Source organism: Coleofasciculus sp. A1-SPW-01 (assembly GCF_040217205.1).
Classification (GTDB): domain Bacteria; phylum Cyanobacteriota; class Cyanobacteriia; order Cyanobacteriales; family Coleofasciculaceae; genus Coleofasciculus; species Coleofasciculus chthonoplastes_A.
This window is the reverse complement of record NZ_JAVJNP010000102.1, coordinates 1-57,671: the sequence shown is the minus strand read 5'-3', so window position 1 is coordinate 57,671 and position 57,671 is coordinate 1. Positions and strand designations below refer to the sequence as shown.

Here is a 57,671-nt window from a genome sequence, read left to right as displayed (position 1 = left end):
CCCTGATCCGTTGGTACGGGCGGCGGGGTTTAATCTGTTGGGAATTACTCGCTGTAAAGGGATGTTGCGCCATGTGACAATTGGTTTAGGCGATCATCATCCCCAAGTGCGTCGCTGTGCGGCGGTGGCGCTGGCGATGTATGGTGAACCGGGATTGACGTTAGCCCAAGATAGTTTATCCTCGTCTAATCCAGATATTGTCAATGCGGCGATCGCTGCAATTGGTCAAGTGCGGACGAAACAGGCGAGTGATATTCTGTTTGAGTATCTGAGTCCAGATTTTCAGCAGGTGACCCACAGCCGTCAATGGCAACAACAGTTACCTCAGGATAATCCCAGTTGGCAACCTCTGGCAATTGCGATCGCGGATTATCATCAACGGCTGATTCAGCGTGTTTTGTATATTCTCTCCTGTCTGGGTCATTCCCGTACTGTTAATGTGGTGCAACGGCTGCTCTATTCCACAGATTCTAGGGATTTAGCGAATGCGATTGAAACCTTGGCGTCGCTGAGTCATCGCCGCTTTGTGCTTCCCCTGATGCCTGTTTTGGAACAATTGATTAGTGATGATCAACCTGGAACTCGGATTCGGGTTAATTCTCAGTGGATGCGAACCAAGGGATATCAGCTACTCCTCGAAGCCCTAGAATCGCGCGATCGCTGGATTAAGATTGGTGCGTTGATTGCCTTAGCCGGGGTGCCTTCTGCTTTAATGAAAGATCCAGACCCTTTAGTTAAAGCCGTTGTCCAGCAAATTTTCCAGCCCCTTGATCAGCAGCCGTCACTCAAGGATTTCTTTATGAGTCGTCTACTTTTACTCAAAAATGTTGCTCTGTTCAAAAATTTATCCCTCGATGAACTGCTTCTGATCGACCAAACCCTAGAACAAGAGCATGTTCTGGCGGGTGAAACCATTTATACTGAAGGGAGTTGGGGCAACCACTTCTATATTATTGGGGAAGGAAGTGTCCGTTTGGTCAAGGATATGGACGAGGTGCAATGTGATCTGAAATACTTATCAGCAGGGCAGCATTTTGGGGAGGTGACGTTATTTGATAATGCGCCGCACTGGGATGGTGCGATCGCGGTGAAGGATTGTACCTTGCTCAAGTTAGAGAAAAACCGTTTCATCAGTTTGATCACCCAACGTCCTCATATTGTATTAGAAATTTGCCGATTTTTGAGTCAGCGCCTGCGAGAAACGGATAAGTATCGGCTGGCTAGAAAATTACCCTCATCGTTCGAGGTTCCTGTAGAAAGCCGATAATGATCAACGGCGATCGGGCTATACAGGGTGATGAACCCGAACAGATGATGATGAGCGATCGCCGATTGTCGTCAGACAACTGATTTGTCATGAAAAAACAACCATTAAATTTTTGGCAGCTCTGGAATATGAGCGTTGGATTCTTCGGCATTCAATTTGGCTGGGGACTCCAAATGGCAAATATGAGCGCCATTTTCGAGTATCTGGGTGCCAATGCCCATCAAATCCCGATTCTCTGGTTAGCCGCCCCCCTGACGGGATTAATCGTGCAGCCGATTATTGGCAATATGAGCGATAATACCTGGGGATCTCTGGGTAGGCGACGACCATATTTTTTAGTTGGGGCGATTTTGAGTACCCTGGCGCTGATTGCCATGCCTCATTCATCGGCATTGTGGATGGCAGCGGGATTACTCTGGATTCTAGATACCTCCGTCAACATTAGCATGGAACCGTTTCGGGCGTTTGTCGGGGATTTAGTGCCGAGAAACCAACGGACGATGGGATTTGCCATGCAGAGTCTGTTTATTGGCTTAGGCGCAGTGAGTGCGTCAGCATTACCCTGGATTTTAAATAACATCTTTCATATTCCTTCCCTCAGTAGCAATAAAGGGGCAATTCCCTTAACCGTGGAACTCTCCTTTTATATTGGTGCTGCCTTTTTCTTGGGTACGGTACTGTGGACAGTTTTATCCACAGAAGAATATCCACCCAAAAATCTAGAAGCCTTTGAGAAACAGCAAGAGAAAAAAGGCGGTGTAATTAATAGTATCCGCGAAGCCTGGATCGCGCTGCAAGAGATACCCCCGGTGATGAAACAATTAGCGTGGGTGCAATGCTTTACCTGGTTAGGAATGTTCTGTTTCTTCCTATACTTTCCCCCCGCCGTCGCCTGGAATATTTTTGGGGCGACAAACCAGCAATCATTACTTTATAACGACGGGATTGAATGGGCAGGAATTTGCATTGCTTTCTATAATGCGGTGTGTTTTGGCGTCTCGTTGTTATTACCGAGAATGGCACAAATTACTAATCGCCAAATCACCCATAGTTTTTGTCTCCTCTGCGGGGGTGCCGGGTTTATGTCGCTGATGGTGATTGACAATCAATATTGGCTATTCCTGGCGATGGTAGGCGTTGGTATTGCTTGGGCAAGTATTTTGACTCTGCCCTATTCGATGTTAATTGGCGGTTTACCTCCCAAGCGCACAGGTATTTTCATGGGCATTTTTAACTTCTTTATTGTCCTACCTCAGATTGCCGTATCCCTGGGGTTTGGTTGGGTGATGGATAACTTTCTGGATAATAATCGCCTCTTAGCCGTAGTGATTGGCGGTGTGTTTATGGTGATTGCCGCATTTTTGACCCAACGGGTGGAAACGATTCCCGCACAAGATTTACCGAAACCAGAAGTGCAGTTGTCAGAAGAAACCGCCGTTTAACCGTAGGGGCTTGGAAACCAAGCCCCTAGAACAGATATACCGTAGGGTGCGTTAGCGTAGCGTAACGCACCTTAACCAATAGATAAGGTGGTATTATTTAACTGAGAAAGGGGTCAATTCTTCGGTTTTCTGGCTATCGGTTTGAGTCAGTCAATTTGGCTCAGTACCTAGACATAAATCAAAAGCATCGCATCACCGAATCAGGGACAATGTACCCTTCCTCAGCATCTCGCAAGGCGAGTAAGACGAATGACGAATGACGAATGACGATTTGCGCCATTAACTTTAATTATCCCTACCTACTTACACCGATTAGCTAAATAGAATATGCAAATCACCATTGAAATTCCTGATGAAATTGCCCAACGACTCGACCAAACAAAGGGGAGTCTCTCCCGTCGGCTGCTAGAATTTATTATTGCTGATGCTTACCACTGTGGCAAAATAAACACGGCTGAAGTGCGTCAAATACTCCAGTTACCATCTCGTCTTGAAACTCACGCCTTTTTGAAGCGGATGGGAGTTTATCTGAACTATGACGAATCTGAATTAGAACAGGATCTTCAAACTCTTAAGGAGTTCAGATCTAAATGATTGTTGTCTCTGACACTTCTCCAATTTGTTATTTGTTGCTAATTAACCAAATTGAAATATTACCAGTCCTGTACAATGTTGTCACGATTCCTCAGACTGTTGCGGATGAACTGAGTGCGTCTGAGTCACCTCCTGTAGTGAAACGTTGGATAACTCATCCTCCCAACTGGCTTCAGATACAGCTACTCAAAACTTCTCAAGGTATTGAACTGGAAAAACTTGATCCGGGTGAACGAGAGGCAATTTTACTAGCAGAAGAACTTAAAGCTAATCTGGTTATTTTGGATGATAAAGCAGCAAGACGAATTGCGTTGAAACGCGGATTAAGAATTATTGGACTTTTGGGTATTTTGAAAGATGCTGCTAGGTCTGGCTTACTAAATTTAGAGATAACTTTTGAACAGTTGCGAGAAGTGGGCTTTTGGGTTGCACCAAGTTTGTTGGAACGATTACTGACAGATGATTAAATCTTGCTCGCTGCTAATACCCAAGTTAAATGCGTGACAGCTTAACCCGCTCTCATATAGCCTCTCGTGGTTATTACCGAGAATGGCACAAATTACCAATCGCCAAATCACCCATAGTTTTTGTCTCCTCTGCGGGGGGGCAGGGTTTATGTCACTCATGGTGATTGACAATCAATATTGGCTATTCCTATCGATGGTAGGCGTTGGTATTGCTTGGGCAAGTATTTTGACTCTGCCCTATTCGATGTTAATTGGTGGTTTACCTCCCAAGCGCACGGGCATTTTCATGGGCATTTTTAACTTCTTTATTGTCCTCCCTCAGATTGCCGTATCCCTAGGGTTTGGTTGGGTGATGGATAACTTTCTGGATAATAATCGCCTTTTCGCAGTAGTGATTGGCGGTGTATTTATGGTGATTGCGGCATTTTTGACCCAACGGGTAGAAACGATTCCCGCACAAGATTTACCGAAACCAGAAGTGCAGTTGTCAGAAGAAACAGCCGTTTAACCGTAGGGGCTTGGAAACCAAGCCCCTAGAACAGATATAAGCTGTCATGCATTTAAATTGGGTATTAGTAGCGAGCAAGATGCAAAGCCTGCGGCATGGCTTCGCTTAACGCACTACAAGGATTTCGCCATTATTGATATTAAGGTTTAAATGCCGAATAGCTTACCGTAGTGGGGTGACCCACCTAAAATGGTGAATTAGAATTGTAGGGGCGCACGGCGTGCGCCCGATTTAACGATAAATCTATTGCACAATTTTAGCTGTGCCACGCCAGTAGGGTGCGTTAGCGTAGCGTAACGCACCATTGCCACCATATACAGCAGTTTGCTCTGCTATGCGGTACATTGTCGATCCCCCTAAATCCCCCTTAAAAAGGGGGACTTTGATCTACTTATTGTACTTTATTACAGCGCAAAGCGCTGTATAGCAGTAGACACATTGATTAGGACTTTCGGCACCATTGTTCCAGACGCGCCATGGCGCGTCTCTACATAAATGATGTGTCCTAACCGCTATGGCGGTTGCTATATAATGTACCAGTGTAAGTCTTGTTTAAATTGGGTATTAGTAGCGAGCAAGATGCAAAGCCTGCGGCATGGCTTCGCTTAACGCACTACAAGAATGAGAGTCCTTTGGCTTTAATCAGTCAATTTGGCTCGTCTTTTAGCTATCTCATTTGAAGGCTATCGATGACACCCTCTCACCTATATACGGCGATTCAATCCTATGACACAGCCCTCTCTAAGCTAACAGAGGTTCAGGGTTCTCCATCCCTTGAACAGGTTTTAGCGGTGTTAAAAGCCAGAAATGCCCTCCAAAACGCTATCAAGCACCAGGGCGATGTTCTGGACTTTGGACAAAAAATTGTTGAGTTAGATACAACTCTTAAACAGCAAGCTGAACGAATCTGTAACACCATTGACTTAACCCAATGGCGGGCGAGTTTAGACCCTCCTGTAGAAGCTTGGTGGTGGCGATTAGACGCAGAAGCCCCACCTCATAAGCAAGACCGTATGGATTGGCTGTGGAAAGGGTTGACGGTGATAGGATGGACGGCAAACCTGAGTTTATTGGCAGATATTGTGACTCGGTTTGTCAGTGCTGGAACTGGATTTACAGGGATAGCGGCGGTAACGTTACCCAGTATTTTAACCTTACTCAAAGCTAAAAGTGAGTTAACGAAAGCGGGTCAAGCAGGGTTTGATAATTTGCTGAATCAGTTCCGTGTTCCCTTCTATTATCGCGAAGAAGCACGATTGGTATCAACGGGACTCCTGTTTATATTTTTGGTGGGGTTTAGGGGTTTATTGCCATTGTTTGCTGATTTTTATAATCAACAAGGAGTCAATGAGTATCGAGCCGGAGATTTGGCGAGTGCTGAAGCTAAGTATGAACAAGCCTTATCTCTGAATCCTGATAATCTCAAAGCCCATTATAATTTAGGCGTTGTTTATGAAGACCTACAGGAATTTGATAAAGCTCGCAAGCAATATCTATTTGCTGTTCAAGGCGGTTTTCTTAAGGCACAAAATAATCTTGCCCGATTGCAGATTTTGAATAAAAAGCCAGCGTTGGCAATTCCTCTATTATTTAAAGGGTTAGAACAGGCAGAGGGGGAACCGTTGGGGGTGCGCTATAATTTATTGAAAAATTTGGGCTGGGCGTTTATTGAAGATGGGCGAGAAATAGAAGCCGAATCTATTCTTCGGGGTGCGATTCAATTAGCTAAGACTCCAGAGGGATTGGAAAAAATCGACAATCGCGGGTCAGCTCATTGTTTATTGGCGCAATCCTTGCAAAAACAGCAGCGAGGGGAAGAGGCGATTGAACAATGGCAGTCCTGTTGTCAATATGGTTCTATGTTTAATTTAGATGAGGATAGGTGGTTAAGTTTAGCTCATCAAGAACTTAAGAAGGTGAATAAATTATGCGAAAACTAACCGGAAAATTAGTAATCGCGTTTATGATTGCCCTCGTTCTGGTCTTCGTGTTTTCCCGTCCAGGACAGTCCGTGAGCAGCGGTTCAAATTTAATTGTGGCGATGCAGCCTTTCGGTCAAGTAAAAATAAAGCGCTCCCGATGGCGGGAGTATAAATCTGCATCTATTGGCACATTCGTCTATAGTAATGACCGATTGTTAGTATCCTCAAATGCATCGGCTCAAGTTTTATGTCGGAATCGCAAACTGTGGCAAGTCCCCAAGGGTCGGGAGTCAATTGTCCATCAAGGGTGTGGTCGAACACCACCCAATCCAGAACCCGAAAATCTGGACTCGGCAGATAGTCGAGAGCGTAATCAATCCGGATTTCCTTATATCATTGCTCCCAGAAAAACATCAATAGTAGACACTCGACCTACTTTACAGTGGAATGCGGTTCCTGGTGTCAGTGATTATCAAGTTGAGGTTGTCGGACCACAATTATATTGGACAATCTCTACCCGTGAAACGTCAATCAAGTATTCAGGTGAAACCCCGTTACAACCGGGTTCTCATTATTGGTTAGTGGTCAAAACTGAATCGGGTGAAAGTTCTTTAAGTGAAGGGGTATTTGGATTTACGGTTCTCTCCGAGTCAGAAAAAGCTGAAATCTTATTAGCCAGGGAGGATTTACAGCAAAAACAATTGGGTGAAATTGCTGAAGTTGTCGCCTTGGCTGATTTATATCAGAGTAATAATTTAAAAGGAGCGGCAATCAATCAGTTAGAAGCCGCTATTAGGGATGAGATTGAATCAGTTGCGATTTATCGGCTTTTGGGTAAGGTTTACCAGCAGGTCGGATTAAATCGTTTAGCGAAAGACCGTTACCTGAAGGGATTAGAACTGGCTGAACAAGCTGAAGATATAGAGAGTCAAGCGGTGATTCAAGGCAATTTGTCACTCATCAATGTGATTTTAGGTGAACCAGAGGAAGGGCGACAGCAGCTAGAGATGAGCCAAAGGCTTTATCAAGAGTTAGGTGATACAGAAAAAGCCCGTCAATTTGAAGAAAAGTTTAGGAATATTTCCCCAGTATCATGAGGACAGGTGCAGTGGTTAAGTTGTGGGTAAAAGTCGTGAGTTTAATGGGAGTAACCGGAATGTTCCTGGTTACGCCTGTGCCGACAAGGTGGGAAACTAGCCGGGTTCTGGGACAAGAAGCAACTGAATTAAGGCTCTCTCAAAGGTCGAGAACTGAGGAAACAAGTTCAGTTGAGGAGGCTCAATTAGAAGAAGCCTCTCAACTGAATCAGCAAGTGATAGAACTATATGAGCAAGGAAAGTATGATGAAGCAATTCCCTTAGCAAAAAGAGCGTTGGCAATTCGTCAACAGGTACTGGGACAAGAACATCTTGACGTAGCTGACAGTCTGAATAATTTAGCTTTTTTATACAAAAGTCAGGGAAGGTATTCAGAAGCCGAACCTCTCTATCAACAGGCGTTGCATATGAGAAAGAAGCTGTTGGGTGATGAACATCCCGATGTAGCACAAAGTCTGAATAATTTAGCTCTTCTTTACGAAAGTCAGGGAAGGTATGGGGAAGCCGAACTTTTATACCAACAGGCTTTGGATATGTGGAAGAAGCTGTTGGGCGATGAACATCCATACGTGGCTTTCAGTCTGAATAATTTAGCTCTTCTTTACGAAAGTCAGGGAAGGTATGGGGAAGCCGAACTTTTATACCAACAAGCTTTGCAGATGAAAAAGAAGCTGTTGGGTGATGAACATCCCTCTGTAGCTACCAGTTTGAATAATTTAGCTTTTCTATACCAGAGTCAGGGAAGGTATGGGGAAGCCGAACCTTTATACCAACAAGCGTTGCAGATGACAAAGAAGCTGTTGGGCGATGAACATCCATCTGTGGCTACCAGTTTGAATAATTTAGCGGGTCTATACCAGAGTCAGGGAAGGTATGGGGAAGCCGAACCTTTATACCAACAGGCTTTGGATATGTGGAAGAAGCTGTTGGGTGATGAACATCCCGATGTGGCGACCAGTCTGAATAATTTAGCTCTTCTTTACGTTCGTCAGGGAAGGTTAAAAGAAGCCGAACCTTTATACCAGCAGGCGTTGCAGATGACAAAGAAGCTGTTGGGCGATGAACATCCATACGTGGCTTTCAGTCTGAATAATTTAGCTTCTCTTTACTCAAGTCAGGGCAGGTTAAAAGAAGCTGAACCTTTATTCCAACAGGCGTTGCAGATGAGAAAGAAGCTGTTGGGTAATGAACATCCCGATGTGGCGACCAGTCTGAATAATTTAGCTATTTTATACGAGAGACAGGGAAGGTTAAAAGAAGCTGAACCTTTATACCAACAAGCTTTGCAGATGTTCAAGAAGCTGTTAGGTAATGAGCATCCCGATGTCGCTAGCAGTCTGAATAATTTAGCTATTTTATACTGGACGCAGAACAATACCACCGATGCTCTTAACTTCCTGGAACAGGGATTAGAGGTTGAGGAAAAAGGTCTGGAACGTAATCTAATTGCTGGTTCAGACCAAGATAAACAAAAGTATATCGCCACGATTTCTCAAACGACAGACGCTGCAATTTCGCTACACCTGAACGAGTTACCAAAGAATAAACAAGCCGCACATCTAGCTTTAACCACTATCCTACGCCGCAAAGGTCGCATCTTGGATTTCTTTGCCAACAATCAACAACTGTTGCGCCGGAATCTGGATTCTGATAGTCAGACTTTACTCGATGAATTATCAACCACTCGCAGTCAACTCGCAAACCTTATCTACCACCAACCCCCCAACCTTTCTGCTCAAGACTATCGTAATCAACTCAGCAGTTTATCTGACAAAGCGGACAACCTAGAAGACCAGCTTTATCGTCGCAATCAAGAGTTTCGCCAAGCCAATCAACCGATTACGATTGAAGCTATTCAAAACCTGATTCCAGAGAACGCCGCCTTAGTGGAATTGGTACAGTATAAACCATACAATCCCCCATCAGAAAATAGGGAAGAGAGCTGGGGTAAGCCCAGGTATGCGGCTTACATTTTGCCAGCTCAGGGAGAAGTTCAAGCCATAGATTTGGGTGAAGTGGAGCAGATTGAATCCACACTTTATCCCTTTCGTCTCGCCCTGCGAGATTCTACAACACCCATTGACCAATTAAAACAAACTGCCCGACGGGTTGAACAGCAACTCATGCAGCCTGTGCGCGAACGTCTCGGTTCGACAAAAACGATTTTACTCTCACCCGATGGGAGTTTAAATCTGATTCCTTTTGAAGCCTTAGTCGATGAACAAAACCGCTATCTTGTCGAAAATTATTCCTTTACTTACCTAACTTCGGGACGAGACTTACTACGATTGTCTTCTGAATGGGAAGATTCCGAGCCACCTATACTAATGGGTGCGCCACTATTTGATACTGCTGGCGAAATGACCGCCATGCAGCCATCTGATAACTCCCTGAGTTCTCGTGCGATTCGAGGCTTAAATCCAGCCGAATGGGGATTACCACATTTACCCGGTACAGCCGAAGAAGTTAAAGCAATTGCTTCATTATTCAATGTTGAACCGTTCCTGGGTAAACAAGCCACCGAGGGAAGGATTAAGCAAGTCAATCGTCCCCATGTATTACATATCGCCACTCATGGTTTCTTTGAAACAGTTTTAAAGGATTCCGCCAGTAAAGAGATATTATCAGAAAATCCCTTACTCCTGTCAGGATTAGTGTTAGCGGGAGTCAAGTTAGGGCAAAGTGGTGGAGAAGATGGAGTGTTAACCGCATTAGAAGCCACAGGACTAGATTTATGGGGAACCCAATTAGTTGTCCTATCAGCCTGTGACACAGGAAATGGTGATATTACTACCGGAGAAGGAATTTATGGATTACGTCGAGCCTTTGTGATTGCTGGGGCGGAAAGTCAACTAATTAGTTTATGGAAGGTGGATGATTTAGCCACCAAAGACCTGATGATTGAATATTACCAACGCTTAAAAACTAATCCGGAAGGACGTTCAATAGCGCTACAGCAAATCAAACGGCAGATGTTGAAGGATTCTAAGTATCAGCATCCTTATTATTGGGCAAGTTTCATCTTTTCCGGCAATTGGCGTCCGATGGAATTTCCGGCGACGAGTCACTAAGATTTGAAAACGCTCTATCCACCAGTTCTGTAAATAGATCTCTTTCCCCTTAAAAAGGACAAATGACAAATGACGATTTGCGCCATTAACTTTTCGGCGTGCCTACCAAATGATGCGTCCTAACCGCTATGGCGATTGCTATAACAGGGCGGGTTTTGTTGTTCAGTTTGAGGTTTGTCTACTCATTTAATCCCTAAACCCGCCCCTACATCTTTAGGGATGCGATCGCGTTTAAGATAGTAAGCAACCTCAACCTAACTTTTCACGGGACATCACAAAACCTGAATATCGGGGCGGGTTTAGTCACATCTGGATGCAACCAAAGAGCTAGTTGTGAAACCCGCCCCTACACCTTTACACACCATATCTGACTAGAAAAAACGTTCAGTCAAAATCATTATATGCCGTGAAAAGTCAGCGAAATCGCCCTCAACCCTTTACGAATAACCAAGGACAAATGACAACTGACAACTTAGGTTCTAGAACGATTCGGAACCAGGCGATCGCTCTCATCGTAAATTTCACCCACCAGTTCCTCTAAAATGTCTTCTAATGTCACCAATCCCACCGTACCGCCGTATTCATCCACGATGATGGCAATATGAAAACGCTGTCGTAACATATCCTTGAGTAAATTCGCTACTCGATTGGTTTCTGGCACATAAATCGGTGGGTCCATCGCCGCCGTTACTGAAATATCCCCTTCTTCTGGTTGGGCGACTCTTAAATACTGAAGCGCTTTCTTCAGGTGAACGATGCCGACAATTTCATCTTTGGATTCTTCCTGAACCGGAATCCGAGAATATCCAGTTTCTAAACAAAAATTAACTAAATTTTGCAAGGTTTCCTCGTGGGAAATTGTCCGCATTTCAATTCGAGGTTTCACCACATCACGAGCGCTTAAATTATCTAACATCAATGCTTTACTCAACAATTGATGCTTATCCAAATCAAGAATGCCTTTCCCCCCTAACACCTCAATCATTAACTTCAGATCCCGTACCGATTCGCCCTCTTGGACAATCCCCCCCTGAAAAAAGCGAATCGCTGCCTGGGCAATGGTTTCCAAAAAAGAAATAATGCCAAAAAAGGATAAAAATCGCGAGAGCCAATAGATCGGGCGAACCACAGCCTGAAACACAGGCAAGACATTATTAATTGCCAAAGATTTGGGGGTAATTTCGCCAAAAATTAAGACAATAAACGTGACAATAGCTGTAGCGATTCCTAAGCCAGCATTTCCCAGCCACAAGGCAAACAGATTACTGGTGAGAATTGCTGAAAAATTATTGACTAAATTATTGCCCACCAGCAGCGTCGTAATAAAGCGCGATCGCTTCTCTAAAACCAGGCGAAAGATACCACTGGGATCACCTTGGTCTTTAATCAACGCTCTCAGTTTAAGATTATCTAATGCCGTGATTGCTGTCTCTGAACCCGAAAACATACCCGACAGCACGAACATCACAATCAATACGGCAATATCAAGCCAAACATTGCCCAAAAGAGGACCGATGTCTGACGTCGAAAGTAGATAAATCGGGATTGGTAAGGCGATCATGCTAAAATGGCGAAATTTTGGCGAAGGCTATCTTACCAAACCCTTAGGAGAAATCGGGAAGGAGGAATGGCACGAGGTAGAAGGCAGAAAGTTTTAAGTCGTCGGACAAAATAAAACAGCACTGTACTAAGTTGTGTAAACAAGCCGCAAACCCTTACAAAGGACATAGCTTGCTTCTCACTTGCTTCTCGCTTGCGCGAGTAGGACGAATGACGAGGGACGCTCAAGAGTAGGACTTGAGGTGATCCCTGTCCTACTCCTGCTGCCAAATGATTAAACAATTAACCCACATTGTAAGCCGTCTGTAATGCCCACCACAGTAGGAACGCAATACCCCCCAGAACTAACACCGTCGAAATCACGATCGCCAGAGGACTATCTGCTCCCTTAAACTTCATGATGCCACGATTTAGGTCTGACATATCCTGTTACACACTCCTATTCTGATTGAAGGGATTTCCCAACTTGAATATATCCTGCCTTGACGGTTTTGATCACACAATTTCATTTAGGGGTTGCTGAATAAGTGTTGGGGTGAGGCGAGGGAACAGGCAACAGGCAACAGGCAACAGTACCGTTGAACGAAAAATAGGGCGTTTCGGCTTTTAGAAGTTAGTTTGACCGAACCTAATTCTGTACGGTTTTTCCCCCTTGTCTTCTTTCCTTCCTTGTCCTCCTTGTCTTGTCCCAACCATAAAATAAAAAACCTACACCTGTCAGCCCCCTCGTTCCCCCCTTTTTCGATCCCCCTTCCGTCCCCCTTAAAAAGGGGGAGACTAAAGGATGCTTCGCTTTTTTTGCACGGGAGAGGGGGGCAAGAGCATCCGATCCTCCTTCTCCCCACAGTGGGAGAAGGGGTTAGGGGATGAGGGGGAAATGTTGATGAGTAGATAGACACGGTTTAAAACCTTGCCAGCATTGGTTTTCTCGCCTGTAGTTGACACGGATGGATAATATCGTACCCCTACACCCTACTCAGGCTAAATTAGGGTGAATAGTGGTCATTGTCCATCAAAGGAGAGGATTGGGTGAAAGCGTTATTAATCATTCTCGGAGTCTTGCTGGGATTGGTGGTGATCGTAGAAATTGGCTTGCGTTTATTCTTTGGCTTGGGGAAACCGCCAATTTATATAGCCGATGAGCAAATTGGCTATTTATTAGCCCCCAACCAAAAAACGACTCGCATGGGTAATCGGATTGCCATTAACGCCTATTCCATGCGGAGTGATGCGATTACAGCCGAGCGATCGCCCTCTACGCTGCGGGTTTTACTACTAGGTGATTCTATCGTGAATGGCGGCTGGTGGACCGACCAAGACGAAACCCTTTCAGCGCAGCTTGCCACTCAATTGACACCGTTCAAGTCCCAGAATGCGTTTGAGCAAATCGAAGTTCTTAACGCCTCCGCCAACTCCTGGGGACCTCGGAATGAATTGGCGTATCTGCAAAAGTTTGGCACGTTCAACGCCCAAGCTGTCGTCTTGGTGATTAATACCGATGATCTCTTTGCCACAGCCCCCACCCCGATCCCCGTGGGACGCGATCGCAATTACCCCAGTCATCGACCCCCGTTAGCCCTGATTGAGGCAATGAACCGTTTTTTGCCCTACGAATCTCCCCCCGAAATGGCGGCTGTCCGGGCGGAAAAAGGCGATCGCGTGGGGTTTAACTTAGATGCCATTGGTCACGCTTACAGGCTCTCTCAGGAGGCAGGGGCGGAGTTTCTGCTAGTCATGACCCCCCTATTACGAGAAATTGGCGAACCCGGACCCCGTGATTATGAAATCAAAGCCCGAAATCGCCTGAAAGGGTTTACCGAAGACCAGCAAATTCCCTATATCGACGGTTTACCCCTGTTCAACAACGCGCCAACCCCGGAAACCTGGTATCGGGATCACATCCATTTAAGTCCCCAGGGTAATCAGCAGGTGAGTGAAGTAATTGCGCGATCGCTTGAGCGTCATTTGTCAATAGTCAAAACCACAGACAAATGACACTAAAATAAGCTATTTGAAATCGCCGAAACCCTTGTTATACAGTAGGGTGGGTTGAGCGCAGTCGAGCGGGTTGAGCGAAGTCGAAACCCACCAGCCTTAATTCAGTACCATTCCACTTAAGACACCGCAATCATTGGAGACTTGAATTCATGAGTCTCTCGGTCTAAATGATGCCAAACTTGACCATCCAAAGCCATCTGTTCAACCAAACTGGCTAAACGCAGGGCTTTCAGCGCCTGTTCACCGCCGACAGAGGGTTGATTGCCACCCCGCACGCAGTTGACAAAATGTTCTAACTCGGCGTAAAGCGGTTCGATATTACTGGTGTAAACCTTTTCAATTAACCCATCCTGGCGATAGAGAACCTGACCATAATCCGTCTGGCAATTTGCCGTTGTCTGCCGATGAATCAGAATTTCGTTATTGAGAAAATCGGCTTCTGTGAGGGAATTTTTACAATGGGCAGCAATGCGACGGATTTTACGATGGGTCACTTTACTTGAAGTAAGCGTTGCCACAATGCCATTGGCAAAGACTAAATTAGCCGTGACATAATCTAAATACCCCGACTCCGAGGCATGGCTACCACTAGCCGTCAATTGGATCACGGGCGCATCCGCTAATTCCATCAGCAGGTCAATATCGTGGATCATTAAATCCAGAACCACAGATACATCATTGGCTCTGTGGGAATAGGGACTCATGCGATGTGCCTCTAGTGCCAGCAATTTCTCCGTCTTCAAGACTTTGCTAAGTTCTTGAAAGGCAGGATTAAACCGTTCAATGTGACCCACTTGCAGAATACATTGATACTCAGCAGCAGCGTTGACTAGGGATTCTGCCTCAGCGATACTGGCAGCAATGGGTTTTTCGATTAAGGCATGAACCCCTGATCGCAAACAGGTCATTCCCACTTCATAATGCAGTCGGGTGGGTACGGCAATACAAACCGCATCCACATAAGGGAGTAAATCGCGATAATCCTCAAAGAAGCGGACACGGTATTTACTTGCCGTGTCCAAACCCCGTTCTACGTTAATGTCTGATACGCCTACCATTTCCACGTCTTTCAAAAGACTCAAAACGCGGGCATGATGCTGTCCCATGTTACCAACGCCAATCACGCCAATTCGGATTGGCTGCGGCAGGCTACGTTGGACATGAGTATCCAGATGTCTTTGATACATGCTATCTTGCACTCTTATATGCTCCTCCACCACGGGAACTAAGTCACTTTACTTATGTTGAGCCGCCTTAAACCATCCAGATAGTACCACAGCACCTTTAAATGTGAAGAATTCCAAAGATTGCCCCAATTTGCCAGATAACGGAAGTCTTTCGGACGGCTATTCTGTTTTCATTGTGGGTTTACGGTTACTTTAGGTGTAGGTAAATGTGTCAGTTTTTGGGTTGTCCATTTTGGGCAGAGGGGAAGAGGGGGAGCTGGGGGAGATGGGGGAGATGGGGAAGCTGGGGGAGCTGGGGGAGATGAGGAAGCTGGGGGAGCTGGAGGGGCGGGTTTTACCGCTAACGTTTGCTTTGCACCCTGATATAACTAAACCTGCCCCCACCTAACCGTTCAATTATCACAAATGACAAATGACAAATAACAGATGACGGGGGTAAAGATGTCGAAAGCTGTAGTTTTATTGTCCGGTGGATTGGATTCGTCTACAGTTCTCTATCAAGCTAAGGCAGAGGGCTATGAGTGTTATGCGATATCCTTTGATTATCAACAGCGACATCAACGGGAACTCGAATCCGCGATCGCAATTGCTAAAGGTGCAGGTGTCAAAGACCATCAGGTGGTACGCTTTGACTTAAGCCAGTGGGGAGGTTCAGCCTTAACGGATGATACCCTTGATTTGCCCCAGACGCGATCGCTCCAGCAGATGTCCCAGAGTATTCCCATTACTTACGTCCCCGCACGTAATACCATTTTTCTCAGTTTTGGGCTATCCTACGCAGAAGCGATCGGGGCTACAGCCATCTATCTGGGTGTTAATGCGTTAGATTATTCCGGTTACCCCGATTGCCGTCCTGATTATATCCAAGCCATGCAGGAAGTCTTTCGCCTAGGCACAAAACAGGGGCGCGAGGGAGAACCGATTCAAATTATCACCCCGCTAATTCAGCTAAAAAAAACAGAAATTATCGAGTTAGGCAATAAACTGGGAGTGCCTTGGCACGAAACTTGGTCTTGCTATGCTGGGGATGAGGTGGCTTGTGGTGTCTGTGATTCTTGTCGCTTACGGCTTGCTGCTTTTGCTGAACTGGGACTAAATGATCCCTTGTCTTATAAACCGTTGTGAGTTTTGACGATTCACGTCGTTTGATGGCATAGATTTTAGTTTTAAATTAATGGATTTATTTGAGTTATCTAAGCTGTTTGGCATTTAAACCTTAATGTTAATCATGATGAAATCATTGTTGTAGTGTGAGCATCTTGCTCACTGCATTGAGCATCTGATTCGCTACCCATTTTCAATTTAAATCCCTAACAGCTTATTGCTTAATTCATGATCACAAACCGTTCTGTTCACACGGACATTCTAGTCGTAGGTGGGTTTTATGAAAACTAAGCAGCTTGTGAAAAGACTGGGGCAATTTATCCGACGACTTAATTCCCGTTCCATCTGGGTATTCGTTGCCGTTATCCAAGTTTTACTCTTAGTCCTCATCTATGTCTCCTGGCCCCCCACCCATTTAACCTTATTTGTCCCCGCAGACGAAGCCTCGGCTTGGCAGTCGTTAATCACGGATTTTCACCAACAATATCCCAAAATTCGGATTAATTTGAGAACGAGAACTAACCTAGCAGGTGACATAACCTATCGGCTGAAGGAGGATTTTGTTCGCGAGTGTCAAGCGGGAAATTCACTTTATGATTTAGTCTATACAGATATTATCTGGATGCCGGAGTTTGCTGCCAAGGGGTGTCTGGTTAATCTATATGAATGGACGGCTAAAGATACCCTCATAAACGAAGGATTTTTACCAAGTGCGATTGATGCAGGAGAATATAAGGGTAAGCTCTATCGGATGCCTTTGCGTTCAGATATTGGTCTCCTCTACTACCGCAAAAATTTACTGGGGAATACTCAGCCACCTGCCACCTTACAACAATTGACAGCCCTTGCTAAAAACTGGAAAAATCAAGGGAACTCTCAAGGCGTTTATTTATGGCAGGGATGGCGGTATGAAGGATTGGTGGCTACCTTTGTCGAGGTATTAGAAAGCTATAGCGGATTCTGGATTAAGCCGGAAAGTTTAGAGGTGGGATTGGATCAACCTGCGGCTGAACAAGCTGTCCAGTTTTTACTCAATACCATTCGAGATAATATTTCGTCGCCAGAAGTTATCTTATACAGCGAACAGGAATCATTGGAAACGTTTAACCAAGATCAGAATACGATATTCCTGCGCCAGTGGCCCTATGTATGGAACCAATTTACTGATCCCGCTAATATCGGTGTACAAGTCTTGAATCTTTCAAGCAATTCAACTAATAATAGTTTACGCCCAAGTGCCTGTAATGGGAGTTGGGGTTTAGGCATAGCGAAGAATTCAAAACATCAAGATAAAGCCTGGAAAGCGATTCAATATTTTACCAGTCAAGCGGCTCAGAAAAAGTTGATTTTAGAGAAAGGATATTTACCCAGTCGAGAAGCGTTATTTGATGACCCAGAAATTACCGCTAAATATCCCTATTTACCGTCCTTGAAAGAGGCAGTCAAAAATTCAATATTGCGTCCTCCCCTTCCTCAGTATGATCAAGCCTCTTTTATCTTACAGAAATATCTGAGTAAATTAATTACCAGAACCGCCCTTGCTCAACGAGTTGATAATAATGAGATAACCAGGTTGATGCAGGAAGCCGCCGATGAAACGCGCCAACTGTTAAAGTTAGATCCGATCGCGGTTCAACGTTGAGGTAATCAAGAAAGCACTATGACTCGCAAACGCTTAATTATTGAAATGGGTATGGGGGTAGACCAACATGGACAGGAACCCACTGTAGCTGCATCTAGGGCTGTGCGGAATGCGATCGCGCACAACGCCTTACCCGGTGTCTGGGAAGTTGCGGGTTTGAGCGATCCCAATCAAATGATTGTAGAGGTGCAAGTCGCCGTACCTTATCCGGAACAAGTGCGACAGGAAGAGGTTCTCGCCGTGTTACCCTTTGGGCAAAAATCACTCACCATAAAATCCGGGGGAATGGTGGTTCAAGGTCGAGCCATTCCTGAACTCAATGATAAAAATGACGAAATGCTAATTGCTGTTGCCGCCGTTACCGTTTTCGTGGAAACTGAATAGTTGAGTTAACTCAATCAAAATTAGGGAGTGAATACCTCCACGAGTTACCAACTCAATTCAGAGTCATTCATAAAGACAATATTAATTATCTGTAGGGTGGGTTAGGCGGAAGTTGAATTTGGGTAAATAACCCCTTAATTGAGATATCCGCCGTAACCCACCCATAAAAACTATAATTGTGTATTAAAATTGACTTTATCAATTATCCCTGAGTCTCAGTATTTCAATAATACCAATTTTACTCTAGACGTATTCAGCAATGGAGAATAAAACAATGTCAACAAAATCGATTGAAGCACTGGTCAGGACTTATTTTACCAAAGTGGCAGCGATGAATCCCGACGGTTGGCTAGACGACTTTGCCGAAGATGCCGTTAGTTATGATCCGGTAGGACAACCTCCCACAAAAGTTCATGAAGGATTTCAGGAATTTTTTGCCCAGCTACAGGGAGTATTTAAACAACTGGAATCGACAATCGAGCATATTTTTGTAGCGGGGAATGAAGCCGCCGTTAAGTGGACAATGCAGGGACTCAGTAAGAGTGACAAAACTATAACGTTTGAAGGAATCACCGTTTTTGAGGTGAATGAAGCGGGTAAAATCCAAAGCACTCGTGCTTACTGGAATCCCGCCGATATGATAGCGCAACTTAAAGGAGGGTGAATTGAGGGAATGGTTGTTGGTAATAAGCAACTCTATTGAAAGAACACAAATCATGAATTTAAAAGAACGGCACTGGGATAAGTTATTTGGTAATCTAACAACTAATGGAAGTGGTTAAATCTAACATGGTAAAAAAAAATTACAGCCGTTCAGAAGGTTAACTGCTAAAATCAAAATTCGCTTAGTGCATCGCAAAACCCACTGGACTCTGACTATTCAGGGATGGATAGTGACACTGATTTGTATACTTTCTCTCATGCTATTCACCCTCAACACTATCTATCCATTCCTGGCGGTTAACTCTCCCGTGGCGGCTGATGTCATGGTGGTGGAAGGCTGGATACCCGATTACGCCATTAAAGACGCGATCGCACGTTTCCAACGCGGGTCTTATAATTACCTAATTACCACGGGTTTACCTGTTACCAAGGGATATTATTTAGCCGAATACAATAATTTTGCCGAACTCACCGCCGCCACATTTATCACCTTGGGGTTTAACCCAGAACAATTAGTGGCTGTTCCCGCTCCCAATGTGATTAAACATCGGACTCAAGCTAGCGCCATCGCCCTACGGGAATGGTTATCGACATCCGAATTAGAGGTAAAATCGATTAATCTCTATTCGTTGGGACCTCATGCCCGTCGAAGCTGGATTATATTTAAAGCTGTATTGGAACCAAAAGTTCGAGTTGGTGTGATTGCGGCTGAACCTCAAGAGTATGATCCGCAACAGTGGTGGCAATCTAGCGAAGGAGTACGAACTATGATTGGGGAAGCGATCGCCTATCTCTATTCCCTGTTTGTCGATTGGCACACTTGAGTTTTATTTTGCTCCACACTACCACAAAATTGCCGTCCATTATCTAAACTATTTGCGATTACACAAGAGGATAGTTACATTGATTTTAGTAAATTTATCAATTTAAAGGCAGCTATGAATACCACAACTAATGGAAAAACCATCCTTAGCAATGATACTCATGAAATGGCAACGCAGGGTGCAGAGTCTCTTTTCTCGGAGCAGCCGCGCGGCGATGTTTTTAAGAAGATGGCAATTATCGGTTGTGGCTACGCGGGAACGGCTGTAGCTTGCCATTGGCAAAAACAGGGTCACTTCGTCAAAGTAACGACTACGCGGGAAGAGCGCGTTGCCGAACTTGAGGAAGTAGCTGATCAGGTTGTAATTATGCAAGGAAACGATGCTAAAGCTGTGCATTCTCTGGTACAAAACCAGGATATCTGTCTACTAAGTGTTGCTCCAATCAGCACTCGTCAGGTGGATGCAGAAGTCTATCGGGAAACCTACATTCCCACAGCGAAAAACGTAGTCGCCGCCTTGACGGAAACTGCCACGGTTAAGCAGTTAATTTACCTCAGCAGCTGCTCAGTCTACGGCAACAAGAATGGCGATTGGGTTGATGAAACTTCTGGGGTAGATACAGATAATGAATATAATCAAGTGCTGTATGAAGCCGAGCAGATTTTGTTAAATTCAGCCCCTGAAGACTTAAGCGTTTGTATCCTGCGATTGGGCGGAATTTATGGTCCGGGTAGAGAGTTAATTAAACGGTTAAGCCGCCTGGCTGGGAAAACTCTGCCTGGAAGTGGTGAAAGCTTTGCTTGTTGGATTCATTTGGATGATATTGTGACAGCGGTAGATTTTGCCTGTCAAAATAGACTCAATGGCATTTATAATCTGGTGAATAATTTACGCTGGACTAGCCGAGAATTGTGCGATTATGTTTGCGACAACCAAGGTTTAGAAAGAGTTATTTGGGATGCTACTAAACCCAGTTTTCGCGCTCTGAATGCACGGATCAACAATCAGAAGATTAAAGCGGCTGGTTACCCGTTGATTCATCCAGAAACGATTGTTTGAATCAATATTTAAGGGTAAGTGTCGAAAAAGAGCCAGACTCGTCATCTTGGTTGTAAGCCGCTAAGAAACCCGGAATCTTCTGGACTAATCATCTATGTTACAGTTTTGGCAACCACGGGATCGAATTCCCAGCCTCAATAGTAAAACAAAGAGGTAACAGCCAAAAATGTTTAGTTGTTAAACTTTTGTATAGAACAGACTGAGGCTCAGTCTGAAGGGGAAATCATGAAAACCAGACATAGAGCGATCGCAACTTTAGGACTAGCTGCTGTATTGGGAGCGCTTACCGTTGCTTGCGAAGGGGGAGAAGGAGGAAACTATACGTCTGAAGCTCCTAGCGAACAGGCTCCAATGAAAGTCTCACCCGAGGCAGCTTCCCTCCCAGAGACTCAATCAGATGCAGAGAACGCCCCAGCAACTAAATTCGCGCCGCAAGCCCAGCCATCACCCGGTTCCAACTCTCTTAATCGTCAAGTTCCCGAAGAATCTAACCGCGAAACCTACAGCACTATCCCAGAAAATCCCTTTTTAAAGACTAGCAGTAATCCCCTCTCTACGTTTTCCATTGATGTTGATGCGGCTTCGTATAGTAACGTGCGGCGCTTTATCAATGAGAATCGACTTCCACCCCCCAATGCGGTGCGAGTTGAAGAATTAATCAATTATTTTACTTACGATTATCCCCAACCTCAAGCAGATAAACCTTTTTCTATCACTACAGAAGTTGCCGAAGCACCTTGGAATTCCAAACACAAATTAGTTCACATTGGTTTACAAGGAAAAAGCATTTCTACAGAAAATTTACCACCCAGTAATCTGGTCTTTTTGTTAGATGTTTCCGGTTCCATGTCGGATGCCAATAAACTCCCCTTACTTAAAGAAGCATTCCGATTACTCGTTGACCAATTGCGAGACGAAGATAAGGTTAGTATTGTGGTCTATGCAGGGGCGGCGGGGACAGTGCTACCGCCAACACCAGGGAATCAGAAAGACACCATATTAGCAGCAATTGATAAACTCGAAGCTGGAGGATCAACGGCTGGAGGTCAGGGAATTAAGCTGGCGTATAAATTAGCGCAAGATAATTTTATCGAATCCGGTAATAACCGCGTGATTCTCGCCACCGATGGTGATTTTAATGTCGGTATCTCTAGCGATGAGCAATTGGTTAACCTGATTGAAGAGAAACGAGAGCAAGACATTTTCCTTACCGTGCTAGGATTTGGCACAGGGAATCTCCAAGATGCCAAGATGGAAAAAATCGCGAATAAAGGCAATGGCAATTATGCATATATTGACAATATCCTAGAAGCGAATAAAGTCCTAGTCAATGAAATCGGTGGAACCTTACTCACCATTGCCAAGGATGTGAAAATTCAAGTGGGATTTAACCCGGAAAAAGTTCAAGGCTATCGGCTAATCGGTTATGAAAATCGGCGACTGCAAAATGAAGCGTTTCAGGATGATAAAAAAGACGCGGGCGAGTTAGGTGCGGGTCATTCTGTTACCGCCCTCTATGAAATTATTCCCGTGGGCGTGAAGAGTGATGTCTCGTTATCGGATGTTGATATTGTAGACTCTCAACAGAAAACCGATGAATCGATGACATTTTCCGGGAATGAGTTAATGCAGGTGAAGTTACGATATAAGCAGCCGGATCAGGACACTTCTCAACTGATTACTGCACCTGTTGGGGATAAAGGATTAACCTTAGCCCAAGCCTCGAATAATTTTAAATTCTCGGCATCTGTTGCTGAATTTGGTATGGTATTGAGAGAGTCTCAGTATAAAGGGAATGGTAATCTTGATCATGTTTTACAGCTTGCTAGTCAATCTCAGGGGGCAGATTTAGATGGATACCGAGCCGAGTTTATTCGGTTAGTCAAGCGAGCAAAATCTTTATAAGTAGGTGGGCAAAATTAAAGTTAATGGTGGGGAGCGTCATTTGTCATTTGTCATTTGTCATTTGTTCAACTCGCGGAAAAGCCAGATCAAGTAAAGGGCGACCCAATTAAATTGAGTGGATACAGTTGTTTAGTTAGACAAGCGGGTCGCCCCTACATCAGCATTAACGGTGATGGGTCGCTTGTCAATATTTAACTGGCTTCAACTTGGATCAAAACTAAAAAAAATATTGATGTAGCCATGAATTCTATTATTCAAAACTCAAATAATAACTACCCCGAATTTTTCCAGCAAGGTTATCATATTCAGCGGGAATTGGGACACAACCGCAGTAGTGGGCGGGTAACGTACTTAGCCACTCATCACTCCACAGAACAATCGGTGGTGATTAAACAATTTCAATTTGCCAAAACGGGTGCGAATTGGTCAGATTTTGACGCCCATGAACGGGAAATTACTCTGCTGCAACAATTGGATTGTCCTAGTATTCCTCAGTACCTGGATGCATTTGAAACGCCGGATGGCTTTTGCTTAATTCAGGAATACAAGCAAGCCCCCTCTTTAGCCGTTCCCCAATCCTTTACCCCAGAGGAGGTTAAACAAATTGCGATCGCACTCTTGGAGGTGTTGGTTTACCTACAACAGCAAGTTCCGCCGATTATACATCGAGATATTAAGCCGGAAAATATTTTAGTTGAACGTTCCCCCCAGATTAAGGTTTATTTAGTCGATTTTGGTTTAGCGCGTGCGTTTGGGGATGATTTGGCGGCGAGTAGTGTGGTGAAGGGAACGTTAGGATTTATGCCACCGGAACAGATGTTTAATCGCCAACTCACGGAAGCGTCTGATTTATATGGTTTAGGGGTAACGCTGATTTGTTTACTAACTCAAACTAAATCCGCTGATATTGGCAATTTAATGGATGAAGATTGTCGAATTAACTATAAATCCCTGGTATCGGGTTTGAATCCTCAGTTTATCACCTGGCTGGATAAAATGGTCGCACCTAAATTGCGCGATCGCTTCCCCAATGCGGCGACGGCGCTGGCGGAATTGTTACCGATTGATGGGGTGGGAAATTCGCCAACTTCGGATCAGTTTCAGTTACTCCAGTCTGGAATTACGCCGATGTTGGTATTGAAACTGGGAGTATTGGCGGTGATGGGTACAGGTTTCGCGATCGCGTCTCGGATTACTAATCCTGTGCGGTTAGTAGAGACGCGCCATGGCGCGTCTCTACCTGAAATCCAGCAATTGCAGCAAACGGGTGAATGTGCTGGATGTAATTTGAGTGGCGCTGATTTGAGGGAAATGGATCTGAGAACCGTTGACTTGAGAGAGGCTAATCTGAGTGAAGCTAACCTCCAAGGGGCGAATTTGCAAAGTGCTAATTTAGAGAATGCCAATTTGAGAGAGGCGAATTTGATTGATGCAGATCTTAAGGGCGCTTACCTAAGAAACGCTGATTTAACGGCGGCAAATCTGACAGATACTCAGCTTGAGAGTACGGATCTCAGAGGTGCGATTATGCCTGGTAATTTTACCCCATAGATAAGCCCCATAGAGCAAGTCTACCGTAAGGATTTAGTCCCCGGCAGTACATCTGAACTGGGGAAACTTCAGTTTAAATCAGGCTTTGAGCGACATTGGTATAGCGCTACGCCCTAGGCTTTCTTGCAATAGGCAATAGGCAATAGTGAAGACAAAAGCTTACCTGAAAAGGGATTGACCCTTCGACCCTTCGGCACACTCAGGGCGTCGCTTCGCGGCAATTGAGCCTGTCGAAATTCAGGGTCAAAGCGATTTTAATTTTTCTTGATTTTGTCCTAACGTGTGTGCGTAGTGCTATATCTCCAAAGATGAAGTAGAGACGCGCCATGGCGCGTCTCTACAATGGTGTCGAACTTGTCCCCCCGTGAGGTTGTTCAGTTATTTCACCCATGGCTGAATTTAGTCCCTAAACGCGCCCCTACAACTGGGGATAAATCCATTGAATTTTTCTGCCTTTTTTCTGTCATTGTTTAGCCGGGAGTGAACGGTTCTCAAAGTTAGGATATTTGGCATCAACTTGATCCGCTTTTTTAGCAATCCAGTTAAAGAAAAAATGAGCCTGTTTTAACTGCCTAAAAATTTGCTGCGGATCAGATAAATGCGTCGTTGGTAACTCTTGTCCCATTTCTTTAAACACCAACCCTAGCGGCACATTAATTTCATCCTGGAGTTGCAGACAACGGGTAAAATAGGGACCGTAAGCCGCTATCAATGAGCCAACTCCGCCCCGCGCTTGTCCCCAGCCAATGTAATAGAGTCCCTTGTAATCCTCAATAAACGAGCTACCATAACATTTAACCACAGATCCTTCAACGCGCTGAAGTTCCTCTGGTAAGAAGGGATAGGCAACATGATAGCCAGTAGCACAAACAATTAAATCAAATTCCTGCTCACTCCCATCGACAAACTCGACTTTTTTTCCCTGAAGCCGACGCACCCCAGGCTTGGCAAGAATCCGACCATGTTTAATATAATACGGCACTTCATTATTTAACGTGGGGTGTTTCTCAAAAATGCGATGGTTCGGTTTAGATAAACCATAGTCTTGATGATTTCCAAATGTCAGACGGATGATTCCGTACATCGCCAGCCGTTGTAACCATTCTGGCATCCACCATCGCACTAGATCAGCCGTCGGGACTCCAGCAAATGTTTTAGGAATAAACCAGACGGATTCACGCATACTTAAAACACTTTTCAGGCTTACCCGTGCGGCTTCGGCGGCAATATCACAGGCTGAATTTCCACCACCGATCACTAGCACCCGTTTACTCCGAAGTTGATCCGGTGTTTTGTAATCTTTAGAATGAATAATTTCCCCGTGAAATTGTCCCTCAAATTTGGGAAACCGTTTGCACCAATGATGTCCGTTACACAGTAATACGCCTTTATAAATTCGTTGTTCTCCATTGGCAAAGGTAACTTCCCAGAGATTGTTTTCAATGGGTCGAACATACTCAACAGTACGATTGAGTTCAATCGGCTCTCGTAACTGAAAATGATCGGCAAAACGATTCAGATAATCCCGGATATGTTCAGCGCTGGGGAAATCTGGATAATCATCAGGCATGGGAAAATGAGTAAATTGGGTAATAGTCCGGGATGAAATAATATGGGCAGTTTCATAAACCCCGTGATACCAATTACCACCGATATCATCACTCCCATCCACCTGATCATAGGCAATACCCGCCGCTTTTAGGGCTTGAGCCATACCCAATCCCACAAACCCTGCGCCGAGAATCAACTGCTTGTGACTGGTATTAACCTGCTGTACTGTTGAGCGAGAATGACTAACTTGCACCACGATTTAATCTTTTGGCAAACTCATTACTGATCCAGTCTAATAAGCCAGGACTGTATCGTTTGAAAAATTGGACATTTTGCGCGATCGCATCCGGGAAAACGTGCAGTCGATCCCGCTGAATGCCTTGAAGCGTCGCCGCCATCACCTTCACTGGATCAGTTGTCCAGGATTCAGGCACACCTTGATGTCCCTCAGCGAGTGTGCCATACCGTTTTGCTTGCAGAATGGGGGTACGGCTAAAAAATGGATAAACGGCTGTCACTTTGACATTGTAGTCCTTGACTTCATTGAATAGCCCTTCACTAAATCCCCGTAACCCATATTTACTGGTAGAATAATGGGTCAATCCTGCAGGTGCAAACCAACCCGCGACGGATGAAATATTCACAATATGCCCTTTTTGACGCGCAATCATATCCGCCACAAAAAAGGAACTTAAACGCATTGGTGTGATTAAGTTCACCTGCATCAACCGTTCCCATGCCGGTGCTGGAACTTCGTCCATGCGACCAAATACGGCAATTCCAGCATTATTAATCAAAATGTCAATCGGCATATCCAGGGCTTTGACCTGATGATACAGCGCTTCACAGCCCTCGCCAGATGACAAATCAGCCTCAAAGCAAGCCATTACCTCCCCCGTGGCGACTTGACGCTGAATATCCGCCACCCGTTGATGTAGCCCGGTTTTATCCAAATCCGTTAAGATTAAGCGGCTACCCGCCATCAATAACTGTCGGGTTAACTCTTGTCCAAAGCCACCGGCGGCACCGGTAATCAGGACAACGGCTGAGCTTAGCTGGGTCATCTGTTTATTTTAGTAGGTTTGTCATTAGTCATTAGTCATTAGTCATTAGTCATTAGTCATTAGTCATTAGTCATTTGCTTCCCCAGCTTCCCCAGCTTCCCCAGCTTCCCCCACCACAACACTTATTCAGCAGCTCCTATTTTCGGTGAGCTGAGTGATTTTAGCAGTAGCAGTGACCAAGGTACATTAATATTAGGTACCAGCCAGGGGTATTTTCTCAGGGCGGGAAAAACTAGAGGAAGCAGGAAGCGCAGAGATCGTAACGATACAGGACGTTCCCCGTTTTTGTCTACCAATCCATAGTGTTTAGCCAACTCCGCCACAATCTGCACCCGCCCGGTTCGTCGCATCACCGTGGAATCCGTAGCTAGCGCCGCAATCACCCGTCCGGTGAGTAAGGGGGTTTCCCAGTTGTACCTCTCTTTTATGGCTGAGTTTTTCGGGTCAAGCCCTGCACTTTCATCCATATTGGCAGCAAACTGAGTAAACTTTTCCGTCCCCACAATTCCGGGCCAAATTGACAGGGATACAATGTTCTGGGGTTTGAGTTCAATCGCCATATCTGCCGCTAGGCGATCGCACGCTGATTTACCTGCACCGTAGGGAGGACTAAAAATATAGGATAAACTACCCCAAGACGAGATAGTACAGATAAGTCCTTGCTGATGCGGGGTCATCATCCGGGCGGCAAAAATACTGGCGACATAGTGGCTCCGCAGCCCGACATTATTGCAAGCATCCCACAAATTCGGTTCACTCTCCCAGAACGGCTTTCCTGAAGCATCTGTTAAGGCTTGTACCCCGGCGTAAGCATTATTAACCAGCAGATCAAGTTGTCCTTGTTCATCCTGGATACGCTCAAACAGCAAACGCACTTGCTCATCGTCACTGTGATCCACTTGGATGGGAATACAGACGCCACCAACTTCCTCAACGGCGGATTGGGTTTCCTGGAGACTCCCAGATACACCATCATCAGAGGTTGAACGCTCCAGGGTGCGCCCTGTAATATAGACTGTCGCCCCAGCTTCACCCAGCGCGATCGCAATTCCCTTACCTAGACCTCGCGTTGCGCCTGTGACTACTGTGATTTTACCCTCAAGGTGTTTCATAATTGTTTTTTTCAAGAAGACTTCAACGCCCAAGCCAGAAATCGCTCCGTGTAGTATAATGCCAACTGATTACTCACGCCATTAAAAACTGCATCAAAGGCATGTTCAGCCCAGGGAATTTCTAACCAAACAGCACAATTATCAGCCGCTTGTAATTGCTCGTAGAGTTGGCGTCCAAACTTTGCCTTAATGATATGATCTCGACCCGCGTAAACCAATAACGTAGGCGGCAGATTAGATTTAACATAACGAATCGGAGAAGCTTCCAGATAAAGTTCTGGTACTTCATCCGGTGTTCCGGCTAAAAAGGCGCGGAGAATCGCCCGAATGTTGAGCGGGTCAGGAAAAGGCAAGTCATAGTATCCTTCTTTTAAATCTACAGGTCCGTAGTAATTCACCACAGCCCGAATCGGAATTGTATTTAGATGATAAGCTGCAAGTGCTGCCAGTTGCGCCCCTGCCGATCGCCCCATGAGAGCAATTCGTTCCGGATCAATTTCTAACTCATGAGCATGGCTTTGAATATAGGATAAAGCTGCCTGTACATCCTCCAGTTGAGCCGGAAAGTGGTATTGGGGAGCATGACGGTAATCAATCGCGATCACAGAGTAGCCCTGATTTGCCATGTATCGGTTAAATGTCTCATTGTTATCGGCAGTTCCAACTTGCCACGCCCCCCCATAGATGGTAATAATAGTTGGATATTTACCAATTGTTAATGGTCGGTAAACATTGAGTTTAAGGTTTACCCCATCCGGCTGAGAAAATATAATCCCTCGGTCAATACGAACCTCCGCGATCTGCTGAAAGCAGCAGCGCTTCGCTATCGCAATCCCCCGAAACGCATCGGCTAAACTAAAAGGCTGAGGACGCATGGGTGTCGGTGCATCCGGAGTAATTGTTGCCCAATCCTCTAAACCCAGATCCCTCTGCATTTGAGCCGCGATTCGTGCATTCACTCCTGGAAACTGAATTAACGGCAAAAGGCTGAGGATTAAACCAATCAGACTACAGATTACGGCAAAATTGTCAAGCCCCCCTTCTTGTAAATTTAAGATAGCCAGTATTAGTGCGATCGCATTCACACCCAGCAGCCAAGGACTCGCTTCTGGTGCAGCCACGGCTAGCGGTAACATCCAAAACGTAGGCGCTGGGACAATCACCCAGAGACTCAGAAACAATCCGACTCCACTCAGGAACAAAGGAAAAAACAGCGAGAGTAGGACTATGCCTAACAAAACCAGTGCTGTTTTCCCTTGGATGCTTTGCTGTGTGCTTTTGTCCCAGTTAGCTTGAAGCATGGGATGAGAAATCGAGGATTACATTCTCATCCTATATCTACTATGTACAACGAATACAATTCCAGACATAAAAATTCGCCTCATGTCAGAAAACGGTGATAAGATTATTATCTTATATCATTCTCTATAGATACAGAATTTTTGACTTCATTTTTAACGCTCACTGAACGACTAATCTGACGCTCTAACTGAACCGATTTTCCTCGAAGTAATTTTATAGCGCCATCACTGTCTACAGGTTTTGAGAATAAAAATCCTTGACCATAGTGACATTGTAATGCCACTAAAGGCGACACCTGTTCCAATAACTCAATTCCCTCAGCGACTACATCCATACTCATGGTTCGGGCGAGGGTGATAATCGCTTGAACAATTTCCGAGTTTTCACCTAACGCCCCAATCCGACTGATAAACGAGCGATCAATTTTTAGCGTACTAATCGGAAAATTATGCAGGCGACTTAAGGAGGAATAGCCAGTGCCAAAGTCGTCAATACACAGATGAATTTGCCGTTTTTTCAATTCCAACAGTAAGTCTTTGACCAGTTCCGGATTATCGATGACCACACTTTCGGTAATCTCCAACTTTAAACTACCAACTGCAATATTAGTTTCCTCTAATATTTGGTCAATTTGCGCCAATAAATCCGGTTGCGTAAACTGTTTACAGGACAAATTCACATTCATTGTCAAGGGTTGGGGACTTTGAAATTGCTGCTGCCAAATACTGAGTTGGCGACAAGCTTCCCGCAGTATCCACCACCCCATGGGAATAATTAATCCGGTTTCTTCGGCGATGGGAATAAACTCGGCGGGAAAGACTAACCCGCGTTGCGGATGTTGCCAACGTAATAACGCTTCAAAGCCGGTAATCTGATGAGTGAGTAGGGAGACAATGGGTTGATAATGGACTTGAAATTCTTGCCGTTCGATCGCACGCCGCATATCTGTTTCTAGCTGTAATCGATCAACCGTGGGACTCAACATCTGGTTATCAAAGATGGCATAGCCCGGTTTCCCTTGGGAACGGGCGCGATGCATGGCGGTATTGGCGTTACGGAGTATGTTTTCAGCCGATAAAACCTGGCGATCGCGATTCGTATTTAGGGCAATGCCAATGCTGGTTGTCATGAACACGTCCCGCCCTTCAAGATTAAAGGGTAATGTCAAGGTTTGCTCAATTGCATCTGCCACTTGAATGGCATCACAAACCCCCTGAATCCCCTCTAGCAGGATAGCAAACTCATCACCACCCAAACGGGCAACGGTATCCGTGGGACGCAAGCAGTTTTGTAAGCGCTGTCCAAACTCTTGCAGCACTTGATCCCCTAAATGGTTCCCCAAACTTTCGTTCACGACTTTGAAGCGATTGAGATTGAGTAACACCACGGCAAATCGATAGGATGGAGAATCTCGGTTCTCTCCTTGACTCGGTTGGGCGCGTCGTCCGGCTTGCTGCAAGCGATCCATGAATAAGGCGCGGTTCGCTAGTCCGGTGAGGCGATCGTAAAAGGCATTAAACAATAATAGTTCTTCTGCTCGTTTGCGATCGGTGATATCTAAGGCATAAATGCGAATGCATTCAATTTCGGGAACGTAGTGCAGGACTTGTTCGTAAACAATTTCCCCAATTTTCACCTCGCGCCTCAAGGAACTTTGCTGCTGCATCAATCGAATCATCGAGGGCATTTCTGCCAAAAATGGATGTTCAGCTTCACTATCTAATAATTCGGGCAACAAGCGCATGGCTTCTGGGTTAAGATAACGCACACGTCCGGCTAAATCAATTTCGACAATGGGATTGGGAGTCAATAGGGGAAACGAGGCTAAACGGGCTGTTTCTTGATGGGTGAGACAATGTTCATTTTGATCCCGTCCGATGGCAAACAAGAAGTCAAGTTCACCGCTTTTCTTAAAAACCTGTTGGCTACGCCATTCTACCCAAAGTTCTTGACCCTCTTTGGTCAGGACTCCGGTTTGATGTACAGTGGGCGATTTTAATTCTGATTTTTCCTCACGGGTTTTGATTAATTTGGCAAAGGGTTTGCGGTCAACATCTCGAATAAACTTGGTCACAAAATCTGTTCCCCTCACTTCATCCAGGGTATAACCCAACGTTTCCAATAATCTGGGATTCATCATCCGAGTTTTTCCCTGGGGGTCAATGGCGACAAAAAAGCCACCGTGGGTTTCGACTAAATTTTGATTAAATTCTTGTTGCTGGTGCAGTTGTTCGGTTAATTGTTGGCGTTCCATCACCAACCCCAACTGCATTGCGATCGCACTCACCCATTCCATCCATTGGCGATCGCCAGGATGAGAGTGGCGGGTAAAAAATGTTAAAACAGTGAGTACCCGATCATCGAGGAGAATCGGGATAGCGCCTCCAGCTTGAAACTCTTGCGGCTGATCCGTGGCGCTAAGCAGAGTGAATTCGGCATCCGGATCAATCCTATTTGGCTTGGTTTGGTCAATCCATTCTGGTTGTTTTGATTTCCAAACCCGTCCAGGTAAACCGATATTGGGAGAAAATGTTAATGTTTCTCTGGTGTGTCGAAAGGATTGCAGCTTAGACGGATCACCAGACCAAGCTTGGCTACAGGTTAAACTGTGAGAATTAGGCGTCGGCAGCCATGCTTCACCATAATCCCAATGGGTCACTTCACAGACGCGATGCAGCACTAAATCCAATGCTGAGTGAAGATCTGGAACCTTGGCGATTGCCGGAATCAGAGATTGCAACAGACGGAATTGTTCGGACATGCACTAAAATCCTTTTATCATAGATGCTTTCACGGAGCGCGATCGCGATCGATAGTGATATCGATGGGAATAATCGCACTTGTTTGATGCTCTACGATAGATGCAGCCCTTACATCCAGCCTTAGCCAGAAGATTTTTGGGCAATAAGTCGGTTGGGTCAGATCTAGAGTCTCTAAATGTCTGAGTCCTGACGGGGAAACGTTCTGTCTAGTTCCTAGCTGTCACTGACCTGGAACATCGCCGTTGTTTGGTTATTGGCTCGGCGATCGCTCCTTATTTTGACTTAGCCCACCATTTGCTTATTTTCTATTCTTATGAATAATTCAGTATTTCTTTGTATTTTTAATCACTGGGCCAATTGATTTACATCACAATGTCTTTGTGATTTTTATACATAAAATCGCCTAAATTCTCCTAACTTAAACCGGGCATAAATCCTAAGTTTGATGAACCGAAACGGCGGAACGATGGTGTTTAATACTTAAAGAAAATTAATCCTATTACCTCAATTATATCACCATTGAACGTTTAGATAACTGGGTGTAGCGTTGCTGGTATATAGCTTGAAGCCGATCCCAGACCTGTTTTGTATACCGTTGGGCTTCTTGCTGAATCAATGACCAGAGAAGGTTTAGGGCTTCTCGGTTGGGACAGAAGCGGATCAAAGTACGGCACGCCGCGATCCATTGTTCGAGGTTTCGATAACTCACAAAATAACCGCCCCGTCCTTGAATATGTACCCAAAGAACATTGTGCCATTTTTCCCAGTTGAGAATACGCCAGGGATCAATGTTCAAGTATTTAGCGATTTGGTTGAGAGTGATGACAAAGGTTTGGGGATTAATACGGTGTCGGATTCGCATCATGGCTATTTTTGGGTTTTCGATGGGGTTTGACTTTTCCCCCTTCCCGAATTGAGAAGGAGGTTAGAGGTGAGATCTATTCATTAATCGATACGAAGGCGGCGGTAGAGAACACTCATCACTTCGCCCGGATTCTGGGTGGGTTGGGGTTTACTCCACTCGCTGACGTGGGCGTAGCCGAGGCGATAGAAGGTATGAATGGTGCGGGTGACGCCTTGAGGTGAACTGATAACGATCACTTTTAGAGGCTGTCGGTTGTCTGGCGGGGGCGTAGATGGTAGAGGGGTTGCAGGGTTGGGAGTTGGAGAGGAGTCGCGGATAAAGTCTTCAGTCATTGGAGTTGTCCTAATTTTTGTGGCTTATGTTCATAAAAACGAACACAAAGTCAGTTTAGCACAAAGTTCATAACTATGAACATTTACTGAGTCATAAGCCTCTGACACTATAGAAACCATGGGAAAAGCAGGTGAAGCGCTAAGGCAGGTATTGCAGACGTACAAAATCAGCCAAAATAAATTGGCGGTGACAATGGGTATTGGTCGATCAACGGTTCACTACTGGTATCAAAACACTCAAGATCCGTCCGCTGAGACAGTTTTGGAAATCAGAAAGGCACTGCGGAAGATTGATCCGGCGGCGGCGCAAGAGTTTATTCGGCTGTATTTGGATGAGTCAGATGAGGATGAATAGTAGTTTTGGGAATTAAGCGATCGCCCATGTCCATTTTGTTACTCATAGTATACAAAGAGTTATTTATTGTATGTAGACTTATTGTCTGCGCTCCCTAAAAATTATGCTGTGAGGCAAGATAGCAAACCAGATATTAAACAGCGCTTTGGCAAAGCGATAAGACGACGTCGGCGAGAATTAGATTTTTCTCAAGAGGAACTTGCTGAAAAAGCTGACCTTCACCGCACTTACATCTCAAGTATTGAAAGGGGGAGTCGCAATCCCTCATTAGAAAATATTGAAAAGCTAGCTAAAGCACTAAATATATCTGTTTCTGCTCTCTTTACTAATTACGGCATTGAGGTAGAAGAGTGAAGGCTAAAAAAACTAAGCTAAGCTACAAACTTGGACTGCCAGAAGCCATAGCGATGAAAATCTACAAGACCAGTCAAACAAGGGGAGCTGAAAAAGATACTGTATACCAAAATCGTGTAAAGAGATGTAATACCGTCCTAATCCCAATCAGTTCTTGGAACAGTAACTTTCTTCAACCAGAAGGTGGATTCGAGAAGGGTTATATCGTTCTTGCTTCTCCAGAAGATTACTTTTCTGATAATCCTCCAGAGCCTCATCCCGATTTACCCAACGACCTAGAGCTTGGCAGAAATTTATTAGTTCTTTATGAAACAAGATATCACTGGAATAATTACCCTCCGAGTCAGTACGATTGGTCTCCGGCAACTTCCCGAACTCCACCACTTGGCGGACAATACATTGCTCGTGTACCCGACACTACCCGTTCTGACGACTTTCAGATAAGACATGGATATACAGGCAAAAAGACGGGAGGTCAAGGGGCAGGAATCCGCGTCTATGAGTATGCTTCTTCTCAAGAGATAGAGGCAACTAAGTATCAACTATCTTTTTTGGCTTGGCGAACAGAGGGGATTATGGATATGGCTCGTCAAGAAGGCATATCGAACAATAGCTGAAATAAGGGTTCTTTCTGCCAATCAAAGGCTGATTTCTTAACTTCTGGTAATAACTCAGATGGCTCGGAACACCGTAGAGCAATTTTGTGACACCAACGCTCCTCAATTTCAACGAGAATGGCTTTACGCCCTAACATTTTGGCAGCTTGTCCCACAACACCTGAGCCAGCAAAGCAATCCAGAACGACGTCACCTGGATAAGAACTGGCTTTGATAATATGTGTAATTAGATCTAGGGGCTTTTCCGCTGGATGTTTACCCGGATAAGGTTTGACTGTAGGGAAATCCCAAACATCCGTGTAGGGGATATTAGCTGTTACACAGAAAGGTCTGATTATTTTCTCGTAATCAGGCAGTTCGGGAACTTGGGAACTGAGTTTAGCAAATACTGATTTTAGTTTTTGATATTGCTCAGGACTTGGGATATTCCTGCCAGTTTCCCAATTGGATACCGCACCACCGTGATTTACGCTACCATACTCACCAATAGCTTCTGTTAGTTGAATTGTAGATAGTCCTGCTGCCAAGCGAGTTTTTCTAAGTAAGCTGCCAAAGGCGGATAATGAAGTGGTAGCAGCAGAGCGAGATGAGCATCTTCGAGTAGCCTGTTTAGGCTCTTCTGGGGATGCTGACTCAGCAAAAATAATCCGCTCAGAATGTAAATACCAACTGCGTAGACTTTCCTTGTTTGTTTTCTGCTTCCATCCGTCATACCCTGGAGCATTGGGCTTTGTCCAGGTGATTGAAGCGAGTACATTAAATCGTTCAGCTAACATCACCTCAATTCTGGCTGCCATCTTGAGAGAGGCACAACAGTATAGGGAACCGTTGGGAGCTAACACCCGTTGCCATTGCTCTGCTATAGTGTCTAACCAGTTAAGGTAATCTTGGTCATGTTTAAAGTCTTTGTCACCCGTAATGTTGGCTTTTTTTGTCGAATGATAAGGTGGATCAGTAAGGATAAGATTAACTGAATCATCAGGTAGCAAGCGCAGTGTATCTAAGCAATCTCCGTGATAGAGAGTGACTTGAGGAGATTTTAGGTAAATTTTCATTCTCAAAGGAAACGTTTGTCATGTCTACACTCATCCGATTTTAACTCGAATCTTGATCATTGAGTCTGTGTTAGCCACAACTTATAGTTGTCTAGCATGAGGTAAGCTTCTAAAAATAGAAAAGCGAATTTGATACCAACAAATAAGGTGGGCAATGCCCACCCGAAAAATCAACCTTTCACGCAAACTACCTGCTTTAGCGTCGCCACCACCTCCACCAAATCCGCTTGATTATTCATCACTTCATCGATGGGTTTATAAGCGCCGGGAATCTCATCCAAAACCCCGCCATCCTTGCGACATTCAACCCCTTGAGTTTGTGTCACCAAATCATCCAGGGAAAACTGTTTCTTTGCCTTTTTCCGAGACATTAAACGCCCTGCGCCATGGGAGCAACTGCAATAACTTGCATGATTCCCTTTCCCTTTGACAATAAACGATTTTGCCCCCATCGAACCGGGTATAATCCCGTAATCCTCTTCACGCGCCCGTACTGCACCCTTGCGCGTCACATACACGTCTTCACCGAAATGGACTTCTTTCTCGGCATAATTGTGATGGCAATTTACCTCTAACAAGGGCTTGATTGGCTTACCGCCCGCCAAATGTTGTTCCACAATTCGCTTAAAACGCGCCATCATCACATCGCGATTATAACGGGCATAATTTTGCGCCCATTGTAAATCTCGCCAGTAGGCGGCAAATTCTGGAGTTCCGGCGATAAAGTAGGCTAAATCCGGATCAGGTAAGCGATTTTCGGCTAGTTTGGCTAATTCTTTCGCCGTGCTAATATGGCATTGCGCCAAGCGATTGCCAATATTCCGAGAACCAGAATGTAGCATTAACCACACTGAATCCTCTGTATCGAGGCACACTTCAATAAAGTGATTTCCACCACCCAGAGAACCCAACTGCTTCATCGCTTTTCCTTGCACATCCTGCACCCCGCGATGTAAGTCTTTGAAATGAGTCCAGCCTTGCCAATTGCTGGCATCTTTTTCTACCTCTTTATTTTGGTTAAATCCCAGAGGAATGGCGGCTTCAATATCTAAACGAATTTTCTTGAGTTTGCCCTCAAGTTGTTCCGCCACAAATGGCGTTTTAATCGCTGCCATTCCACAGCCAATATCAACTCCCACAGCGGCAGGAATAACCGCATCTTTGGTGGCAAGAACAGACCCAACTAATGCGCCTTTGCCTAAGTGAACATCTGGCATTAACGCCACATGTTTAAACACAAACGGTAAAGATGCTACATTTTTTGCCATCTGGGTTTCATCATGACTTAAATCATGATTTGCCCAGGATAAAACGGGCTTATCTGTGGACAGTTTCAGTTGTTCGTAAGGCATAAATATGCGCCTCTAGCGCTAAATAACATCAATATACTACGAGTATAATACAAAAAGATTTCGTTGAGGAGATGAACTTATTGGGGGATGGCAACGTCAAGGCATCCACTGTAATGTAACATCTGATACGTTCTGCATTTTAACTCTTATGAAGCGTTCTCGACGTGTATCTGCCGTAAAATCGCTGGTTTGCCTGTCTTTTAGCCTGATTTCGCTACTATCCTTTGTCCCAATTGCCCGTAGCGTTTCCGATGGCACGCCCGATGAAACCGTCACCTGTGAAATCTTGGTGGTTGGCGGTGGATTAGCGGGTGCAGCGACAGCTTATGAAGGGTTACTCGCGGGACGAACGGTTTGCTTGACGGAGATTACCGATTGGGTAGGGGGACAGATTTCCTCCCAGGGAACCTCTGCACTTGATGAACGCCCGACTCAGCGATCGCGTCTTTTCTATTCTCGCGGTTATTTGGAATTACGGGAACGGATTCGACGCAAATATAGGGAACTGAATCCGGGGGATTGTTGGGTGAGTGAATCCTGTTTTATTCCCAGTGACGCCCACGATATCCTCTTGGATATGTTGCGGGATGCAGCCAAACGGGGGAAAGGGACACTGAAGTGGTTTCCCTCCACGGTAATTAAGGAACTCGACTATAATCCTACCGGGAACTTGATTAAAAGTGCGATCGCCATTCAGCATCAACCCGCCTCGGATGCACTCCCCCTAAATACATTTCCCTTATCGCAAACGATTGAAGATTGGTATCAGTACCCGAATTCCCCCCGCTTTGACAAAACTATTATCCGCTTCGTTCCTCAAAACTCATCACCGGGAAACGTCCCAGATTGGTATGTTGTGGAGGCTACAGAAACCGGGGAACTGATTGGGTTGGCGGATGTCCCTTACCGCCTGGGAATTGACCCCCGTTCTCATCTCGAACCCTCGTCTTCCAGCGCCACCGGGAATCCCTATTGTACTCAGGGGTTTACCTACACCTTTGCCATGGAAGCCACCAAGGAACCGCAAAGCCATGAAATGCCGCCCTTTTACCCTCAGTACGAACCCTATTATAGTTATGAATTACCCCGCTTAGCCGACTTTGACTTAGTGTTTACCTATCGGCGGATTTGGAGTCCGAAAAAAGGTGAACCGGAGAAATTTGGCGGAATTTCCTTTACCGCGCCCACCGTCGGGGATATCTCCATGCAAAACTGGACGTGGGGAAATGACTATCGTCCCGGTACAGAGGTTGATAACCTTGTTTATACTCCTGACCAATTGCAAGCGACGGGACAGTTAGCCCCCGGAGGCTGGATGGGGGGGTTGCGAACCGAGAGTTTACGCAAGGCGGAGGAACTCTCCCTGGGATATTTCTATTGGTTAGTTGACGGAACAACAGACTCCCAACTTGGTGATGGCGTAAAGGAACCCCATCCCAGTTATCGTTATTTATCCGGATTAGACTCTCCCATGGGAACAGTACATGGGTTATCTAAGTATCCCTATATGCGGGAAGGACGGCGAATTATTGGACGCCCTGCGTTTGGGTATCCGGAGGGGTTTACGATTTGGGAAATTGATATGTCTCGCCGCAATTACCGAGAGGAGTATTACCGTCAAACCTTATCACCCCAAATGTATCGCCAGTTATGGATAGCCTTGGCGGGACGAGAAGCGATTTCGGTGATTCAGGGTGAGGTATCACCCGATGAGGTAAATCGACGTACTCGTTCAACCATCTATCCCGATTCGGTGGGAATTGGACATTACGCGATTGATTTTCACCCTTGCATGAGTTTCTCTCCCCCAGAAGCGCCAGGAAATACAGAACGAGAGGGGGAACGTCAGGGGGCGGGTCAAGCCTATCCGTTTCAAATTCCCCTGCGGGCGATGATTCCGCAAAAGATTGACAATATGTTAGTGGCGGGAAAAAGTATTGCCACGAGTCATATTGCAGCGGCGGCGTATCGGGTGCATTCCTTTGAATGGTCATCGGGTGCAGGGGCGGGAACGGCGGCGGCGTTTGCGTTGGAGAAGGGAATTGCACCGTTTGAATTGGTGGATGGACTTCCACCCCATGATCCGCAGTTGCAGGTGTTGCGGCGACGGTTGGAACGGAATAATAATCCGACGGCGTTTCCAGATACGTCGATTTTTAATCAGGATTGGGACGATTGGCGTTAAAGGAAACGTGCGATCGCGCTATTTGTAGTAGCCTGTTTGTAGTAGCCACTTTAGTGGCTGTTTGTGCCTTGAGCCGACAGCCTGTAAACCCCTGTTGCTCAAGGTTAAGCGGGGTAGAGAGATGGTGTGCGATCGCGTCACTCAGCAAGCCCGAATTATCTGACGAAAGGATTACACCCGTTTCCCATAATATTGGCAATTGATTAATTAACTGTAGGGGCGCATAGACGTGCGCCCTTTTCCTAAATTTGTCACCTTTTAAAGCTGTTACTAAATCAGGTTTGTGCGATCGCTCTCCACTGTACAATTAAGATACTACCAGACTTAAAATTAGGTATAATTGAAGATTTCTTGTTCACCTGTTCAGGGGGCAATCAATCATGTCAATGGCTTTCCCGACAGACAACCACGATCAATTACCCAGGCTAGAGCAATCAGAAATTGAACAGTATCTTGCCAGTGGCATATTTCATGGCATTGGTAAAAAGACAGCCGCTTTGCTGGCGGCATATTTTGGCTCGGATACTCTTGAGGTTCTGGAGTTCTTACCCCAACGACTCAAACTTATTCCTGGGTTATCCCAATATCGGATTGATGCCATCATCTCGGCTTGGGAGAAAAGCAAGCATAATCCCGTCCGAGGGACTCAAGCTTGGTTGCTGGGGATGGGGATATCTTTGGGGTTAACCCTGAAACTGACGGACTACTATGATCAGCGTACAGCATCTGTCCTCAACACCAACCCTTATCAGATTATTAATGAGATTGATGGAATCGGATTTAAGATAGCTGACAGTTTAGCGCTAAAGTTGGGGATGCCTCCTGATAGTCCTCTGCGCTATGAGCAAGGGATCATTCAAACTTTACAAGATGCCAGAAATCAGGGGCATTGTTTTCTCCCCAGCTCCGAACTTATTGAAGCAGCACTAGGGTTATTGAGTTGTCCCGGACATACACCGAATCCCCGGTTACTTAATCAGGTATTAGAGAATGCGCTCACCCAAAAAATTGTAGTGGAGGGACGGTTATCAGAGTCGCTCTATTTAAAACCAATTTATCGGGCGGAGGTTAATGTTGCCCAATTGATTCTGTATTTTGCCTCTCGGAGCCAACTGCCTATCGAACCGTTAAAGGAGTGGTTACAAAAACTAGAAGCAGTAGAATGGCGAGAGTCTAGTGTGCTGGCTCCAGAACAGCGACAGGCACTGTTAAAGTCTTATGCCCAACCAATTAGCATTATTACGGGGGGTGCTGGGCGAGGGAAAACGCATATTTTGAAGTATTTGATCAATTGGCTAACGGAGTGTAGATTCAAGGTGGCTTTAGCTGCACCTACCGGCAAGGCGGCGACAAGAATGAAGAACGCCACCGGGTTAGATGCCCAAACGATTCATCGTCTCCTTCAGTGGCGAGGGTATGGTCAAAAGTTTGAGTTTAATCAGGATAACCCCTTGCCGATTGACTGGTTAATTATTGACGAATTTAGTATGGTCGATATTTTCCTGTTTAATTCTCTCTTAAAAGCCTTAGAACCCCATACGAGAATCGTATTGGTTGGGGATCATAATCAGCTTCCGAGTGTGGGCGCGGGAATGGTGCTGCGCGACTTACTGATATCTGAAGTTGTACCCTGTTCTCGCCTGAAAAAGATTTACCGCCAACCGGAAGAAAGTCCGATTATCTATGCCGCAGAAGATGTCATTCGTGGCGTGGTTCCTAATTTGCAGCGGTTTAAGTCTCCTCTCCAATGGCAAGAGGTTTCCGATTGCGCCCTGCTGTGTCGCCACACCCCGGAAGCAATTGCTGATACCATTGTCGAGCTAGTGGCACAGATGCAGCGTGATCAGGTTAACTTAAAAGATCAGGTAATGGTTCTTGCTCCCCAAAAGAAAGGGGTGGTTGGGGTTCAAGCCTTAAATAAACGATTGCAGCCTCTATTTAACCCAAAACAACCGGAACAGCCAGAAGTGGAAACGGGGGAGGTGGTGTATCGAGTTGGCGATCGCGTGATTCAATTGAAGAATAGATATGATACAATCCCGGCGGTGATGAATGGCGAAGGGGGTTGGGTAATTGAGGTTCATCCTAAATCCCAGCCAGAACGGGTTAAGGTTGCATTTGAAGGCGGCGCGGTTGTTGATTATGTCCCCGGCATTTTTGAGCAGATTATGCATTCGTTTTGCCTAACGTGTCATAAGGCTCAAGGTAGTGAATTTCAGTATGTCATTATGCCTCTGTCGCCTTCAAACCACCGGATGCTTTCTCGTCAACTTCTCTACACCACAATGACTCGTGCCAGCTACGGTGGATTTATCGCCGTTGGTAGACCAGAAACCTTAAAGTTTGCCGTCAGTGTCGATAAACCAATGCGCCGATATACTCAGTTGCCTTTATTATTATCTGAGTCTGAGCAAACTTTAATTGATGCACTTAATCAGGTGAGAACGATGCAGGTTCCAGCATCGCCCAATCAACAATTTGTTAGCGTGGCGATGCGACTCCGTGAACTCAACATTGATGCGACTAAAGGGCAAAAGACTTCGATTGGCTCGTTGGCGCTCCAGCTTTATCAATCCCATTATAATCGCCGTCCCTCCAAGCGCCCAGAAGTGATAGAATCTGGACAAAAGTTTAAAACCTATCATTATGAAAATGAAGCGATTGAACTGCTGGATCGGGCAATTATGACTATTATAGAAGGCGATCGTCATTAACTGTAGTTGCACCATTGAGTTGTTGACATGGGTAGCGAGCAAGATGCAAAGCCTGCGGCATGGCTTCGCTTAACGCATTACAACGATTTTGCAGTTGTTGATATTAAGGTTTTAAATTGAAAGACCCAATTTTACACCAAGAACAACGTGAACAACCAGCAGAATCATAATTGTACTCCCCAAATAAGCATGAGCAGTACGAAACGATTCCTTCTTATCACCCCCAAAACCAAACGTCATCAGCGCGTTAATTCCTAACAAAATGACAGCAGAAGAACCTGTCCAAAAATGCGGACTTTCAAAAATAGGTTTATGCTGCATCACAAGGGAAAGAACTCCTCCGGTATACCCCAGCGCAATAAACAAGTACATCAACGGTGCAAGCTGACGGTGAGACGCACGACTTTTCGCCGCCACTTCCCCATCCTTCGTCAACCGACTACGCCATCCCATATAGGCGACAAAACTACCAAGAACAAATATCACGATTCCCATCATGACAGGATGTCCCCAGTGAACAATCGGTTCAGGAACGCCTAACGTGCGAAACCACGCCGCGATAGGTTCTAGGACTTGACTCAGTTGTTCTCCCATCGGTTTAAATTCATCTTTCGTTACATCTATCTATTTTGACACGTTTTGTGCTTTAAGCAACTTCAATGATTTGCACAAAACCTGAGACATAAGACGAATGACATAAGACATAAGACAAATCAGATAATCAGCCAAACCGCCAATCCCCAGAAGGGAACATATCGCAGCCAGCGCCCCCTTTTATTAGAGGGAATGACGGCGGTTAACAGTACACCCTGGAAAATGGAAAACAGCACCAAATCAACACAAAATGCGATAGTCACCCGGTTATTCATTAGCAGTTCTCTAAAATACTGCGCCCTCTGTGCTAAATCTCCAAACTCCGGTCTTCCGACAAAACCCCATACAATAGCTAGAGTACCCACAATCAGTCCTATCCATCCGAAAAGACGAGCTAGCCAGCTTTTTTCAGGTTCATCCTTGTCTTGAGGAGGGGGAACGGTATAACGCAGCGCCATATAAGGCGTAAGAATAACATTCGTCAGGAACATTGCCACACTCCACATCAAAACCTTAGGTAAATGGCGTCCTCTTTTGTCAAGTAACAGTAAGGGGAGAAACATAAATATCCAGGCTTCGGCAAAGTTAAACAGTGCTTCCAGGGTAGGGTGAACCGTCGGGGACTCCATGACATGAATACCCACCGCATTGAGAATCGGTAAGATCAAGAAAAAATTGAGCGACTCATCTAGAATTTCCTGTAAGGTTTCGGGTTGAATTGCCCAAATTGGTTCTCCGGGAAGAAGTTGATTGGGTGGAGAAAGCAAGAGGACATAAGTATAGACTATCGCCACCAGTGCCAACGCGATCGCAACCCATGGCTGAGGTTGTTCTGATTTAGCCATAGCATGGGTTTCTGGCTGGCGTTTCAGCAGTCGTCGTACCAGAGGAGTAACCAATCGAATAATCCAGAATGCAACTTTACCGGGTTTAATTGGCGGTTCAACCACATCACGGGCGTAAATTAACTTACCCGTGGTTTCAGACAGGCGATAAAAGCTGACGCCTCGTCCATTGGGAAAGGGAATACCATCGAGTTCAACATGCCAAAGGACACCCGTGGAAGATGAATCTCCTGTTGTAATATCATCAATAACAAATAGTAAGTCATCGGGTACACCTTGATAGGATTCTTCAAAAAGCTGCTGAACGGCGGCTTTCCCACGAAAGGGTTGGGGAAAGTTGAGATCCTCATAGACGCACTCATCATCGATGCAGTCTATAGCGGCGGAAATATCCCTGCGGTTGATTGCCTGATACAGGGATTTAATCATCAAGTGAGCAGGTTTTGTCATGTTGGCAGTTTGTAACTCTCATTAAAAATGTATCGTGAATGAGAGCGCAGGTTATGATGGGTAGACCGGGTTAAGCCGTTCGGCATTTAAACCTTCTTAATGTCAATAATGGCAAAATTGTTGTAATGCGAGCATCTTGCTCGCTACTAATACCCAATTTAAATGCATGACAGCTTAAGCTTGTCAATCAATTAAACCTATGAAGATCATCCAGGTTCAGCGGTAGCTTCTCTATGTTGCTCTAAAAACGCTTCTACCGTTCGGTTAAATTCTTCTGGCGCGACCAAAAAGGGCCAATGATTACCAGGAACCTGACGAACTTGTAAATTTTTTAAATAGGTTTTATAGGGTTTCAGTTGCCAGTCTTGGCGATTTACCCCTTTTTCCGGTTGCACGAACAGGGTAGGGATATGAATCGGAACCGTTAATCCGGCGACGAGCATCACATCTTCAAACGTACCATCACGGGCAGCCACGGTAAACTTACTCCCCCAAGAACCATCGGGTTTCTGCTCGATACTGGCTTGAAAAACTTGCTGCTGTAACGGCGTCCAATCTTGATATTGACTTAACTGACGCACTTTCTGTTCGGCGTCTTCATAACTCTCAAACGGACCCATTCCTTTGAGAAACGGTAAAATCCGGTATAACAAAGGGAATGTAACCTTGAGCATACTAGGCATTTTCCAGATAAAAATCGGATCAACCAAAACCATGCTGCGAAACCGTTCGGGATGCTGTTTTGCCCAAATCGGGGCTAATTTACCCGTCCAGGAATGTCCAATTATATGGGCTGATGACCATCCCAAGTGATTCATCAGGGCTTCCAAATCCGCGATCGCACTGGCAAAGGTATAATCATCGTCAGGCTTACTACTCTCCCCATGACCCCGCATATCGGGAGCGATGATATGATAGCTCTCAGGCAGATACTCGGCTAAACTCGACCACACTAAAGCGTGATCCGCTAAACCATGGAGTAGTAACAAGGGTTCTGAACCTTGCTTCCACTCTAGATAAGACAGTTGGATTTCGGGTAAGGATACAGTTTGCCGTGTTGGTGTCATTTTGCGTTTGGTGGTAGTAAACCCGAATGTAGAATAGCAAATATCAACAAAAGATAACGCATTCTACTGAGCAGGAATTAGGTAGAATGCAGCACAAATCCTATTGGTTTGAGTAAGCTGGCGGCTGATTTAGATTGAATGGAGGGAGACAATCGGTATGGCATTTACAGCGAGTGTTATTTCAACGAACGAATGGGGCGCTAGACCCCCAAAACAGTGGCCCGGACAAACGAGACCGCAATATATTATCATTCATCATACAGCGACTCCTAATCCCCCCAATGATGTCTCCAGAGGGACATTAACGGGTGCTAAAACCTTCGCCCGCAGCATTCAAACAGCCCATGTAAATGGCTTTGGTTGGATTGATTCGGGTCACAATTTTTTGAACACAACGGGCGGATATTTGCTAGAAGGCAGACATGGAAGTCTGAATGCGGCTAAACAAGGACGCAGTGTGCGTTCATCCCATGCGGGTAGTAATAAAGGGAATCAGTCGCCAGGTATTGAAAATGAAGGCACATTTATCACCTATCAAATGAATGCCAAACAGTGGGATAGTTTGGTTGAATTATGCGCCTCGATTTGCTCAACGACTAAGATTAACCCGGATAATATTCTCGGACATCGCGACTTTTCTCCTACTCAATGTCCTGGAGATTGGTTATACAGTCAATTACCTCGCTTACGCCAGGAAGTCCGTCAGCGATTAGGAGCATCTTTCATCGAAGTTTTGCGGGAAGGAGACACCGGACTACGAGTGAAAGAACTCCAACAAATTCTCAGCGCTCAAGGGTTTAATCCGGGTCCAATTGATGGTATTTTTGGCGCGGGTACTGAAGATGCGGTAGTTTTGTTCCAAAAGTTTTATGGGTTAGAACCTGATGGTTTGGTTGGACCGAATACGTGGAAGGTGTTAGAACGGGTGTCTCAACCGACACAGCCACCTCCCATCGATACTGGGACTCCGACAGCGCCGGATACAACACCGGGGGGAAGTAAACCTTTGAATCCACAAACTCCTTTCACCCAGGTTCAACTCCTCGATACCTATAGGTATTACCGGGAACTCCCCCATCAAACCCAAGCCATTCAGTGGTTACAAGCACAACTATCTGAGGCGACATTGGTGGAGTTTTCCCAAAAATGGCGCAATCAACCGTTAGAGCCTTTTTTACCACTCCAGGAAGGTTCCGTGGGTTCCCAAGTGAAGCAAGTCCAAGAGGTTTTGCAGCAAGAAGGCTTTGATCCGGGTCCTGCTGATGGGATCTATGGTGCCAAGACAAAAGCCGCCGTTATTGCGTTTCAGCGCTCAAAGGGGATGACTGCAGATGGGATTGTGGGGGCGGTGACGTGGTCTGTTCTGAATTTAGTATAAAACGCTGGAAGTCTAACTTTTGATTGTACTAAATGTTGCCTACATGTCTTACTTTGATTGAATGTAGGAGGATGTCACCTTAAGTGTAAGTTGGGCAAAACCTTCAGAACTCCTGAAGAAGTGCCGTGAGATTGCATCGGGCATAGCCCACAACTTGAGGAGAGCAATCCTGTAGCCGGAAGAGAATTTGCAGCAGGGTTTGAGAGAAGGAATCGCCATACACATGAAACAATTGTTCCCGGAGTTGAAAGATAAGACGATCGCCTGCAATATCATCAGTACCGGGGCGCATTAGCCAGTGGGTTCTCAAGATGTGCAGATGGCTGATATCATCGCTTTGGATAACCTGATTAATTTCCCTGACGGCTTGTTCTATTAATCGATCTGTTACCACTTTCATCACCATGGGTTGCAGGGTAAAGGAGGGTGTATCAGCGCTGAATCGTTTTTCTAGGAGCGATCGCGTCTCTAACGCGGCAATTCCGGTTAAAATGACACTCGGATCAGAAGCATAGAGCAAATGGCTTTGCAATCGGCATAATGTGATCGGTTCCTGCCAAATGGCTAACCAGTAGGCAATGGATCGTTCAGATTCAGACAATCTATCGAATTGCTGGGTGAGTAACGCTTGCAGGCGATCGCCGATAACGATAGTATTCTGGAGGCGAAACGCGGTAACATTCCCGGCAAAAATCGACTGAATCAACGGTATTATGGTTTTCAATGCCAATGGATTACCCCGGTACAGTTGGCACAGAGCCGATAATCCCTGTTCTTGACCCGTGAATCCGCCAGTTTGCAGTAATGCCATTGCATCAGCCTGTTCTAAGCCTTGCAACCTGAAGCAGCGAACCCCTTTCGAGTTAGCCGCGATCGCATCAAATCCGGGGAGTTGTTCGCGACTGGTGATTAGAATACAACTTTGATGGCGGTTGCGGCTTAAGGTTTGCCACAATTTACTGTAGTCCTCAATATTGTCTTTCTGGTGCAAAACCGAATCGAGTCCATCAAGTACCAGTAGACAGCGACGCTGTTGTAGATGATACCTCAGTTGCCTTATTCCTGAGTGAATATCTTGAACAATGGTTGGTTCAAATGTATTCAGGATACTGTCGAGTAGCGTTAGCAGGGAGGGTTGGTAAGTTAGCGATCGCCATAAGAGACAATCAAAGTCAGACTGGATGCGATCGCATAGAGCAACGGTGAGGGCGGTTTTGCCAATCCCACCCATTCCGACAATTGCCACGAGTTTACAATTATCTTTAGTAATCCACTCCTCTAACTGATTTAACGATTGAATTCGTCCATAGAAATGATCCAGATCCGGCGCTTCATCCCAATCAATCAGGGGAGACTGGAGTTCCGGTACATTAGGGTTTAGGCTTTCTGGGAATTGTGCGATCGCCTGCCAATCGCTGATACCCACGGCTTGACAGATAGAAATAAAGGCATCTTTTTGAATCCGTTCCCCGCGCCAAAAGCGGCGTAGAGTCGCTCTAGAGGTATGAGCATCCTCCCACCAACAGGCGGTGCTAGTTTTCGTCCAGCCATAACGTTTCCTGGCTCGGTCTACAATGGTTAATCCTTCTGTGGATGCGGAGAGCGAGTTAGTCATAGTAGCATGAGCGATGAGGATAGTATCTGCCAAGAATTCAAGTTCTTGGCTTATAGCTTAAGTCCATTAAAAGGGACTAAAATCCCTATACTGTCTATTAATCATGGACTTGAGTTATGGGTTAATTCGGCAAAAAATGCAGGTTTACTTGTGTTTTATATTCCCCTATTGTCTAAATCAATATCTACCACTCATTGAGATAAACTTGTTCACAGTCCTGTTCTATTGCTTGGCGTATCAACTTAACATCATCGGGTGGGATTGAACCTGCAAAACGTAAGTAATTGTCGCCCGGGGACACCTTGAATTGTTGAACTGGCTAAAGCGCGTGCAAACTCCAGCACTCGCCACTGCAAGTCTTGAGGCATAATTTTCAGTTGTTCAATAAGCTTATCCAGGATAGGTGTGTCCATCTTGCTTTCCTGCCCACAATTCTCAACTTATTCTAGTTTAGCTAGGGGACTCTAGAGCGTCGATCCAGTAATAGCAGCTAGTAGTGGGGAAGACAGAGTAAGTCGTGTAGAGACATATCCTGGCATGTCTATCAATTGTAGGGGCTGGTTTAGTGACTAAAATGCGCTTACTCCGCCGATAACTGTTCAACAAAACCCGCCCTTAATCGTTATGGGCTTGATACAATAGCAGTCTGCTTGTAAAGGTAACTCAATGGTACAAACACCGACTAAAATCCTGACATTACTTGGAGAATGGTAAGGTAGCTAAAATTACATCTTAGGGTTGGCAAGGTTTCACCATTGCTTGTTGGTAAGAGTTAAATGCCCTTTAAACCTTGCCCACCATAGTACCGATGGTACTGCGATCGCAATTGATAAAAATCAAGATGTTGAAACAAGTTCAGCAATCATCTCTTCAGACATAGACTGCTTGAAATCTAAAATCTCAATCAGCACGAGCTGGTCATTAAGTGAGTAGTGAAGGATTATCCGTCCTTCATCTTCTGCATAGGCGATCGCATCCTCTGAAAGCTCAATCAAGAGTGCATCTACATCTTTGCTGTATCTAATTTTTTTCATAGCGACTCCTTCTACCTGGATACAATGTAATCACTAAAATGAATGCCTCATAGTCTCGATAAACAACTCGTAACACTAAGTTATCGTCTAAGTTTTTTTGTGCTGTGATTTTTTCTCCTTCTCCTAATTCTCGTCTATCCGGAGCCTGGATGGTGTCAATAACAAAGTCCTGATGAATCACAATTCCTCGTTGACTTAACAAGTCAAGTTTAAACAGAGCATGGTCACTGAACCGGAGTTCTTTTAACATAGATTTAATCCGACAATTCAACTCCCAAGGCTTCAAGTTTTTGGGTTATTCAGGCGGTTAAGGTGGTTTCATCTGTTTTAATTCGTTCTCCTCCTGTTTAATTTATCTATTCCTTGTTGTCTAGTTTTCTGATATTTAATTTTTTCTTCGCTTTTTTTCTTCACGAATTATTTTTTTGTCCTCACGTATTGTCGTGTCGGTAGGAGCGCTGAAGTTTAAGCTGAGTGCAGGTTCACTTTCAGGGTCAGAACTAACCTGAACGAGCTTTGCATCTATAATATCTTGACCTCTACTCACTGCATTTTTTAATAAATCACCAATTTGTTTATTATTCTCAATCTTCCACACTTCACCAGCCGTAATTTTTCCGGCTAACAGGCGCGTTATCAGGTTCTGGGCAAGCTTGAGTGTAAAAGCACCGCTAGCATCAGTTTCTATGTAGGCTTTAGGAGAATCATTAATAGGATCTGTAGGAGCAGTGAATGCACCAAACTCTAACCTAATGCGTGATTGCTCTCTCAATTTAGGATCTACTTTAACAAAGTTAACATTGACTATTTTTAGGTTTAGTTCTGCCGCAAGCCGCAGATCATCACCTATTCGCTTTTTGAGAGTTGGATAATCATCACTGCCTGAATTTTTATTATCCCAAACCTCACAATCAGTAATATCTCCGGCTAGGAACAGAGCTACAAGATTGCATCGAATCTCTATGTTAAAAGAAAAATCTGATCCAGGGCTAAAAACAAAACGACCTTCTCGTTCCTTGTATCTTTGTAATGCTACAGGAATTCTCTGTGATTGTTGTGCCTCCCAGCTTTCACAACCAGATCCATATTCAACCTGATTAAGATTTATTTGATGAAGAAGTTGTTCCTGCTGTGCCGTTAACTCTACATCAGGATGAGGGTTCTTGATCACGATAGGTCTACTGGCTCGTTTTCTCCACCTTAAGCCAGAATATTCATTTTTAATCGTGACGATTACCACAGCCGAAATCAACCTGGAACCATTAACTCTTTGTCTACGCGCTTTTGTGCCAGGCCAAGGTGCAGTTCCTATCGCATTCAAAGTTGTTGTTAAATCCCACTGTTCCGTATCTGCTAGAGCAGAGTATACAGCTTGCTCAAGACTAATAGATGAGGGTGTACCATGATCATTGATTTGATGTAGGCGTTCAGAAGCACCTATAAAAAGAACCAGCGGTTCATACTTTTTGCCAGATCTTTCCCATTTCTTGGCTTGCTCTGCCTTTTCTTTGATTTTCCGATAAATTGGATGGTCTTCAGCACATTTTGGTACATTTGGGGCTGGAAAGGATGAAGAGACAAAATTTCCTTGTTCTATCCCTTCAATTGTCACAATTACATTTGCATTGTCAGTTTCTCTAAGACATAAAGTTGAATTGAAGTTACCCGATTTAAGCTCAGCTAAAAAGGTTTTCCATTTATCTGTCTTAAGTAACTGTCTCCAGGAATTGTTTGGCGGTACTTGTACATCTTTGCTAGTATCAGCAGGCTTAAGTCTGATTCTTAGGTGTTGTGAATCAGCAACCTTTCCTTTGGATAATTCTTCTCTCACCCAAGAAGGAAAACGTATTATATCAGTTTCTTGTTGCTGGTTACGAGGGGTAATATATGTAACTTCTACCCAAAAAGGCTCGCAGTTATCAGGCTGCAAGAAAATATCAGGGACTGCTTCTTGCTCTCCCTCAGGCTGAATTAGAGATGAAACAGAAGCTGTTGCATGTAGCACGATGAGTTCCCATAAGTGAGATTTCGTCTGTTCATGTTCACCTTTAAGATGTTCTCGAAGTTTATTTAATTTTGTGCCGAGCCACGTCTCACACTGAGACAGTAAATATTCTGCTTGAGGTTCGCTAATCACTCGTTCAAATATGTGTGTTTCTAGAGTTAGATGAGAGCCAAGAACCTATATTCTAGCAAATCCGTCTTATGCCATTAATTGTGTCCACCTACTTAGAAGACACCTACCTCTTACCTTTATCTGATGAAGTCGCCGTTGATGACATGGAGATTCGCATTGGCGATCGCATGATTAAAAGTAACATCATGATACTGATTTAAAGCTGGTGGGCAATGCCCACCCTACGGGATATCAAGGGTTTCGACAATTTCGACTTTAGACTAATTAGAGCCGATCATTCCTGGGCGATCGCACTTATTTTGATAACCACTATCCACTAAATACCCCTTGGCTTTTTCTTTCGGCTTCGCTACTGTTATGCTTCCCTTGACTCGATGTCATTTCGGCTCAACTTGTCAAGTCCTGATAACTTAAACCATTCTTTCCTCCAGAACGGTTTAAATTTTCCAATCAGAGTCTCGTCTCAACAAAACGTCATAATTGCTCATTTTTTACCTCTTTTTGGAAAAAAGATACGAATTTTCAGGGGTTACGGCGATTGTGAGAAGAGTGTGCGATTTTAAGGTATACTCTTTATGGTGGGTTTTTTGTGGGCAAAAATAATCCAGGCACAGCTAAACCCCTTGAATCTTTGTAAAAACTTTGTATAATTCATGATTCTTGTCTCACGCCCAATGTCCCCTTAAACGCATGTATTTTGTTAAAGTTACAATAAGAATCATTACCAAGTCTTGACAAAGACACAGAGGACACAGAAGGGATGACGCCGACAGAAGCCTAAATAGTGGGGGACACAGATTGACACAGAGAAGTAAATAATTTCTCCAAGAATTGAATCATCTTTTCATCCTTTGCATAGAGAATTAACGCCTCCATGTATTTGAATTCCTGGTCGTCCGTGTATGAGAATAATAATCAAAATTAAACAGGAAAGGTAAGCGTTGCTCACCCCCTATATGAGGTTTCGGATTGGGTCTAAACTCCAGTCCAAAACCGCTGACTGGAGCGTGCCATTTATACTAAGATGCTGTAGCCATTGATGAACAAGCTCAACAGCAAGTGTAACGCCTAATCAGCCCCATCGGGTAGGGACACGATACCACAACCTCTACTGAGTCAATTACTGAGTCAAAGGGTGAGTCAAAGACTGAACACTTTCCCCTCAAAACCGCCCTTAGGCTGAGGATAGACAGACAGAAGTGTTAAACGGGTGTATGTCATTTTTGTAGGTTGGACCCTTGGAACGTAGGCGAAGCCTTCTTTTTGAGTAACCCAACTCCCTTGTTTAACTATCGCGTTATATGCAAATCTGACATGCTCCCTGTTAAACCACCTTGAATTGAAACCCAAGGCACCCAAGCTCAAGTCAGAATCGAGTTGACTAGATAAGACTTGTAGTCCATTTTAATGGACTTAAGCTTTTAGCCAAGAACTTGAGTTCTTGGCGGGTGTCGGGGCTTACTGAAAAAAAAGGAGAACCATCATGCTAAATCCATCCACCCATTTGTTGATTATTGAAGACGACAAGGGGCGCAAAGAATATACCTTGGAAGAATCAGTCTACTCCCTAGGTAGAGATCCACAATGCGATATCCGCCTCTACTCAATGTTTATATCTCGCCACCATGCAACATTAGTTCGACAAGTTAGAGACGATGGCAGTTATGTTTACAAAGTTGTTGATGGTAATGCCAAAGGTCAGCAAAGTGCTAATGGACTATTAGTTAATGAAAAAAAATGTCAAGTCCATGAGCTTGAAGATGAAGATGAGATTGTTTTTGGTCCCAATGTCAGTGCGCAATACTACCTACTTGAAAAATCAGGTCAATGGAAAATGAAATATAAGACCAAGAAGACTAAATCAACCGTTCTACCCCAACCTCCCCAATTTGGTGGGTTATACGTTCAATCTGAAACAGGAAACCCGCTAGTCTTTCCCCTGAAGCATACTGACGTACAAGCCAAGGTGACAGGAAATGTCTCGCGGGTGGAGGTGACACAAACCTTTGAGAATCCTTTTTCCACTCCCCTAGAAGCTACCTATATCTTCCCCTTACCCAATGAAGCGGCTGTCGATGATATGGAGATTCGCATCGGCGATCGCACAAATAAGGGTAACATCAAAAAACGCCAAGAAGCAGTAGCCATTTACGAACAAGCCAAAAAACAAGGACGCACCGCCGGATTGCTGGAACAGGAACGGGCTAACATTTTTACTCAATCCCTGGCTAATATCCAACCCGGTGAGCAAATTGATGTGATAATTCGCTACACCGATAGCCTAAAATTTGTTGGGGGAAGTTACGAGTTTGTCTTTCCCATGGTGGTAGGATCTCGTTATATTACTGGAACCACGATTGATGAAAATACTCTAGGCGGGGGTTCAGCACCTGCACCAATGACCCTAAATAAAGACACCGATTTAGTGCCAGATGCGTCTCGCTTAAATGCGCCAATTTTACCCCCTGGAACTCGTTCTGGACATAATATTAATGTGACTGTAGACATTGAGGCTGGGGTTGAGATTCAAGAGGTGTATTCTCCCTCACATCAGATTCAACTTGAACGCCAAGATCAGCGAATGCGAATCACCCTATCTCGCCGAGACACCATTCCCAATAAAGACCTAATTTTACGCTATCAAGTCGCAGGCGATCGCACGCAAACTACAGTCCTCTCTCAAACCGATAGTCGCGGTGGACATTTTGCGGTTTATTTGATTCCAGCGATTGAATATAACCCCGATCAATTCGTCCCCAAAGATGTAGTGTTTTTGATTGACACATCAGGTTCTCAAAGTGGTGAACCCTTAACCAAATGTCAAGAATTAATGCGCTGCTTTATCAACGGACTTAATCCCCACGATACGTTCACCATTCTCGATTTCTCAGATACTACCCGCCAACTTTCACCCGTTCCCTTGGCAAATACAGCACAAAATCGCAACCGCGCCATCAAGTATATCAATCAGTTAAACGCCAGTGGCGGAACTCAACTGATGCGGGGAATTCAGGCGGTGCTAAATTTCCCAGAGGTTGATCCGGGACGATTACGGAGTATTGTATTACTAACTGATGGTTATATTGGCAACGAAAATCAAATCCTGGCAGAAGTCCAACGCCATTTAAAATTAGGAAATCGCTTGCACAGTTTTGGTGCAGGAAGTTCGGTTAATCGTTTTCTCCTGAATCGAATTGCTGAAATTGGACGGGGAATTTCCCGGATTGTCCGCTACGATGAGCCGACTGAAGAACTCGCAGAACAGTTCTTTTGGCAAATTAATAATCCAGTGCTGACGAATATTCAATTGTACTGGCAAGGCGAGGGTGAACCTCCCATCATTTATCCGGCGACGCCACCTGATTTATTTGCTGAACAGCCGTTAGTCCTATTTGGATGCAAAAAAGACGCTCTACCTGGAAGGCTAGAAGTAACAGGAACGATTGCTGGAGGACAGCAGTACCAGCAGAGTTTTGAGCTTAACTTTGAGGAGACAGGAAATCCTGCGATTGCCCAACTTTGGGGTCGTAACCGGATTAAAGACTTGATGAATCAAATGGTGCAGGGAGAGACAAAAGTTGGTGTAGAAACTGTCACGGATACGGCTTTAACTTATCAACTCTTGTCTCAATATACCGCTTTTATTGCTGTCAGTGATGAAGTGCGCGTCAATCCCAATAATCATTCTGTTTCTGTACAAGTTCCCGTGGAAATGCCGGAAGGGATCAGTTATCAGGGAATTTTTGGCGATGTCGAAGTAGAAGCAACCGATGATTTTGATTTTTGTGAGATGGCTTTTTGTGAGTTTGATGATGGTTTTTCGTCAGCAGCACAAGACGAGTTTGATATCACCCTGATCAGTCCCAATATGATGGAACTCGATGAACTCGATGAGGAATGGAGTCCTACCCCTGAGCCAGCGCCATCGAGAACTCAAAAGATGAAATCGACTGCAAAAGCTCCGCTTCCGACAGCTCCGTCTACTCCGAATCGCCTACACATTGTTAGTGCATCTGGACTAAACGAAGATGCGATCGCGCGTTTAACTCAACGTCTACAATCAATCCAGTTATCCCCAAATGTTAGCGGGTTTCTCGTCTTCGAGTTCTACATTAGCAAACGTCGTATACAACAGCTCACGATTAATGAGAAAGCCTCATCGGTAAAGGATCAGACGGTAATAGAAGCAATTCGGCGATCGCTTCTGACTTGGCATTCCCCTCAAGCAACTGTCGATAACGTTTGCCTAGTAATAGGGATTCAGCCATAAAGATTTGCCCCTCCATCTCCCCCTGCTTCCAGACGCGCCATGGCACGTCTCTACATCGCTCCCCCAGCTTCCCCTGCTCTCTAACCCCACCATCAGCAGACCCTAAGTAAACTGTTGAGCATAGAATCGCGCATAACGTCCCTCTCGCTCTAACAATTCGGCATGGGTTCCTGACTCAATAATCTGTCCCTGTTCCATCACCAAAATTCGGTCAGCGCGGCGCACCGTGGTGAGGCGATGGGCGATGATAAACACGGTACGCTCTTTCATAATCCGTTCTAATGCCTCTTGGACTAAGGCTTCTGATTCTGAATCCAAGGCGGAGGTGGCTTCATCTAAGATAAGAATACTGGGATTGAGGAGAACTGCCCGCGCGATCGCAAGTCGTTGTCGTTGTCCTCCAGATAGGTTAATCCCCCGCTCTCCAACCCAGGTGTGATACCCTTGGGAGAATTGGATAATAAATTGGTGGGCATTGGCGATTTTGGCGGCATCTTGGACGGCTTCTAAGTCAAAGTCCTTTTGACCAAAAGCAATATTTTGAGCAATTGTGCCAGAAAATAAGGTGGTTTCCTGGGGAACAATGCCAATTTGTCGCCGTAGGCTTTTGAGGGTAACGTCTCGGATATTAATCCCATCAATCAGGATTTCTCCGGCTTGCGGATCATAGAAACGGGGGAGTAAATTAACTAATGTGGTTTTACCCGCACCCGATGCCCCAACCAGTGCGATCGCATCTCCTGGCTGGGCAAGAAAACTTAAGTCTTTCAGCACCCAAGGCGTTTTACCTGTAGAGACGTGCCATGGCGCGTCTTGCCATGGCGCGTCTTGATCTTTGGCGATTGATGATAATGTTTCGTCAAACCCCGCCCTTTCCAAGTTCTCTTGGGCTTGAGTGTAGGCAAAGCTAATCTGGCGATATTCGACTTTACCCGTAACCGGGGGTAGAATCATCGCCCCCTCTTTTTCGATCACCGTTGGCACAATCGCAAACAGTTCAAAGATGCGATCAACCGATGCCTCACCCTGCTTAAACTCGTTATAGTTGCTAGTAACGATCGCGATCGGATCAATAAGCATGGCAACCGCCGCCCCGTAGCTGACAAATTCACTCCCAGTTAAGTTACCTTGGGCAATTTGCCATCCCCCTAGTAAAAATACCAATAACAGGCACATCGCCTCCAGAAACCCCACCACCGGAAACTGAATCGCCTTTAACCGTTCCGCCGCATACTTGGCGTTTCGATTGTGTTCTGCCTCTTGACTAAATCGCTCTAATGTGTAATCTTCAGCCGCAAACGCTTGAACTAACCGAATCCCACTAAAGACTTCAATCAGCAACGCCGATAAATCCGACACCCGATTTTGACTCCGCCGGGAAAATTGGCGCATCCGTTCGCCAAACCAGCCAATTAATAGACCCATCAGTGGGGCAATGAGTACAATACCCAGGGTAAGTTGCCAATTCAGGTAAACCACATAAGCGAAGACCGCAATCAACTGTAAGACGCTAGGGAGAAACTGGTGAAAGAACTTGTTTACCACCTCGCCAATGCGGTCAATATCCTCAGTGAGTCGATAGGATAAGTCCCCGGTTCTAGTGGTTTCAAAGTAGTCCAAACTCAGGGTTTGCAGGTGGGCGTAGACATTTTTCCGCAAATCCAGTGTAATCGACAAAGCCGCCTTTGCCATTAGGGTGTCTTGCCCATACTGTGCCAGCTTCTGACCCAAGAAAATTAAAGCAGCAAATCCGGCAACTTGTGCGATCGCGTCAACATTCCCTTGTCCTACATAAGCCGCAATCCGCCCCGCTAACCAAGCCAAGAGGGGCCACACGGCGACAAATCCCACAGTACAAGCTAAGGCTTGCCCAATGGTAACTCTTTGAGGGCGAAGATAAGGCAACAGTTGCCAGTAATGAGAACGGGTTTTCAATGTATAATCACCCAAATGCAATTTTCCTCTGTCTCACGCTATCAGCTTTGATCATTTCTACAAAGACTTTCCTGGAACCGAAGAAGTTTCTACTCCTTAAGTGTGTACGGTATATCAATCGAAATGTAGGGGCACCATCCTTGCGCCCACACATAAATAACTCTTATGAGAAACCCGATACAATAATAAGACAGACTATTAAAGATTGAGGAGTTGGATTATGTCAACGGAAATGACTCAAACTCCGAGTTCCCCAACACCTCCCGTGGTGGATTGGGAACCCCAAATGCCACCCACTGATTTAATTTTTGATGATGGAGAACCCTTGGAAAGTAACCGTCACCGCATTGCCATGAATCTGTTGATTCAGTTAACCCACCAAGCCTTGGCACAGCGCGAGGATTACTTTGTGGGTGGCAATATGTTCATTTATTATAGTCGCACCCAGGCACGAAATCGGGACTTCCGAGGACCGGATTTT

General features: G+C 45.1%; 47 protein-coding genes and 1 pseudogene (1 of these 48 running past the window's edge). 26 read left to right on the top strand and 22 right to left on the bottom strand.

Annotation, left to right across the window (positions count from 1 at the left end; all coding sequences use genetic code 11):
• The 8 genes from RH949_RS15420 to RH949_RS15385 all read left to right on the top strand — a co-directional run.
• Nucleotides 1-1,267, top strand: partial view of a cyclic nucleotide-binding domain-containing protein gene (locus RH949_RS15420; protein WP_446354294.1) — the 3' end only. 1,934 nt of this gene lie to the left of the window's left edge; 1,267 of the gene's 3,201 nt are visible here — the last part of the coding sequence; the start codon falls outside the window, past its left edge; it ends in the stop codon at nucleotides 1,265-1,267.
• Between the two features lie 89 nt (nucleotides 1,268-1,356).
• The gene (locus RH949_RS15415; RefSeq protein ID WP_006103397.1) at nucleotides 1,357-2,709 is read left to right on the top strand and encodes an MFS transporter; all 1,353 of its coding nucleotides are present in this window, start codon (nucleotides 1,357-1,359) and stop codon (nucleotides 2,707-2,709) included.
• A 327-nt stretch (nucleotides 2,710-3,036) separates the two neighbouring features.
• Entirely contained in the window at nucleotides 3,037-3,303 is a 267-nt protein-coding gene (locus RH949_RS15410; RefSeq protein WP_006103353.1) for a UPF0175 family protein, read from the top strand.
• Complete coding sequence (locus tag RH949_RS15405) at nucleotides 3,300-3,770, top strand: hypothetical protein (RefSeq protein ID WP_006103499.1); 471 nt, start codon at nucleotides 3,300-3,302, stop codon at nucleotides 3,768-3,770. The genes RH949_RS15410 and RH949_RS15405 overlap by 4 nt, the downstream gene beginning before the upstream one ends.
• An 82-nt stretch (nucleotides 3,771-3,852) precedes the next feature.
• Nucleotides 3,853-4,278 (top strand): hypothetical protein, encoded by a 426-nt coding sequence (locus tag RH949_RS15400; RefSeq protein ID WP_006103509.1) that lies wholly within the window; start codon nucleotides 3,853-3,855, stop codon nucleotides 4,276-4,278.
• 689 nt (nucleotides 4,279-4,967) lie between these two features.
• Entirely contained in the window at nucleotides 4,968-6,218 is a 1,251-nt protein-coding gene (locus RH949_RS15395) for a tetratricopeptide repeat protein (protein WP_446354291.1), read from the top strand.
• Nucleotides 6,206-7,297: a tetratricopeptide repeat protein gene (locus tag RH949_RS15390; RefSeq protein WP_446354289.1), complete on the top strand. Its 1,092-nt coding sequence runs from the start codon at nucleotides 6,206-6,208 to the stop codon at nucleotides 7,295-7,297. Before RH949_RS15395 ends, RH949_RS15390 begins: the two co-directional genes overlap by 13 nt.
• Complete coding sequence (locus RH949_RS15385; RefSeq protein WP_446354287.1) at nucleotides 7,294-10,368, top strand: tetratricopeptide repeat protein; 3,075 nt, start codon at nucleotides 7,294-7,296, stop codon at nucleotides 10,366-10,368. The genes RH949_RS15390 and RH949_RS15385 overlap by 4 nt, the downstream gene beginning before the upstream one ends.
• Nucleotides 10,369-10,840: 472 nt before the next feature.
• Here RH949_RS15385 and RH949_RS15380 read toward each other — a convergent pair whose 3' ends face one another.
• Both RH949_RS15380 and RH949_RS15375 read right to left on the bottom strand, forming a co-directional pair.
• Entirely contained in the window at nucleotides 10,841-11,929 is a 1,089-nt protein-coding gene (locus RH949_RS15380; protein WP_006103495.1) for a hemolysin family protein, read from the bottom strand.
• Nucleotides 11,930-12,210: 281 nt separating this feature from the next.
• Nucleotides 12,211-12,351 carry a hypothetical protein gene (locus tag RH949_RS15375; RefSeq protein ID WP_044209156.1) on the bottom strand — a complete coding sequence of 47 codons (141 nt, stop codon included), beginning with the start codon at nucleotides 12,349-12,351 and terminating at the stop codon, nucleotides 12,211-12,213.
• A gap of 582 nt (nucleotides 12,352-12,933) precedes the next feature.
• Between RH949_RS15375 and RH949_RS15370 the strand changes: the two genes are divergently transcribed.
• Nucleotides 12,934-13,923 carry an SGNH/GDSL hydrolase family protein gene (locus RH949_RS15370; protein WP_006103389.1) on the top strand — a complete coding sequence of 330 codons (990 nt, stop codon included), beginning with the start codon at nucleotides 12,934-12,936 and terminating at the stop codon, nucleotides 13,921-13,923.
• A 119-nt stretch (nucleotides 13,924-14,042) separates the two neighbouring features.
• Here the strand turns inward: RH949_RS15370 and RH949_RS15365 are convergent, their stop codons facing one another.
• On the bottom strand, nucleotides 14,043-15,113 hold the full coding sequence (locus RH949_RS15365) for a Gfo/Idh/MocA family protein (RefSeq protein WP_006103470.1): 1,071 nt from the start codon (nucleotides 15,111-15,113) through the stop codon (nucleotides 14,043-14,045).
• A gap of 441 nt (nucleotides 15,114-15,554) precedes the next feature.
• On the opposite strand from RH949_RS15365, the gene queC reads away from it, so the two are divergent.
• The 8 genes from queC to RH949_RS15325 all read left to right on the top strand — a co-directional run bounded on the left by queC (nucleotide 15,555) and on the right by RH949_RS15325 (nucleotide 24,245).
• The gene (queC, locus tag RH949_RS15360; protein WP_446354283.1) at nucleotides 15,555-16,238 is read left to right on the top strand and encodes a 7-cyano-7-deazaguanine synthase QueC; all 684 of its coding nucleotides are present in this window, start codon (nucleotides 15,555-15,557) and stop codon (nucleotides 16,236-16,238) included.
• A 277-nt stretch (nucleotides 16,239-16,515) separates the two neighbouring features.
• Nucleotides 16,516-17,859: an extracellular solute-binding protein gene (locus RH949_RS15355; protein ID WP_446354281.1), complete on the top strand. Its 1,344-nt coding sequence runs from the start codon at nucleotides 16,516-16,518 to the stop codon at nucleotides 17,857-17,859.
• Nucleotides 17,860-17,877: 18 nt separating this feature from the next.
• Complete coding sequence (locus RH949_RS15350) at nucleotides 17,878-18,243, top strand: Lin0512 family protein (protein WP_446354279.1); 366 nt, start codon at nucleotides 17,878-17,880, stop codon at nucleotides 18,241-18,243.
• A gap of 274 nt (nucleotides 18,244-18,517) precedes the next feature.
• Complete coding sequence (locus RH949_RS15345; RefSeq protein ID WP_446354277.1) at nucleotides 18,518-18,907, top strand: nuclear transport factor 2 family protein; 390 nt, start codon at nucleotides 18,518-18,520, stop codon at nucleotides 18,905-18,907.
• Nucleotides 18,908-19,163: 256 nt separating this feature from the next.
• The gene (locus RH949_RS15340) at nucleotides 19,164-19,730 is read left to right on the top strand and encodes a hypothetical protein (protein WP_006103461.1); all 567 of its coding nucleotides are present in this window, start codon (nucleotides 19,164-19,166) and stop codon (nucleotides 19,728-19,730) included.
• A gap of 114 nt (nucleotides 19,731-19,844) precedes the next feature.
• Nucleotides 19,845-20,789 carry an SDR family oxidoreductase gene (locus RH949_RS15335; RefSeq protein ID WP_446354275.1) on the top strand — a complete coding sequence of 315 codons (945 nt, stop codon included), beginning with the start codon at nucleotides 19,845-19,847 and terminating at the stop codon, nucleotides 20,787-20,789.
• 225 nt (nucleotides 20,790-21,014) lie between these two features.
• The gene (locus RH949_RS15330; RefSeq protein WP_446354273.1) at nucleotides 21,015-22,694 is read left to right on the top strand and encodes a vWA domain-containing protein; all 1,680 of its coding nucleotides are present in this window, start codon (nucleotides 21,015-21,017) and stop codon (nucleotides 22,692-22,694) included.
• Nucleotides 22,695-22,934: 240 nt separating this feature from the next.
• Entirely contained in the window at nucleotides 22,935-24,245 is a 1,311-nt protein-coding gene (locus tag RH949_RS15325) for a serine/threonine-protein kinase (protein ID WP_044209174.1), read from the top strand.
• 463 nt (nucleotides 24,246-24,708) lie between these two features.
• Here the strand turns inward: RH949_RS15325 and RH949_RS15320 are convergent, their stop codons facing one another.
• From RH949_RS15320 to RH949_RS15290, 7 genes are all read right to left on the bottom strand, one after another.
• Nucleotides 24,709-26,049, bottom strand: coding sequence for a flavin-containing monooxygenase (locus RH949_RS15320; RefSeq protein WP_446354376.1), 1,341 nt, complete (start codon nucleotides 26,047-26,049; stop codon nucleotides 24,709-24,711).
• Nucleotides 26,039-26,860, bottom strand: coding sequence for an SDR family NAD(P)-dependent oxidoreductase (locus RH949_RS15315; RefSeq protein ID WP_446354270.1), 822 nt, complete (start codon nucleotides 26,858-26,860; stop codon nucleotides 26,039-26,041). The genes RH949_RS15320 and RH949_RS15315 overlap by 11 nt, the downstream gene beginning before the upstream one ends.
• A gap of 122 nt (nucleotides 26,861-26,982) precedes the next feature.
• On the bottom strand, nucleotides 26,983-27,972 hold the full coding sequence (locus RH949_RS15310) for an SDR family NAD(P)-dependent oxidoreductase (protein ID WP_446354268.1): 990 nt from the start codon (nucleotides 27,970-27,972) through the stop codon (nucleotides 26,983-26,985).
• A gap of 11 nt (nucleotides 27,973-27,983) precedes the next feature.
• On the bottom strand, nucleotides 27,984-29,273 hold the full coding sequence (locus RH949_RS15305) for an alpha/beta hydrolase fold domain-containing protein (RefSeq protein ID WP_446354266.1): 1,290 nt from the start codon (nucleotides 29,271-29,273) through the stop codon (nucleotides 27,984-27,986).
• 107 nt (nucleotides 29,274-29,380) lie between these two features.
• Entirely contained in the window at nucleotides 29,381-32,035 is a 2,655-nt protein-coding gene (locus RH949_RS15300) for an EAL domain-containing protein (RefSeq protein ID WP_446354264.1), read from the bottom strand.
• A gap of 509 nt (nucleotides 32,036-32,544) precedes the next feature.
• Entirely contained in the window at nucleotides 32,545-32,901 is a 357-nt protein-coding gene (locus RH949_RS15295) for a hypothetical protein (RefSeq protein WP_044209179.1), read from the bottom strand.
• A gap of 80 nt (nucleotides 32,902-32,981) precedes the next feature.
• A complete protein-coding gene (locus RH949_RS15290) occupies nucleotides 32,982-33,233 on the bottom strand; it encodes a hypothetical protein (RefSeq protein ID WP_446354262.1) in 252 nt (83 codons plus the stop codon).
• A gap of 118 nt (nucleotides 33,234-33,351) precedes the next feature.
• Between RH949_RS15290 and RH949_RS15285 the strand changes: the two genes are divergently transcribed.
• The 3 genes from RH949_RS15285 to RH949_RS15275 all read left to right on the top strand — a co-directional run bounded on the left by RH949_RS15285 (nucleotide 33,352) and on the right by RH949_RS15275 (nucleotide 34,559).
• Complete coding sequence (locus tag RH949_RS15285; RefSeq protein WP_446354260.1) at nucleotides 33,352-33,588, top strand: helix-turn-helix domain-containing protein; 237 nt, start codon at nucleotides 33,352-33,354, stop codon at nucleotides 33,586-33,588.
• A gap of 108 nt (nucleotides 33,589-33,696) precedes the next feature.
• A complete protein-coding gene (locus tag RH949_RS15280; RefSeq protein ID WP_446354374.1) occupies nucleotides 33,697-33,942 on the top strand; it encodes a helix-turn-helix domain-containing protein in 246 nt (81 codons plus the stop codon).
• Complete coding sequence (locus RH949_RS15275) at nucleotides 33,939-34,559, top strand: BstXI family restriction endonuclease (protein WP_446354258.1); 621 nt, start codon at nucleotides 33,939-33,941, stop codon at nucleotides 34,557-34,559. Before RH949_RS15280 ends, RH949_RS15275 begins: the two co-directional genes overlap by 4 nt.
• Here RH949_RS15275 and RH949_RS15270 read toward each other — a convergent pair.
• Entirely contained in the window at nucleotides 34,532-35,614 is a 1,083-nt protein-coding gene (locus RH949_RS15270) for a DNA-methyltransferase (protein WP_446354256.1), read from the bottom strand. The genes RH949_RS15275 and RH949_RS15270 overlap by 28 nt on opposite strands.
• Before the next feature lie 170 nt (nucleotides 35,615-35,784).
• On the bottom strand, nucleotides 35,785-36,966 hold the full coding sequence (locus RH949_RS15265) for an RtcB family protein (RefSeq protein WP_446354254.1): 1,182 nt from the start codon (nucleotides 36,964-36,966) through the stop codon (nucleotides 35,785-35,787).
• Between the two features lie 148 nt (nucleotides 36,967-37,114).
• Between RH949_RS15265 and RH949_RS15260 the strand changes: the two genes are divergently transcribed.
• Nucleotides 37,115-39,151 (top strand): FAD-dependent oxidoreductase, encoded by a 2,037-nt coding sequence (locus RH949_RS15260; RefSeq protein ID WP_446354252.1) that lies wholly within the window; start codon nucleotides 37,115-37,117, stop codon nucleotides 39,149-39,151.
• On the opposite strand, the gene RH949_RS15255 is transcribed toward RH949_RS15260, so the two are convergent.
• Nucleotides 39,123-39,458, bottom strand: coding sequence for a hypothetical protein (locus RH949_RS15255; RefSeq protein ID WP_446354250.1), 336 nt, complete (start codon nucleotides 39,456-39,458; stop codon nucleotides 39,123-39,125). The two genes, RH949_RS15260 and RH949_RS15255, sit on opposite strands and share 29 nt — an antisense overlap.
• A gap of 73 nt (nucleotides 39,459-39,531) precedes the next feature.
• On the opposite strand from RH949_RS15255, the gene recD2 reads away from it, so the two are divergent.
• Complete coding sequence (gene recD2 / locus RH949_RS15250; RefSeq protein WP_446354248.1) at nucleotides 39,532-41,865, top strand: SF1B family DNA helicase RecD2; 2,334 nt, start codon at nucleotides 39,532-39,534, stop codon at nucleotides 41,863-41,865.
• A gap of 111 nt (nucleotides 41,866-41,976) precedes the next feature.
• Here recD2 and RH949_RS15245 read toward each other — a convergent pair whose 3' ends face one another.
• The 3 genes from RH949_RS15245 to RH949_RS15235 all read right to left on the bottom strand — a co-directional run bounded on the left by RH949_RS15245 (nucleotide 41,977) and on the right by RH949_RS15235 (nucleotide 44,821).
• Entirely contained in the window at nucleotides 41,977-42,459 is a 483-nt protein-coding gene (locus RH949_RS15245) for a DUF4079 domain-containing protein (protein ID WP_006103391.1), read from the bottom strand.
• 119 nt (nucleotides 42,460-42,578) lie between these two features.
• Nucleotides 42,579-43,754 (bottom strand): nuclear transport factor 2 family protein, encoded by a 1,176-nt coding sequence (locus tag RH949_RS15240; protein ID WP_446354246.1) that lies wholly within the window; start codon nucleotides 43,752-43,754, stop codon nucleotides 42,579-42,581.
• Between the two features lie 206 nt (nucleotides 43,755-43,960).
• The gene (locus RH949_RS15235; protein WP_446354244.1) at nucleotides 43,961-44,821 is read right to left on the bottom strand and encodes an alpha/beta fold hydrolase; all 861 of its coding nucleotides are present in this window, start codon (nucleotides 44,819-44,821) and stop codon (nucleotides 43,961-43,963) included.
• 157 nt (nucleotides 44,822-44,978) lie between these two features.
• On the opposite strand from RH949_RS15235, the gene RH949_RS15230 reads away from it, so the two are divergent.
• Nucleotides 44,979-46,199: a peptidoglycan recognition protein family protein gene (locus RH949_RS15230; RefSeq protein WP_446354242.1), complete on the top strand. Its 1,221-nt coding sequence runs from the start codon at nucleotides 44,979-44,981 to the stop codon at nucleotides 46,197-46,199.
• Between the two features lie 103 nt (nucleotides 46,200-46,302).
• On the opposite strand, the gene RH949_RS15225 is transcribed toward RH949_RS15230, so the two are convergent.
• The 5 genes from RH949_RS15225 to RH949_RS15205 form a co-directional block, all read right to left on the bottom strand.
• Nucleotides 46,303-47,814: an NB-ARC domain-containing protein gene (locus tag RH949_RS15225; protein WP_446354240.1), complete on the bottom strand. Its 1,512-nt coding sequence runs from the start codon at nucleotides 47,812-47,814 to the stop codon at nucleotides 46,303-46,305.
• A 248-nt stretch (nucleotides 47,815-48,062) separates the two neighbouring features.
• Nucleotides 48,063-48,227, bottom strand: coding sequence for a hypothetical protein (locus RH949_RS15220; protein ID WP_446354238.1), 165 nt, complete (start codon nucleotides 48,225-48,227; stop codon nucleotides 48,063-48,065).
• A 423-nt stretch (nucleotides 48,228-48,650) separates the two neighbouring features.
• Complete coding sequence (locus RH949_RS15215) at nucleotides 48,651-48,848, bottom strand: DUF2283 domain-containing protein (protein WP_446354236.1); 198 nt, start codon at nucleotides 48,846-48,848, stop codon at nucleotides 48,651-48,653.
• Complete coding sequence (locus RH949_RS15210) at nucleotides 48,835-49,098, bottom strand: DUF4258 domain-containing protein (protein WP_446354234.1); 264 nt, start codon at nucleotides 49,096-49,098, stop codon at nucleotides 48,835-48,837. Before RH949_RS15210 ends, RH949_RS15215 begins: the two co-directional genes overlap by 14 nt.
• Before the next feature lie 135 nt (nucleotides 49,099-49,233).
• Nucleotides 49,234-50,853: a hypothetical protein gene (locus RH949_RS15205; protein WP_446354232.1), complete on the bottom strand. Its 1,620-nt coding sequence runs from the start codon at nucleotides 50,851-50,853 to the stop codon at nucleotides 49,234-49,236.
• Between the two features lie 200 nt (nucleotides 50,854-51,053).
• Here RH949_RS15205 and RH949_RS15200 point away from each other — a divergent pair, with 200 nt between their 5' ends.
• Both RH949_RS15200 and RH949_RS15195 read left to right on the top strand, forming a co-directional pair.
• A complete protein-coding gene (locus RH949_RS15200; RefSeq protein WP_446354230.1) occupies nucleotides 51,054-51,185 on the top strand; it encodes a hypothetical protein in 132 nt (43 codons plus the stop codon).
• A gap of 1,283 nt (nucleotides 51,186-52,468) precedes the next feature.
• Nucleotides 52,469-55,255, top strand: coding sequence for a VIT domain-containing protein (locus tag RH949_RS15195; protein WP_446354228.1), 2,787 nt, complete (start codon nucleotides 52,469-52,471; stop codon nucleotides 55,253-55,255).
• 102 nt (nucleotides 55,256-55,357) lie between these two features.
• Here RH949_RS15195 and RH949_RS15190 read toward each other — a convergent pair whose 3' ends face one another.
• The gene (locus RH949_RS15190) at nucleotides 55,358-57,190 is read right to left on the bottom strand and encodes an ABC transporter ATP-binding protein (protein ID WP_446354226.1); all 1,833 of its coding nucleotides are present in this window, start codon (nucleotides 57,188-57,190) and stop codon (nucleotides 55,358-55,360) included.
• A gap of 220 nt (nucleotides 57,191-57,410) precedes the next feature.
• Between RH949_RS15190 and RH949_RS15185 the strand changes: the two are divergent.
• Nucleotides 57,411-57,671, top strand: a pseudogene (locus RH949_RS15185) (Uma2 family endonuclease); the annotation flags it as partial.

Bases quoted from the DNA above. Each gene is read 5' to 3' on its own strand.
- RH949_RS15415 (WP_006103397.1), top strand. From the start codon at position 1,357: ATGAAAAAACAACCATTAAATTTTTGGCAGCTCTGGAATATGAGCGTT.
- RH949_RS15410 (WP_006103353.1), top strand. From the start codon at position 3,037: ATGCAAATCACCATTGAAATTCCTGATGAAATTGCCCAACGACTCGAC.
- RH949_RS15405 (WP_006103499.1), top strand. From the start codon at position 3,300: ATGATTGTTGTCTCTGACACTTCTCCAATTTGTTATTTGTTGCTAATT.
- RH949_RS15400 (WP_006103509.1), top strand. From the start codon at position 3,853: ATGGCACAAATTACCAATCGCCAAATCACCCATAGTTTTTGTCTCCTC.
- RH949_RS15395 (WP_446354291.1), top strand. From the start codon at position 4,968: ATGACACCCTCTCACCTATATACGGCGATTCAATCCTATGACACAGCC.
- RH949_RS15390 (WP_446354289.1), top strand. From the start codon at position 6,206: ATGCGAAAACTAACCGGAAAATTAGTAATCGCGTTTATGATTGCCCTC.
- RH949_RS15385 (WP_446354287.1), top strand. From the start codon at position 7,294: ATGAGGACAGGTGCAGTGGTTAAGTTGTGGGTAAAAGTCGTGAGTTTA.
- RH949_RS15380 (WP_006103495.1), bottom strand. From the start codon at position 11,929: ATGATCGCCTTACCAATCCCGATTTATCTACTTTCGACGTCAGACATC.
- RH949_RS15375 (WP_044209156.1), bottom strand. From the start codon at position 12,351: ATGTCAGACCTAAATCGTGGCATCATGAAGTTTAAGGGAGCAGATAGT.
- RH949_RS15365 (WP_006103470.1), bottom strand. From the start codon at position 15,113: ATGTATCAAAGACATCTGGATACTCATGTCCAACGTAGCCTGCCGCAG.
- queC (WP_446354283.1), top strand. From the start codon at position 15,555: ATGTCGAAAGCTGTAGTTTTATTGTCCGGTGGATTGGATTCGTCTACA.
- RH949_RS15350 (WP_446354279.1), top strand. From the start codon at position 17,878: ATGACTCGCAAACGCTTAATTATTGAAATGGGTATGGGGGTAGACCAA.
- RH949_RS15345 (WP_446354277.1), top strand. From the start codon at position 18,518: ATGTCAACAAAATCGATTGAAGCACTGGTCAGGACTTATTTTACCAAA.
- RH949_RS15340 (WP_006103461.1), top strand. From the start codon at position 19,164: ATGCTATTCACCCTCAACACTATCTATCCATTCCTGGCGGTTAACTCT.
- RH949_RS15335 (WP_446354275.1), top strand. From the start codon at position 19,845: ATGAATACCACAACTAATGGAAAAACCATCCTTAGCAATGATACTCAT.
- RH949_RS15330 (WP_446354273.1), top strand. From the start codon at position 21,015: ATGAAAACCAGACATAGAGCGATCGCAACTTTAGGACTAGCTGCTGTA.
- RH949_RS15325 (WP_044209174.1), top strand. From the start codon at position 22,935: ATGAATTCTATTATTCAAAACTCAAATAATAACTACCCCGAATTTTTC.
- RH949_RS15315 (WP_446354270.1), bottom strand. From the start codon at position 26,860: ATGACCCAGCTAAGCTCAGCCGTTGTCCTGATTACCGGTGCCGCCGGT.
- RH949_RS15310 (WP_446354268.1), bottom strand. From the start codon at position 27,972: ATGAAACACCTTGAGGGTAAAATCACAGTAGTCACAGGCGCAACGCGA.
- RH949_RS15305 (WP_446354266.1), bottom strand. From the start codon at position 29,273: ATGCTTCAAGCTAACTGGGACAAAAGCACACAGCAAAGCATCCAAGGG.
- RH949_RS15300 (WP_446354264.1), bottom strand. From the start codon at position 32,035: ATGTCCGAACAATTCCGTCTGTTGCAATCTCTGATTCCGGCAATCGCC.
- RH949_RS15295 (WP_044209179.1), bottom strand. From the start codon at position 32,901: ATGATGCGAATCCGACACCGTATTAATCCCCAAACCTTTGTCATCACT.
- RH949_RS15290 (WP_446354262.1), bottom strand. From the start codon at position 33,233: ATGACTGAAGACTTTATCCGCGACTCCTCTCCAACTCCCAACCCTGCA.
- RH949_RS15285 (WP_446354260.1), top strand. From the start codon at position 33,352: ATGGGAAAAGCAGGTGAAGCGCTAAGGCAGGTATTGCAGACGTACAAA.
- RH949_RS15270 (WP_446354256.1), bottom strand. From the start codon at position 35,614: ATGAAAATTTACCTAAAATCTCCTCAAGTCACTCTCTATCACGGAGAT.
- RH949_RS15265 (WP_446354254.1), bottom strand. From the start codon at position 36,966: ATGCCTTACGAACAACTGAAACTGTCCACAGATAAGCCCGTTTTATCC.
- RH949_RS15260 (WP_446354252.1), top strand. From the start codon at position 37,115: ATGAAGCGTTCTCGACGTGTATCTGCCGTAAAATCGCTGGTTTGCCTG.
- recD2 (WP_446354248.1), top strand. From the start codon at position 39,532: ATGTCAATGGCTTTCCCGACAGACAACCACGATCAATTACCCAGGCTA.
- RH949_RS15245 (WP_006103391.1), bottom strand. From the start codon at position 42,459: ATGGGAGAACAACTGAGTCAAGTCCTAGAACCTATCGCGGCGTGGTTT.
- RH949_RS15240 (WP_446354246.1), bottom strand. From the start codon at position 43,754: ATGACAAAACCTGCTCACTTGATGATTAAATCCCTGTATCAGGCAATC.
- RH949_RS15235 (WP_446354244.1), bottom strand. From the start codon at position 44,821: ATGACACCAACACGGCAAACTGTATCCTTACCCGAAATCCAACTGTCT.
- RH949_RS15230 (WP_446354242.1), top strand. From the start codon at position 44,979: ATGGCATTTACAGCGAGTGTTATTTCAACGAACGAATGGGGCGCTAGA.
- RH949_RS15225 (WP_446354240.1), bottom strand. From the start codon at position 47,814: ATGACTAACTCGCTCTCCGCATCCACAGAAGGATTAACCATTGTAGAC.
- RH949_RS15220 (WP_446354238.1), bottom strand. From the start codon at position 48,227: ATGGACACACCTATCCTGGATAAGCTTATTGAACAACTGAAAATTATG.
- RH949_RS15215 (WP_446354236.1), bottom strand. From the start codon at position 48,848: ATGAAAAAAATTAGATACAGCAAAGATGTAGATGCACTCTTGATTGAG.
- RH949_RS15210 (WP_446354234.1), bottom strand. From the start codon at position 49,098: ATGTTAAAAGAACTCCGGTTCAGTGACCATGCTCTGTTTAAACTTGAC.
- RH949_RS15200 (WP_446354230.1), top strand. From the start codon at position 51,054: ATGCCATTAATTGTGTCCACCTACTTAGAAGACACCTACCTCTTACCT.
- RH949_RS15195 (WP_446354228.1), top strand. From the start codon at position 52,469: ATGCTAAATCCATCCACCCATTTGTTGATTATTGAAGACGACAAGGGG.